The 57,671-nt window shown below is 57.9% G+C and carries 49 protein-coding genes, 3 tRNA genes and 1 pseudogene (2 of these 53 cut by a window edge); 24 read left to right on the forward strand and 29 right to left on the reverse strand.

Translation table 11 applies throughout. The features are described from left to right. Window positions 1–551 carry the 5' end (the start) of an LLM class flavin-dependent oxidoreductase gene (locus NKI01_RS07435; RefSeq protein ID WP_352962472.1) on the reverse strand. The gene continues 808 nt to the left of window position 1, outside the view, so the window shows 551 of its 1,359 coding nt (coding positions 1–551); its start codon is at window positions 549–551; its stop codon lies off the left edge, out of view. Window positions 552–745: 194 nt separating this feature from the next. Here NKI01_RS07435 and NKI01_RS07440 point away from each other — a divergent pair, with 194 nt between their 5' ends. The 3 genes from NKI01_RS07440 to NKI01_RS07450 all read left to right on the forward strand — a co-directional run bounded on the left by NKI01_RS07440 (window position 746) and on the right by NKI01_RS07450 (window position 3,478). Next, on the forward strand, window positions 746–2,548 hold the full coding sequence (locus NKI01_RS07440) for a dipeptide ABC transporter ATP-binding protein (RefSeq protein ID WP_352962475.1): 1,803 nt from the start codon (window positions 746–748) through the stop codon (window positions 2,546–2,548). 303 nt (window positions 2,549–2,851) lie between these two features. Continuing rightward, the gene (locus tag NKI01_RS07445) at window positions 2,852–3,049 is read left to right on the forward strand and encodes a hypothetical protein (RefSeq protein ID WP_352962478.1); all 198 of its coding nucleotides are present in this window, start codon (window positions 2,852–2,854) and stop codon (window positions 3,047–3,049) included. Window positions 3,050–3,139: 90 nt separating this feature from the next. Then, window positions 3,140–3,478 carry a BRA0787 family protein gene (locus tag NKI01_RS07450; protein ID WP_352754421.1) on the forward strand — a complete coding sequence of 113 codons (339 nt, stop codon included), beginning with the start codon at window positions 3,140–3,142 and terminating at the stop codon, window positions 3,476–3,478. A 311-nt stretch (window positions 3,479–3,789) separates the two neighbouring features. Here NKI01_RS07450 and NKI01_RS07455 read toward each other — a convergent pair whose 3' ends face one another. After that, complete coding sequence (locus NKI01_RS07455; RefSeq protein ID WP_352962481.1) at window positions 3,790–4,965, reverse strand: MFS transporter; 1,176 nt, start codon at window positions 4,963–4,965, stop codon at window positions 3,790–3,792. Between the two features lie 1,128 nt (window positions 4,966–6,093). Here NKI01_RS07455 and NKI01_RS07460 point away from each other — a divergent pair. Next, complete coding sequence (locus NKI01_RS07460) at window positions 6,094–7,482, forward strand: cytochrome P450 (RefSeq protein ID WP_352754424.1); 1,389 nt, start codon at window positions 6,094–6,096, stop codon at window positions 7,480–7,482. 148 nt (window positions 7,483–7,630) lie between these two features. Here the strand turns inward: NKI01_RS07460 and NKI01_RS07465 are convergent, their stop codons facing one another. Beyond that, window positions 7,631–8,422, reverse strand: coding sequence for a DUF1194 domain-containing protein (locus NKI01_RS07465; protein ID WP_352754426.1), 792 nt, complete (start codon window positions 8,420–8,422; stop codon window positions 7,631–7,633). A gap of 345 nt (window positions 8,423–8,767) precedes the next feature. On the opposite strand from NKI01_RS07465, the gene ligD reads away from it, so the two are divergent. Then, on the forward strand, window positions 8,768–10,525 hold the full coding sequence (gene ligD / locus NKI01_RS07470) for a DNA ligase D (protein ID WP_352962484.1): 1,758 nt from the start codon (window positions 8,768–8,770) through the stop codon (window positions 10,523–10,525). Between the two features lie 2,495 nt (window positions 10,526–13,020). Here ligD and NKI01_RS07475 read toward each other — a convergent pair. Then, window positions 13,021–13,512: a hypothetical protein gene (locus tag NKI01_RS07475; RefSeq protein WP_352962487.1), complete on the reverse strand. Its 492-nt coding sequence runs from the start codon at window positions 13,510–13,512 to the stop codon at window positions 13,021–13,023. Between the two features lie 425 nt (window positions 13,513–13,937). Between NKI01_RS07475 and NKI01_RS07480 the strand changes: the two genes are divergently transcribed. After that, window positions 13,938–14,540, forward strand: coding sequence for a hypothetical protein (locus NKI01_RS07480; protein WP_352962490.1), 603 nt, complete (start codon window positions 13,938–13,940; stop codon window positions 14,538–14,540). A gap of 170 nt (window positions 14,541–14,710) precedes the next feature. Here the strand turns inward: NKI01_RS07480 and NKI01_RS07485 are convergent. From NKI01_RS07485 to NKI01_RS07495, 3 genes and pseudogenes are all read right to left on the reverse strand, one after another. Beyond that, a pseudogene (locus NKI01_RS07485) lies at window positions 14,711–15,416 on the reverse strand (SOS response-associated peptidase). A 9-nt stretch (window positions 15,417–15,425) separates the two neighbouring features. Further along, complete coding sequence (locus NKI01_RS07490; RefSeq protein WP_352962493.1) at window positions 15,426–15,728, reverse strand: hypothetical protein; 303 nt, start codon at window positions 15,726–15,728, stop codon at window positions 15,426–15,428. 70 nt (window positions 15,729–15,798) lie between these two features. After that, window positions 15,799–16,080, reverse strand: coding sequence for a hypothetical protein (locus NKI01_RS07495; RefSeq protein WP_352962496.1), 282 nt, complete (start codon window positions 16,078–16,080; stop codon window positions 15,799–15,801). A 141-nt stretch (window positions 16,081–16,221) separates the two neighbouring features. Here NKI01_RS07495 and NKI01_RS07500 point away from each other — a divergent pair, with 141 nt between their 5' ends. Further along, on the forward strand, window positions 16,222–16,491 hold the full coding sequence (locus tag NKI01_RS07500; protein ID WP_352962499.1) for a hypothetical protein: 270 nt from the start codon (window positions 16,222–16,224) through the stop codon (window positions 16,489–16,491). A gap of 195 nt (window positions 16,492–16,686) precedes the next feature. Here the strand turns inward: NKI01_RS07500 and NKI01_RS07505 are convergent, their stop codons facing one another. Both NKI01_RS07505 and NKI01_RS07510 read right to left on the reverse strand, forming a co-directional pair. Then, window positions 16,687–17,022 (reverse strand): hypothetical protein, encoded by a 336-nt coding sequence (locus NKI01_RS07505; RefSeq protein ID WP_352962503.1) that lies wholly within the window; start codon window positions 17,020–17,022, stop codon window positions 16,687–16,689. Beyond that, a complete protein-coding gene (locus tag NKI01_RS07510) occupies window positions 17,015–17,782 on the reverse strand; it encodes a hypothetical protein (protein ID WP_352962506.1) in 768 nt (255 codons plus the stop codon). Before NKI01_RS07510 ends, NKI01_RS07505 begins: the two co-directional genes overlap by 8 nt. 191 nt (window positions 17,783–17,973) lie before the next feature. Between NKI01_RS07510 and NKI01_RS07515 the strand changes: the two genes are divergently transcribed. The 5 genes from NKI01_RS07515 (at window position 17,974) to NKI01_RS07535 (ending at window position 26,784) form a co-directional block, all read left to right on the forward strand. Beyond that, window positions 17,974–19,167, forward strand: a complete 1,194-nt coding sequence (locus NKI01_RS07515; RefSeq protein WP_352962509.1) for a DUF4268 domain-containing protein — start codon at window positions 17,974–17,976, stop codon at window positions 19,165–19,167. Between the two features lie 1,289 nt (window positions 19,168–20,456). Then, the gene (locus tag NKI01_RS07520; protein ID WP_352962512.1) at window positions 20,457–22,160 is read left to right on the forward strand and encodes a patatin-like phospholipase family protein; all 1,704 of its coding nucleotides are present in this window, start codon (window positions 20,457–20,459) and stop codon (window positions 22,158–22,160) included. 281 nt (window positions 22,161–22,441) lie between these two features. Continuing rightward, entirely contained in the window at window positions 22,442–23,572 is a 1,131-nt protein-coding gene (locus NKI01_RS07525; protein WP_352962515.1) for a hypothetical protein, read from the forward strand. 389 nt (window positions 23,573–23,961) lie between these two features. Next, on the forward strand, window positions 23,962–25,293 hold the full coding sequence (locus tag NKI01_RS07530) for a PAN domain-containing protein (protein ID WP_352962518.1): 1,332 nt from the start codon (window positions 23,962–23,964) through the stop codon (window positions 25,291–25,293). Window positions 25,294–26,031: 738 nt separating this feature from the next. Next, entirely contained in the window at window positions 26,032–26,784 is a 753-nt protein-coding gene (locus tag NKI01_RS07535; protein WP_352962521.1) for an NYN domain-containing protein, read from the forward strand. A gap of 164 nt (window positions 26,785–26,948) precedes the next feature. On the opposite strand, the gene NKI01_RS07540 is transcribed toward NKI01_RS07535, so the two are convergent. The 7 genes from NKI01_RS07540 to NKI01_RS07570 all read right to left on the reverse strand — a co-directional run bounded on the left by NKI01_RS07540 (window position 26,949) and on the right by NKI01_RS07570 (window position 33,271). Further along, window positions 26,949–27,086: a hypothetical protein gene (locus NKI01_RS07540; RefSeq protein WP_352962524.1), complete on the reverse strand. Its 138-nt coding sequence runs from the start codon at window positions 27,084–27,086 to the stop codon at window positions 26,949–26,951. Window positions 27,087–27,093: 7 nt separating this feature from the next. Continuing rightward, on the reverse strand, window positions 27,094–27,741 hold the full coding sequence (locus NKI01_RS07545) for a hypothetical protein (RefSeq protein WP_352962527.1): 648 nt from the start codon (window positions 27,739–27,741) through the stop codon (window positions 27,094–27,096). 104 nt (window positions 27,742–27,845) lie between these two features. Next, entirely contained in the window at window positions 27,846–28,367 is a 522-nt protein-coding gene (locus NKI01_RS07550; protein WP_352962530.1) for a hypothetical protein, read from the reverse strand. Between the two features lie 1,303 nt (window positions 28,368–29,670). Beyond that, window positions 29,671–29,973 (reverse strand): hypothetical protein, encoded by a 303-nt coding sequence (locus tag NKI01_RS07555; RefSeq protein WP_352962533.1) that lies wholly within the window; start codon window positions 29,971–29,973, stop codon window positions 29,671–29,673. A 107-nt stretch (window positions 29,974–30,080) separates the two neighbouring features. Continuing rightward, the gene (locus tag NKI01_RS07560; protein WP_352962536.1) at window positions 30,081–31,037 is read right to left on the reverse strand and encodes a ParB/RepB/Spo0J family partition protein; all 957 of its coding nucleotides are present in this window, start codon (window positions 31,035–31,037) and stop codon (window positions 30,081–30,083) included. Between the two features lie 5 nt (window positions 31,038–31,042). Beyond that, the gene (locus tag NKI01_RS07565) at window positions 31,043–32,635 is read right to left on the reverse strand and encodes a DUF2130 domain-containing protein (protein WP_352962539.1); all 1,593 of its coding nucleotides are present in this window, start codon (window positions 32,633–32,635) and stop codon (window positions 31,043–31,045) included. A 192-nt stretch (window positions 32,636–32,827) separates the two neighbouring features. Further along, a complete protein-coding gene (locus NKI01_RS07570) occupies window positions 32,828–33,271 on the reverse strand; it encodes an XRE family transcriptional regulator (protein WP_352962542.1) in 444 nt (147 codons plus the stop codon). Between the two features lie 317 nt (window positions 33,272–33,588). Here NKI01_RS07570 and NKI01_RS07575 point away from each other — a divergent pair, with 317 nt between their 5' ends. Then, window positions 33,589–34,788, forward strand: coding sequence for a hypothetical protein (locus NKI01_RS07575; RefSeq protein ID WP_352962545.1), 1,200 nt, complete (start codon window positions 33,589–33,591; stop codon window positions 34,786–34,788). Window positions 34,789–34,961: 173 nt separating this feature from the next. Here the strand turns inward: NKI01_RS07575 and NKI01_RS07580 are convergent, their stop codons facing one another. The 6 genes from NKI01_RS07580 to NKI01_RS07605 all read right to left on the reverse strand — a co-directional run bounded on the left by NKI01_RS07580 (window position 34,962) and on the right by NKI01_RS07605 (window position 45,192). Beyond that, window positions 34,962–37,640 (reverse strand): DEAD/DEAH box helicase, encoded by a 2,679-nt coding sequence (locus tag NKI01_RS07580; protein ID WP_352962548.1) that lies wholly within the window; start codon window positions 37,638–37,640, stop codon window positions 34,962–34,964. Between the two features lies 1 nt (window position 37,641). Next, window positions 37,642–39,321: a site-specific DNA-methyltransferase gene (locus NKI01_RS07585; protein ID WP_352962551.1), complete on the reverse strand. Its 1,680-nt coding sequence runs from the start codon at window positions 39,319–39,321 to the stop codon at window positions 37,642–37,644. Next, window positions 39,299–40,258: a hypothetical protein gene (locus NKI01_RS07590; protein ID WP_352962554.1), complete on the reverse strand. Its 960-nt coding sequence runs from the start codon at window positions 40,256–40,258 to the stop codon at window positions 39,299–39,301. Before NKI01_RS07590 ends, NKI01_RS07585 begins: the two co-directional genes overlap by 23 nt. A gap of 131 nt (window positions 40,259–40,389) precedes the next feature. Further along, a complete protein-coding gene (locus NKI01_RS07595; RefSeq protein WP_352962557.1) occupies window positions 40,390–43,119 on the reverse strand; it encodes an SNF2-related protein in 2,730 nt (909 codons plus the stop codon). A gap of 334 nt (window positions 43,120–43,453) precedes the next feature. Further along, window positions 43,454–45,025 carry a site-specific integrase gene (locus tag NKI01_RS07600; protein ID WP_352962560.1) on the reverse strand — a complete coding sequence of 524 codons (1,572 nt, stop codon included), beginning with the start codon at window positions 45,023–45,025 and terminating at the stop codon, window positions 43,454–43,456. A gap of 92 nt (window positions 45,026–45,117) precedes the next feature. Continuing rightward, window positions 45,118–45,192 (reverse strand) — tRNA-Thr (locus tag NKI01_RS07605). A gap of 160 nt (window positions 45,193–45,352) precedes the next feature. Here NKI01_RS07605 and NKI01_RS07610 point away from each other — a divergent pair. The 10 genes from NKI01_RS07610 to NKI01_RS07655 all read left to right on the forward strand — a co-directional run bounded on the left by NKI01_RS07610 (window position 45,353) and on the right by NKI01_RS07655 (window position 51,579). Beyond that, window positions 45,353–45,535, forward strand: coding sequence for a hypothetical protein (locus NKI01_RS07610; protein WP_023719440.1), 183 nt, complete (start codon window positions 45,353–45,355; stop codon window positions 45,533–45,535). Window positions 45,536–45,694: 159 nt separating this feature from the next. Then, window positions 45,695–46,987: a UDP-N-acetylglucosamine 1-carboxyvinyltransferase gene (gene murA / locus NKI01_RS07615; RefSeq protein WP_023719441.1), complete on the forward strand. Its 1,293-nt coding sequence runs from the start codon at window positions 45,695–45,697 to the stop codon at window positions 46,985–46,987. A 301-nt stretch (window positions 46,988–47,288) separates the two neighbouring features. Continuing rightward, the gene (locus NKI01_RS07620) at window positions 47,289–47,723 is read left to right on the forward strand and encodes a DUF2948 family protein (RefSeq protein ID WP_352482425.1); all 435 of its coding nucleotides are present in this window, start codon (window positions 47,289–47,291) and stop codon (window positions 47,721–47,723) included. 4 nt (window positions 47,724–47,727) lie between these two features. Then, window positions 47,728–49,020, forward strand: a complete 1,293-nt coding sequence (hisD, locus tag NKI01_RS07625; RefSeq protein ID WP_352962563.1) for a histidinol dehydrogenase — start codon at window positions 47,728–47,730, stop codon at window positions 49,018–49,020. A 2-nt stretch (window positions 49,021–49,022) separates the two neighbouring features. After that, window positions 49,023–49,508 carry a UPF0262 family protein gene (locus NKI01_RS07630; protein WP_023719444.1) on the forward strand — a complete coding sequence of 162 codons (486 nt, stop codon included), beginning with the start codon at window positions 49,023–49,025 and terminating at the stop codon, window positions 49,506–49,508. Window positions 49,509–49,566: 58 nt separating this feature from the next. Beyond that, a complete protein-coding gene (locus tag NKI01_RS07635) occupies window positions 49,567–49,977 on the forward strand; it encodes an arsenate-mycothiol transferase ArsC (RefSeq protein ID WP_023719445.1) in 411 nt (136 codons plus the stop codon). An 89-nt stretch (window positions 49,978–50,066) separates the two neighbouring features. Continuing rightward, window positions 50,067–50,285 carry a translation initiation factor IF-1 gene (gene infA, locus NKI01_RS07640; RefSeq protein WP_006200926.1) on the forward strand — a complete coding sequence of 73 codons (219 nt, stop codon included), beginning with the start codon at window positions 50,067–50,069 and terminating at the stop codon, window positions 50,283–50,285. A gap of 25 nt (window positions 50,286–50,310) precedes the next feature. Then, the gene (locus tag NKI01_RS07645; RefSeq protein WP_023719446.1) at window positions 50,311–50,940 is read left to right on the forward strand and encodes a Maf-like protein; all 630 of its coding nucleotides are present in this window, start codon (window positions 50,311–50,313) and stop codon (window positions 50,938–50,940) included. Then, window positions 50,937–51,128, forward strand: a complete 192-nt coding sequence (gene yacG / locus NKI01_RS07650) for a DNA gyrase inhibitor YacG (RefSeq protein ID WP_023719447.1) — start codon at window positions 50,937–50,939, stop codon at window positions 51,126–51,128. The genes NKI01_RS07645 and yacG overlap by 4 nt, the downstream gene beginning before the upstream one ends. Window positions 51,129–51,503: 375 nt before the next feature. Continuing rightward, window positions 51,504–51,579, forward strand: a tRNA-Phe gene (locus NKI01_RS07655). A 202-nt stretch (window positions 51,580–51,781) separates the two neighbouring features. Here NKI01_RS07655 and NKI01_RS07660 read toward each other — a convergent pair. From NKI01_RS07660 to NKI01_RS07670, 3 genes are all read right to left on the reverse strand, one after another. After that, window positions 51,782–52,396, reverse strand: coding sequence for a class I SAM-dependent DNA methyltransferase (locus NKI01_RS07660; protein WP_245278607.1), 615 nt, complete (start codon window positions 52,394–52,396; stop codon window positions 51,782–51,784). Between the two features lie 217 nt (window positions 52,397–52,613). Continuing rightward, entirely contained in the window at window positions 52,614–53,369 is a 756-nt protein-coding gene (locus tag NKI01_RS07665) for an AAA family ATPase (protein ID WP_352716933.1), read from the reverse strand. Then, window positions 53,366–53,821 (reverse strand): hypothetical protein, encoded by a 456-nt coding sequence (locus NKI01_RS07670; protein ID WP_352962566.1) that lies wholly within the window; start codon window positions 53,819–53,821, stop codon window positions 53,366–53,368. Before NKI01_RS07670 ends, NKI01_RS07665 begins: the two co-directional genes overlap by 4 nt. 188 nt (window positions 53,822–54,009) lie before the next feature. On the opposite strand from NKI01_RS07670, the gene NKI01_RS07675 reads away from it, so the two are divergent. Beyond that, window positions 54,010–54,088 (forward strand) — tRNA-Ser (locus NKI01_RS07675). A gap of 187 nt (window positions 54,089–54,275) precedes the next feature. On the opposite strand, the gene ggt is transcribed toward NKI01_RS07675, so the two are convergent. From ggt to NKI01_RS07695, 4 genes are all read right to left on the reverse strand, one after another. Beyond that, on the reverse strand, window positions 54,276–55,868 hold the full coding sequence (gene ggt, locus NKI01_RS07680; RefSeq protein ID WP_352860770.1) for a gamma-glutamyltransferase: 1,593 nt from the start codon (window positions 55,866–55,868) through the stop codon (window positions 54,276–54,278). Window positions 55,869–55,889: 21 nt separating this feature from the next. Next, on the reverse strand, window positions 55,890–56,606 hold the full coding sequence (locus NKI01_RS07685; protein WP_023719452.1) for an ABC transporter permease: 717 nt from the start codon (window positions 56,604–56,606) through the stop codon (window positions 55,890–55,892). Beyond that, on the reverse strand, window positions 56,603–57,316 hold the full coding sequence (locus tag NKI01_RS07690; protein WP_352962570.1) for an ABC transporter permease: 714 nt from the start codon (window positions 57,314–57,316) through the stop codon (window positions 56,603–56,605). Before NKI01_RS07690 ends, NKI01_RS07685 begins: the two co-directional genes overlap by 4 nt. Window positions 57,317–57,385: 69 nt before the next feature. Then, on the reverse strand, window positions 57,386–57,671 hold the 3' end of the coding sequence (locus tag NKI01_RS07695; RefSeq protein WP_352547885.1) for a transporter substrate-binding domain-containing protein. The gene runs 560 nt beyond the window's last position; the window shows 286 of its 846 coding nt (coding positions 561–846); its start codon lies off the right edge, out of view; its stop codon occupies window positions 57,386–57,388.

The raw sequence follows: 57,671 nt of genomic DNA on the forward strand, positions 1-57,671 counted from the left end.
AAATAGCCGGACGCCTTGTCGAGCAGCAGCGCCTCATCTTCCCAGCTGTCCCACAGCGCCTTGACGATATCGAGGAATTCGCGGGCACGCTCGTAGCGGAACGCATGCTCGATATTGCCATCGCGGCCGAAATTGCGGGCTTCCTCGTCCATCGCCGAGGTCACCACATTCCAGGACGCTCTGCCCTTGCTGATATGGTCGAGCGAAGCGAACATGCGGGCGAGATTGTAAGGCTCGCTATAGGAGCTCGATGCCGTGGTGATCAGGCCGATATGGCTGGTCACCCCGGCAAGGGCCGACAGCAGCGTCAACGGTTCCAGGCGAGCATTGGCGTAATGGGCGACGCCGCTTTGCACCGAATCCCAGATCGCGACGTGATCGGCGACGAAGATCGTATCGATCCTGGCGCGCTCCGCCGCCTGCACGAGATCGCGGTAGAAGTCGAAGTCCAGCACTTCCCGGCCCGGCGCCCGCGGATGGCGCCACGACATGCGATGATCGCCCTGCGGATTGAAGAAGAATGCGCTGAGGATCATATGGTCTCGAGCCATGCCGGCCTCCTGCAAAATCTGCTCAGGAGACCATCGCGGTTCCGGTTAGACCGCTATCCACCAATCTCCCGATCCGTGAAAGGTAGATTGCGCTCCAGCTTAATTCGAGTAATTTTATAGAGATTATATGTTGTGAAAGCGGAAGCGATTGCCCTTGATGGCTGCGCGTAAAGAAAGTGGTTTCAAGCTCCCCAATGTCCCCATCAGTTCTGAACGTAGAGCAGCTTTCTATCACCTATGAGGGGCGAAAAGGATCGCATCCCGCCGTCAGCGGCGTATCGCTGCACATAGGGGAAGGCGAAGCACTCGGCCTGGTCGGCGAATCAGGATCGGGAAAAAGCTCGGTGGCGCTCGCCATACTGCGCTATTTGCCGAAAAACGCCCGGGTCGCGGCGTCAGCGCTTGAATTCCAGGGACGGGAAATCCGCGAACTCTCAGCGGAACAGCTTCGCAAGCTGAGGGGCGACCATATCGCCGCCGTCTACCAGCATCCGGGTGCGGCGCTCAATCCGGCGATGACGATCGGCCGGCAGATCATCGAGACGATCCTGCGGCATCGCCCGTTTCGCTACGAGGAGGCCCGCTGGCGCGCCGCCGATCTGCTAGAGCGTGTCTGGATCGGCAATCCGGACCGGGTGCTCGATCTTTACCCGCACGAGCTTTCCGGTGGCATGCAGCAGCGCGCCAACATCGCCATCGCAATTGCGCTCGATCCGGCGCTGCTGCTGCTGGACGAGCCAACGACGGCGCTGGACGCGAGCGTGCAGTCGGAGATCATCGCCATCCTCCACGCCCTTCGCCGAGAGCACAAAACCAGCATTCTGCTGATCAGCCACGACATCAACATGATCCGCCGCTCCTGCGACCGGGTGGCGGTGATGCAGTCGGGAACCGTGGTCGAAAGCGGCGCCGCCGGCGATGTCTTCGACAACCCCTCTCACGCCTATACGAAGGCGCTGATCGCCTCGATCCCGGCGCTCAACTCCACGAAGCGGAATGGAAGACTGGCGGAGGCGGACGGCATGCCATCGCACTCGGCGGTCCAGAATGAAGACGCCGGCGAGCGCAAAGAACGCCGAATCGCGATCGCCTGCAAAGGCATCAGCCATGCCTTCGGCAGCCAACCGGTGCTCAGCAATATCGATCTCGACATCGGCCACGGCGAGACCTTCGGGCTGATCGGCGAGTCCGGTTCCGGCAAGTCGACTCTGGCAAGGATCGTCACCGGCCTACAGATGCCAGACGCCGGATCGGTCGAACTGTTCGGCAGGACGGTCGCACCGCGCGTCGAGAAGAGAAGTCTTGGCGAACGCCGCGATGTGCAGATGGTTTTCCAGTCGCCGGATCGCACGCTCAACCCGCGTCAGCGGATCGGCAGGATCCTCGGCCGCCCGCTACGCCGGCTCGCCGGCCTGCGCAGCAGTCAAATAAATGCCCGCGTCAGCGATTTGCTGCAATCGGTTCGCCTTGCCGGCGCCACAGCCGAGCAGAAGTCGCGATCACTATCCGGCGGCCAGCGGCAACGGGCGGCCATCGCACGGGCCTTCGCCGGCGTGCCGAAGGTCGTCGTGCTCGACGAACCCACTTCGGCGCTCGACGTTTCCGTCCAGGCAACCGTTCTCAACCTGCTCAACGACCTGCAGCGCGACAAGGACACGACCTATCTGTTCATCAGCCACGATCTCAGGGTCGTGCGCTACATGGCCGACACGATCGGCGTGCTGTATCGAGGCCGCCTGGTCGAAACCGGCTCATCCGACCAGATTTTTCACGGGCCCAATCATCCCTATACGAAACTGCTGCTGGCGGCGTCTTCAGACGATGCAGCGCCGAAGATCATCTCTCAGGGCGACATCGCGGCGGGCCCGAACCAGGGATGCGCCTTCGCCGGCCGTTGCTCGCTCGCTGTTGCCGATTGCCGCAAAGCGGAACCGCCCCTCAGCCAAGCTGGCGACGAGCACCTGATCGCATGTTGGCGGCTCGACCAAGATTCATGAAGGACGGATCATCATTCTGAAGATCCGTCGCGCTCGCGAGGAAGGCGCGATGGAGCTGATCCCCCATCACAAAGTGCCAAGAGACCGGGAGCTGCGGCCGTTCGAGGCGCGGGATAGCAGAAAGCTTGGCGATCAAGCATCCACCGTAGTCACAGGCAAGGTCGCATGGCATTTCGTCTGAGGCTCGCTCCTTACAAGTCAATGTCTACAAGTTTGATAGACATTTGCTAAGAAGCCGGTCATACTGCCCTCTTCAGGTGCCTGATTTTTCGCCGTCCATGTTCGCAGGATCAGGAGATGACGATGACGCAGACATTTCTGGAAGCCGTTCCGGGCTGTATCAGGATCGTGATCGGCGCCCTTTTCCCGCCCATGGAGCTTTCACGTTATGCGCCCGACCAGGCGCAGGCGGACGACGCATCTGACTCCGAGGCGAAATTTCGCCGCTCAGGACGGGATGAAGCCTTCTATTGGGCATCGGCACTTGCGGCTATTGGGTAGGCGCCCGTCGCATCCGGCCATAGACCAATCATCGAAATGCGGGGGTTACCTGGCAGCATTGGCTGGCTGCCGCGATCCAGGAGGAGACCGATGACCACACGCCTTTTACCCGCACTGCATGAGGGCCATGCTCCGATTCATTTGCACGGAGCCTTCGACGATGCCTTGGAAGCTTACCAGACCTGGATTCCGGGAACGGACGAGCCGCACGTGGAATTTGAGGACCAGATGGTGCCGATCAGTTCGGTCTTCGGCCGCATGCGGACCTGCACCGATATTCTTCCTTGGCGCATCGAGGGCGATGTCCTAGAGGTTGTCGGCAATGCACTGGTTTCCGGCGGCGAAAAGGCGATCACTTACGCCGATGCCGCTCTAGTCCTTCGCGCTTTGTGCGTGAAGCGACTCCGGAGCGACGACGTCGGCAACTAACAGGCGACGCTGCGTAGGCTCCCGTCAGAGCCGGAGCCGGGCACAAGGGCAGCTCGGCTCCGTATCATTCAGCCAGTATGCGTCGCGATCTGCCCTGATAGCCTCTATTTGCTCAGCCGGTCATGCGAGGCGATGGCTATAGCTCTGCATGGTGCGGATAGACTGGTGCTGCGAGGAAGGATTGAACTCTGCGATTAGCCAATGAAATTACCAACTTACAAAGGCTCATTGTAACATTGTGACGGACGATAAGTGACTGCTTCCAGAGGCGCTATTGGCGGCCTTCGCTTCGCTAAGCTGCGTTCGCGTGTTTATGTCGAAGGAACGACCCGCCGATTCCGGCCAGCAACGATACGGCGGAAGAGCCACAGAATGACTGGACAAGCGAGGAGCACCACGGCGCCGAAGTCGAGTGCGGCGCTCGCGCCGCCCATCGACGTGGAGAGCTTTCCACCGATCGCCACTCCAACTGGGCTCCCGGTATAAAAAACCGTGTAGAATAATCCCATTCCGATCGATCGCGTCTTCGGCTCGAGCACCAGCGCAGACAGGCTGATGATCGCACCGGCGGGCAGGCCGCAAACGATCCCAAGGGCAATGACGATGGGAAGCACCGCATCGCTTCGCGGTAGGAGTAGTGCCAGCAGCGCGAAGGCGATACAGCCTGTGATGATCACGGCGTCGCCGCGTTTGGTCTGATCAGCGAGCAAGCCCCCGAAAGGAACCGAAAGCACGGCGAGCCAGAGCACGATACTGATCGTTGATCCAGCTGCAGTGCTGGACCAGCCTCGCTCAACGAGCATCGACGGTCCGAAACTGAAGATCATCGCAAAACCGATATTGTAGAGACACCAGATCGAGCCGGCGACAATCACGGCATAGATCGTTTTCGTGGTCAGACCGCCGCGTTCGCCTTCAACGGAGACGGGCGCATCTGGCGCGCGATAGACAAAAGCAAAGAAGCCTAGCCCGATCAGAATCAGCCCTGCTACAGCAAGGTTAACGGCATAGATCCCGAACGTCGCTCCAATCGCTGGCAACAGCATCAGCGCGATTGCGATGCCAGCCGGCCACGAGTTGACGAAGATAGCCATCGCGGTAGCAATTTCCCGACCAGTAAACCAGTCGGCGACCATCTTGGTCATCAGAACGCTCAAGAGAATACCGCCGGTGCCGGCAATCAGTCGACCTACGATCTGCATGCTCCATGACGCCGACGCCGTCATCAGTATTTCGCCTGCCAGCATCATCACGAGTCCGATGAGCACTGTCGCTTTGTCGCCATAGCGGCGGCCGATTGCGCCACCTGGCAGCGCAAGAAGAACGCCCGGCGCAAAATAAACCCCGATAAGAATACCGATATCGGCCAGGCTCGCACCGAGGCTCTGGCTAAGCTGTGGCGCCACCGCCGCTACGCTCTCAAACTGAAAGGCGAACGCGGCACGAGCGACAAACAACACAGCAAGAATGGTCCAGCGGCTTCGCATTGGATTTCCCCAATATGGACCTGGGCGTTGCTTCGAGATCAACCTGGCCGATTTTTTGGGTCCCGCAAAATCGCTCGGCACTTTTTAGGTAGCGTTCAATCAGCGACAGTCCCTCAACTCTTGGCTATTGTCAGAGCTTCGTCGGGCGTGCCCAAGGATGGACAAGCCGACTATCCAGCCATCATTGCATTGATCTCGGATGGCTGGGACGTGTGCATCACATGGTATAGATGAACGTTTCTACGAGGCAGCGCTCATCGGGCGCCAACACTGGGCCGCGCAGGCTATAACATTAGCATCAGTTAATATAATTTCGCAAGTCTGCACAGATCCGCTTGCGCCACCATATTAGATATGCCTAATATTATTCATGATGCGGCCAGTAGGACGGCACGGCAGCGCCCTCGAGTTGGGCGGGATTATCGCCATAGCCTGCAGTTTCGGAGTGCCGGCGGCATCGGCACATAGCTGGTATGAAAAACGGTGCTGCTAGGACGAGCATTGCGAGCCAATGGCAGACGGCGCCGTGCGCGAAACAAGCAGAGGGTTCAAGGTCCCGTCGGGTGAGTTGCTGCCTTACCCGGACAGCAGGGTGCGTCAGTCCCACGACATGCGTTACCATTGGTGCCACGAACAAAAAGCGACGGTAAACCGGCATCGTGAAGTTCAACCTGGCCCCGACAACACGATCTGCCTCTACGTGCCGCCTAAATCCTCCTAATACTTTGTCCATTATTCCAATTCTGGTCTCGTCACCGAAGACGCTCGTATAGATTTGGAGGCCGCCGGGTGGACTCAGGAATCAAGTATGGATGGTTACCGGACACAGCTGATTATCCAAAAGGGTAAGGTGCAGGCGTTTGCACGAAACGGCTACTGGACGGGTAGACACGTGGGGGCCTATTCCCCTCGAGCCTCGACGCCTTCCGATAGCTGCTCTGTCAGTTGGAGCAGGTCGAAAAGGGGAGACCCCGCCAGACGAGTTCACCTTGGAAGGTCCATTTTCGGACCGACGTCTAAGGCCTGACGGGATCGTTCCCCGCCGGCCTTTCTTGATTTGACTTTCAGGACCGTTGGCCCATGCTTCCGGTAAAGGGGCTTCGACCATCAAAGAGTTAGGCGGGCCGCATGGTCCTGTCCAGCCTACTTCAGAGCCGCGTTAGGTTTCCCTGTTCGCATCGGCCGCCCGGGCCGAAAGGCTTGCCCTTCCTCGGAAACCTAGTCGCTTTCGGCAAAGACGAGCTCGGTTTCATTACTGAAACCGCACGTCGATATGGCGATCTCGTTTGGCTCAACCTTGCCGGGTGGCCCGCTCTTCTGGTCAGCGATATGGAAGCTATCGAGACAATCCTCGTCAAAGATTATGGCAACTATATCAAACATCGGTTCGCGTTGCGCCATGTAAAGGCGCTGTTTGGGAATGGCTTGCTGACCAACGAAGGTGAGTCTTGGCGACGCCAGCGCCGGTTGGCGGCCCCGGCTTTTGCCGGGCAACAGCTCCTTGCCTACGACGCAGCGATAGTGTCGCTGACTCACCAGATGCTCGATCGCTGGACCAATGATCAGGTCCTGAACATCCATCCCGAGATGATGGAGTTAACGTTGCGGATCGCCGCTAAAACGCTGTTCGATTCCGAGGCTGAGTGGGACATTGCCGACATTGATCATGCGGCAAACGATCTCGTTATCGAGATGGAATCGCGCTTCAAACGGCCGATCCTTATTCCTGACGCAGTGCCGTTGCCCGGCCATTTCAGGTATAGGCGAGCGATCCGAACGCTCGAAAGGATCGTTTCATCAATCATAGCCGAGCGTCGTGCGAGCGGTTTGGAAGGACGATATGACGTTCTGTCCCGTCTTATGGAAGCGCGTGACGAGATGGGGAAACCCATGTCAGATGCCCTGCTTCGGGACGAGGCGATTACGCTCCTTCTTGCAGGGCACGACACCACGGCGCTCGCACTTTCATGGACCTGGTTTCTGCTGGGCCAGCGGCCGGAGATTCAAGCTCGAATGGCGGCTGAAATCGCTGACGTGCTCGGCGACCGGCCGGCGACGACCGACGACATCCCACGCCTGAAATACACGGAAAGCGTCGCGTTGGAATCGATGCGGATCTACCCGCCTGCCTGGATCATAGGCCGCGAATCGATCGGGGCCTTCAAACTTGGTGGCTACGCCTTCCCCGCCGGAGTAACCATCTTCATCAGCCCGTGGGTATTGCATCGCGACCCCCGGCATTTCGCGCAGCCAGAAATGTTCCGACCAGAGCGTTGGATGGGCAATCTCGCACACGAGTTGCCGCGCTTCGCCTATATGCCTTTCGGCGGCGGACCGCGTATCTGCATTGGGCAGCGTTTCGCTATGATGGAAGCAGTTCTGATCTTAACGACGATGGCGCAACGCTTCTCGGCTGAGTGGCAGTCGGGTCACAAGGTGACGCCGTTCCCGTCGATTAATTTACGCCCCAGGGGCGGTGTCTGGCTCAAAATCAAAGATCGCGAGACCGGGCACTGAGTTCACGGATTCATCTCGCCGTTACCCGTGCGTCGACGCGCGATTGCGGAGGCGGCACATTCGTGGGGTGGGTGGATAAGCCCAAGCAGAAATCAGGAAATTGGCTGGATTAGAGCCCCGAATTGAGGGCCATAACAGCGCGATCGTTCTAAGAGCGTGTATCGCCGGAGATGAAACTTACTTCTCGAACTAGCTTGTTTATTATGGCCCATTGAAATTCAGCCGAGCTGTCGGCTGGGATGATAAACGAGCCGGCCCCCCCGATAACGTGCCGCTCATAATATTCCGCGGTCGACTCGCCATTTTCCACTTCCGCGCCTATCGGGAGACCATTGATTACGATGGCTTTCTGAAGCGCTCTCTGACGGCTTTCCTCAAGTGAAGATCCGTCGTTGTTTGTTCCGTCGCCTGAGATATCGATGACCCTCCGCAACGTAGGGGCAGGAAGTTTGTCAAAGGCATCAACAGATACATCAATGGCGTATGAGATCGATGTTTTCGCACCGTGCGGATCACGGCGTTCGCCTTGCGACTTTTTCCGGATTGCATCCGCGATAACCGACGCATCATTCGCGTCAGAGAGAACGGTCCAATCCACCCGCGTTTTTAAGGAGCCACGGCTCGACCATTCGACAAAAGTGACAGCGATCTTGCCGTGCATACCCTCTTTGATCACTTTCAACACGGACGGTGATTCCAAAGCAGCCGCATAGCCCTCGCGTTGTAGCGTAGCCTCTATCTGGTTGACGGAGCCCGACATATCGACCGCAAGGACGATCGCGACATCGACTTCGGCGGTTGGGTCCTCGAGAAGAAGCTTCTCACGAATTTCACAAGGACAAAGATCGTTCGTATAAGAATTGCCGTGAACAGGCTGATCATGGATCAGCAGCACTCTTAACAATCCAGCGCTCAAAACAGTAAAGGAGAGTAGTTGCATCTCCCATCTATCCTCATGACCTTATGGCGTCTGGTTCTGCTAGTTGCAGAGTTCAATTAAATCTGAAGCGAACAAGTCGAACAGATCTAGCTGAGAGGGACTTGCCCATAAACAGTAGCACCTTCTATATTAGCTCGACATAATTTTAAGAGTCAACAAATACAGGAGGGATAACCCACGAAGTGGCGCCCCGCGCCCTTTGCGCGTCCACGGTCGGCGCCCTGCATCTTGGCGGACCCGACAACTGTCAACAATGCCAACGTCCGCCCAACACGGCACTTTGTTTCGGAACCGAATTCGAACCAGTGATATTGACTCAAATCGCAGTGTTTGGAGTGCGGGTGCATGCTTACCGAGCCTGGCGTTGGCCGGCTGTCCTTCATTGAATTCCAAATGCCCACGCTGGTGGAGAAGCCGCCCAAGGGCGGCGGATGGATTCATGAGATCAAATACGATGGCTATCGCACACAGCTGGTCATTCAGCCGGGTGCGGTGCAGGCCTTCACGCGAAACGGCTTCGACTGGACCGACAGATACACCCCAATCGTCCGGGCTGCGGCTCAGTTAAAGAACGCGGAGCGGGCTATCGTTGATGGCGAAGCGACAGTGTTTGGTGCCACAGGGCGTCCTGATTTCCAGGCGCTACGCCGGGAACTAGGAAAGGCCGAGTCGACGAGATTGGTTTTCCACGCTTTCGATCTCCTTCATCTCGACGGCAAGGATCTGCGGGAGGCTCCGCTGCTGGAACGCAAGCGCGCCTTGCAACGTCTCTTGAAGAGCGCGCCCCCGGCACTCGTGTATGTCGATCATCTGGAAGGCGACGGTCCAACCATGTTTGAGCACGCGTGCGAAATGGGCCTTGAGGGGATTGTTTCGAAGCGCGCAGATTCCCCTTATCGCTCCGGCCGGCAGGACAGTTGGCTCAAGCTCAAATGCGTCAAGAGGGACAATTTTCCGATTGTGGCCTTTGTCGAAAAGCTTGGCGCGAGGCCGCGCAGGATTGCCTCGCTTTATCTCGGCCGCCGCAAGGGCAATCGCATCCGCTATGCCGGCAAGGCGCAGAGCGGCTACAGCCTCACCGACGCACGTGAAGTGCGCGAGCGCTTGGACCCGCTAATCGTCGACAAATCTCCGCTCGCCGAGCCGATAGACAAGCCCAAGGCGACTTGGGTGCAGCCGGCCGTTGAGGCTGAGATCGAATATGGCGGGATCACTGATGACGGGCTGCTGCGGGAAGCGGTGTTCAAGGGCCTGCGCGACGATCTGAGCCCGCCGGCCGGCGCGTCATTGGTCCGCAAGACGCCGCCGTCCAATGAAAGTTCCGGCGTCCCGCGCGAGAACATTCTACAACTGCTGCCCGACGCTATGGTGCCGTCGAAAGAGGAGCTGATCCGATATTGGAAGAAGGTGGCGAAGAAAGCTCTCGTCCATCTCGGCCGGCGGCCGCTCAAGCTGGTTCGCCACTCGAACGGGGTCACCTTCTATCACAAGGGCAGATTGCCCGACGTTCCGGATACCGTGCACCAACTGCGTGTTCAGAAGCGCGAGGGTGGAGAAGGCGTGAGGCTGTGGGTCGATGATCTTGATGGGCTGCTTGGTTTGGTGGAAATAGGCGCTGTCGAGCTGCATCCCTGGAACACCACCGTCGATGATATCGAGCATGCCGATCGGGTTGTCATCGACCTGGATCCTGGCGAAAGGGTCGAATGGGAGATGATCGTCGAGACGGCTCTGAAGGTCCGGGACATGCTGCGTTCGGAAGGACTCGATAGCTGGCCGAAGGTGACCGGCGGCAAGGGCCTGCATGTGATGGCGCCTCTGCAGGCCGTGATCACCCACGACGCCGCCCGGCAGTATGCCCGCAGGCTGGCGCAGCAACTGGCCAGCAAGCACCCCGATCGCTATCTCATCTCGGCCGCGCCTTCCGGCCGCTCTGGGCGCATCTTCCTCGATTATCTCCGCAATGGGCGCGGGAACACGGCAGTCGGTGCCTATTCGCCGCGGGCTCGTCTAGGCTTTCCGATAGCTGCTCCGGTTAGCTGGAATCAGGTTGAAAAGGGGATCGCACCGGACGCGTTCACACTGCAAAGTCCTTTCGCGTAACGCCGATGACCTGAGAACAATGCATCCAACAAGAGGCGCGCTCCCTTGTTTCGCGCCGTCTCAGCATCTAGCCTGCACCTTCCAGTTGAGGGGCGGGTATGAAACAGAATCAGGAAGGCAATGGGCGATCATCCATAGGCAGCGCATTGGCCATCGGGCTTTTGATATCGAGCATATCTCTGGGAGGGTGCACTACAGTTTCAACTAGCGGTGCGGATCGATGGCTTACGAAGCCAAATTTTGACCGGGTTAACAACGCCATGGCTAAGAAAGGCATGATGCCGGCAGCAATCGACTGCCGGTTCGATAGCACAGCTCCGGGCAAAGCGGCCTATGGATCAAAAGTTACGTGGAAACCTGTCCCCAGAGACATTCGCTGGGTAATGCATGTCGGCACTCCCGATTACGTTGCGAGCAGTGAAGCTAAATCACGCGCAATCGGCCTTCATCGCGTGTTTTCGAAAAGGGTTCGTGACAAGGCAACGGGTCAAGTAGTTCAGTGTTCGATCTCGACGAATTGATCCTCTTGGCGGTGCCGACCATCTGGTAAGGACTAGACCTTACGGTGCCAATGGTGGGAGTCATGGTGGGTGAGGCGTAATAGGCACGTGAATGGGTGAGCGCGCGCAAGGTGGTGAGCGGTATGACGAAGGTAGCCTATGTGTGTCTGGTTGCGAGTGTGCTTTCGGGGTGCGTCGCTCAACCTCAATTCTCGGTCGATGGAACGCCATACTACGGGCATGACCCTGACGTTCAGAAGATGATTCGGATGGGAAATGAAGGGCTCGTGCCCATATCAGTCTCATGCAAAATGCCCCGGTCAGGACCGACTGCCAAATTGCCAGACGGCGTCCAGACAACGACCCGATGGACGAAGGCGCCGAAGCCGTATCCGGGATGGACAGTCGTCATAGGAAATTCTGCTGGAGCTAAAGCGGAACGAGCGGTGGCAATAGCAAAGGGGTATCACAAGGTATCGAGCGGCAGCTTTTACCAGTCCGTAGCCCGCAAACAGATGACCTGTGAGCTTTGGCGCGGCCAGTAGCGAGAACTCACGGCGTCTGTCCCGACCCACATAAGGTGCATCGGCTACCGCCAGCGCACATCTCCCAGACCTGCGACTGCCTCGGAGGGCGCAAGACGGCTTGCGTCGCACGCTCTGTCACCGACCGTTGAATTTCGGGGCTCCCGCCAAACTGCTGCAAGATGTTGAGGTGCTATCATGACCGACCCGCGCGCCTCATAGCACGAGCAATTGCAAGCTGCGCTCCGACTTTGGCGTTTTCCTTCTGGGTCATGCTGTCGGCTGCGATGAGCCGCTTCAACGAACGCATGATCTCTCCGCGCGTCCAGCCGGCCTCCGGCATGCAATCGACGATCGCCTGAAAGCATTTGCCAACTGGCAGTCGATATGGCGACCGGGTGGGCCAAACAGAAAAATAAGCGAACGTCCTACGTTAAAAGGCCAACACAAACAGAAATACTGAAATAAAAGCGGTTACTATGGGACTATCAACATCCTAGTTCTTATTATCCACTCTCATTGAGGGTTCATTTCCTTCCCCATAGAATTCCTTACTTCCATCATCGGATTGTCTCGGCCGAAATCCCATCCTGTGCGGTAATAAAAGAATAAATCTGACAACAGAACGCGGAGATCCATATCGTGACCGTAAACCACACGATAATGTAATTGTATCTAAGCAAAGTAAAAAATGCTACCGGTCACCCAGGTTTACTTTACGACTTTTATGATTATGGTGACGTAGGCGAACCCGCCGCCGATCAATGAAGAGCGTATCCTTACCCTGTCCATTCCAACAAACCCCGGGTTAGGAAGGTAGTGTCCAAGAACGTGTGGTATCTTTAGATTGTAACATTTGCTGTCTTTTGAAACGTTTGGCAACGCAGGTGCTTTAGTGAACGTAAAAGTCCCTTGTTTAGGTGGGATGGACAGCAAGACTTTTGGGTAGCCGAAGAATTTGCAAGCCGCATTCATATGCGTTGTCTGATAAGTATCGAGGACGTTCCCTGTGTGGACGGTGCTAGTCCAGCTAACGCTATCGCCGTTCTTCGGACGCTCGATACCCGGCGTTATGCCATCGGGTGACTTCATTTTGGCATTCGAAGGAGAGGCTGGCAGCAGAGCAGCTACAGAACAAGCTATCGCAGTCGTCATTCTCCAATCGCGGGTCATGCGTCCTCAAAAAAGCATTTGTGGGTTCATATTTCCAGGCAGGTTGCGCGACGCCGTTCCAGCCCCAGGACGTTCACTTTGCATGTTCGGAGCCGCTGGGTCGAGCCGCCCAGGGGGGTCCGGCCAGACGCGTTCACTTGGACAGCCCATTCTGACCCACGCACGACGACCTCTCCTAAAGAGCGGCAGCAATCGCGAGGTGTTTGTCCCAGACGCGAAGATTACATAGCTGCATCGGGCGATCACTCCGGTGGCGGCGCCGGCAGCTTGATGTCGGTCCGGTAGAACCAACGTATTTTTAGCTCTGCCTCCTCGGAGAAATAGACGGTCGAGCAGCCCAGCTTTCGGTTCCTGTATTCTGGAATTTCAAGCCAGATCGTGCAGCGATACCATCGCGGATCGACGTCGGGTTGTGCCTCCAATACGAGATGACCACGGTGTTGACACCATCCAGCACCTCTTCGCGCAGCTGGTGACAACCTGAATGCCGGGGATTCCCGAGTTGATGCGCCTTGCCGCGCCAAGGCGCGTATGGCGCCGTTCGCTCGTATAGCATGCCATTTGCGTAGACCGCGTCTCTGTGCATGACCACCACGCCTGTATCGCGCTTGATCACGGCGTCCCAAGTCGCCTGAAAGATGGGTATCTTGGCGAGCGCTTCATTAGCCGTGGTCAAGGGATGACATGCCGGCTCTTCAAGGCGCGGACCGTTGCGCGGCTCCGCATAGGACGCCGAAGGTAAACACGCCGCGCCGGCGGCAAAGACGAGGAATCGTGTGAGCAGGCTCATCTTCGGAGTAAAGCACTTCCCCTCGAGCACCGCGAGATGGAATCCCCGGCTGAACTTACTCCATATCCGGCACGTCGCCGCTGGCGAATAGCAGGGTCGGCGGGCGGGTAATCGCCAAGCGCCTGGTTCGCATCGCGGCTCAAAAACGGTTACGCCAATGTGTAACCGTGGACAGTTCGCCTTCATCGTCGGTCGGCGCAGACGGCACTTCCCCACGTTTCTTTCTCCGAAATGGTGAGATACGCTGCCGCCACATCAAGGGGGACGATCTTGAGCTCATTCTATCGCCGTTGCATGTCCACGGTTATTGCAATCACGATCCTGGCCATGGGGGTTCTGCTGGCTGCGGCCGAAGACTTGAAATACGCAAACGATAAGCCGATGACTTTCAAAGTCTTCGATCACCCCCCTGCAGTGCGTGTGTTGTGGTCTTTGCCAGCGGCGAGGTTGCCGACACGACGATCGAACGTTTCCAAGAGGCGCTCGACCGGCTGGAGAAGACCAGCGAGTGGTCACGCGCAAAGGCGAGAACGGGCGCTGGACCGCAATTGATCCTGCTTCTCGATTCTCCCGGCGGCCTGGTCAACCCAGCCTTTTCCGTCTCGCGGCAGCTAAGGATAAATGGCGCCATGACCGCCGTGGCACGGCCGTCTGTGACCTTCGCGACAGACGGGGCGCTGGACCCATCTTCATGCAACTCGGCTTGCGGCCTCATGCTTTTGGGCGGCAAGGTGCGGTTTTCGCGTTTACTGTCCAATATTGGCCTCCATCAGATTCGTCCGGCGGTCGAGCAAAAGCTAAGCTATACCCGCGAAGAGGTTCTGCTCTACCTTACAGTTTTCAAAGAAAGTGCCGCTGCACTTTCTCGCCATCTCGCTGAGATGAATATAGACCCGAAGCTGCTGCTCTATATAATGCAAGCGCCCGATGACGAGATGGGTTTTCTCGGCTATTCGGAAGCAAAATCGCTTGGAATAATCGATGCCATATCCGACTCTCTGAACGATATACTTCTTTATCCCTCATAGAGTGCTCTCGGCAAGTCAACGCCAATGCGATGGCTGCCTCTGCTTGGCGAAGCGCCATCCTGCATCCTTGCCGCAGTCGGGATGCTCACCTATGATGCTGAACGCCCGGACATGCGACGGGCTCTATTGCACCGGGAAGGCGGATCAGCTCGTCGCTCATCGGGATGCTTTCAAAGCAGCGACCCTTGTGCAGGTGCCTGCAGCGGAACTTTGATCTGTGTGGCAGGCTTCTCGACGATGACGAGAGCCTCGTCGGCCGCCGGCCTCTGCAGCCCTTTCGCTTCCGACCATGGCGCTGTCAGCCAAGTCTCGGCTTCCTCTCGCGTGGTCAGGATCACCGGCATTGCCTTCTCGTGGATCGGTCTGATGAGGGCGTTGGGAGCCGTTGTCAGAAAGCCGCAGAGCTCGTGATCGCCGGACCCTTCCTTGACCTTTCGCACCCGTTGCCAGCGCGTCCACAGGCCCGCGAAGAAGAATAGCGGCCGGTCCTCGTTGAGGGCGAACCAGAAGTTCAGCTGAATGCCCGTCTCGGGGTCCTTGTCACCGGGCGTGGGGCTGGGCTCGGCGAAGCTCGTCACCGGGACGACGCAACGGTGCTCGATGCCGACATATTGCTGCCAGTGCCCATATTGAGGGTTGCGGATATTTGTTGTGCCGGAATCGGCGTTGCCTTTGACACGCTCTGGCGGCGTCGGCATTCCCCAGCGCGGCTTGGCAAGCTCGCGCGTCCCGTCCTGGGCATTGCGGACGACCGGGCCGAACTGGTTGGGATAGATGTCGATCGACGGCTCAAGGTTGCCCAGGAGATCGCGCAAGGCTCCGGTCCATTGGCGGGATCGCCTCCTGGCTGGTGGTGATGTTGTAGAGGTTACACATGTCGTCGCCTTAGTTGCGCAGGGCCTGGGGAACGCTCAGCGGCCCGAGATCGAGAACTCTCTTGTATTCGCCCGTCCGGCGCCAGATGCCGCGTGCGTGGCCGTTTTCCCGATCGCGCTTGGGATCGAACATCATGCCTCCGAAGTGGTCAAGGAACAGCTGTGCGGACGCCGGATCGGCGAAGCAATAGAGCCGCCAGTTCTCGTATTTATGATCCGGCCATATCGCCTGCACCTGCCTTGTCATCAGGACCAGCGCGCGCGCTTCGCAAAATTCGCGGATCAGCGTGAAGCTGTGCCGTGCACAGGTCATCGGGCAGCGCGATCTGATAAGGCCACTCCCGGTCGATCCTAGCCGGCGAGGGCCCTCGGCTGCGCATGCATCAGTGCGGTGCTGCGGGCTTCCTTTTGCTTTCCCTCAGATAGATATCGGTCTGTTCGCGCATCGCGTCTGAAAGCGATAATGCCAGCTCCAAGCTTTCCGGGTAGATCGCTAGAATCCAAGTGGCCGTAAGTTCAGCGATCGCCTGTTTCTGACTGACATCAGATAGGCCGCGCATTTGCTTTGCCATCTTGATGACGGAGCGATGTATGGCAGGCCGTTCACGCCTCACCGTTGCGTAGATTTCGGGCTGCTCGGCCGCAGTGACAGTGATCGATTTCATTGCATGTCTCCATATTGCCCATAGTGAACAAAAAGAGAACGACAGAGTCAAGGGCCTCTTGACCCGAGAGGAATATGTTCCTCATCTCTAGGGATGCCAGAACAACCCGAAAAATGGCCGAGAGGCGCGCCATGGACGTTGATGCATGCCCACAACGCGGGGCAGGTTGCCCGCCTTAGCTGTGGCCTCTGCAACATCAAGCGTTTCTATAAGCCGCTGGAATTGCGAGAGGTGATTGGCAACGTCACCATCGACCAAGTGCGGGCAAAGGTCCGTTGCGAAAAATGCGGCCGCAAGGAATCGATGCGAGCCGAGCTGTTCCACCCCGTCGGGCAGGAACTGGAGACCATCCGTTTCCGACGCCTGGTCGAGATCAGATGGGAGCGGCGTGTGGTTTGGAGGGATGAATAGGCCAAGCGCTGGCGAAGGCGGTTTTGCATGGGGGACCGTTCGCGGTGTTGATCACGAGCTAGCCCGTGCCGCTCCTTCTTTTCAGGTGACCCTAAGTCCAAGACCCAATCACTCTGAACGACCGAGTTCGGGTCATCTCGGATCTAACGCCCAGAGCTGACGACGCCGTTTAGCTCCGTGCCCATCAAGCCCGTCTTAGAACGTCGTAATTGGGTAAGATATTGTTGAAAAAGTCCGACGCACCGCGAAGTCGCCACCGATAATAGAATCCCGTTCCACCGTGGCGCATTGCATGGAATCAGGATTCACCTTTGGGGTCTTCTCGGAACGCCATTCTACGCAAATGCCATAGGTTGCCGCGACGCGGACTTTTTCAACAGTATCGGTAAGAAAGGTGCCGTTCGGCTCATCTGCCAGAACGAGCAGGTCGCGCCCCATCCGGGCCTTTGCCAATGATGCCGCGAAGTTCGTCAGGCCGTCGCCCGACGCACTTCCGCTTACAGCGCTATCCGATGTCGACAGCCTAAACATCAAAACGGGCCCTCAACGCGTCAACGTGCGCCACCACTGCCGGCGATCCGCTCGTTCGCCAAGCATGCAGGACCTCTCGATAGCTGTAGGACCGAAAATCCACTTCGCAGCCCTCAACTAATTTTGCGAACTGAAGGATTTCAGCAAGATGAGCATCGTGGGCATTTGTCGACACAGCCATACCATCCGGCCACGCCATCGGCTGAGCATAAAGATAGACGAGGATCGGCGCTCGCTTGCTCGCAGTTCTGTGCCGCTCAGCTTCGCTCCTCAAGCCAAATGCATGCTTCACCAATTGACCAGCGTCGAGATGACGGAACTGTTGGCCCTCGTTAATGCGGTCCCGAACTCGCTCAAAACCAATCATGTTGTCGCCCCAGACATGTCGATCATAGGCTTTTGACAACAGTTCCTTGCTCTTGCGGGACCTAAACGGCTCGTAGCGTTTGGATTCGATACCTACCAAACAGTCGTCAGTCGTGATTAGCACGTCCAGGCACGGGTGGCGCCCACCAGACCAAGGGAAGCGAATGGTTGCTTCCAGCTCGATTGACTGCACGGAAGAACGCCAGGACGAAGCAAATGGATCTGGCGGAAGTTCGTCGCTTCGAGTGAGGAAGAATCCGAATGTGTTAGCTACCAGGGCAGCCGAGGATGCGGGATTAACGAACTTCCCGCTATCGATCTCATTGCCTGGTGCCTTGGCATAAGCAGCCTTAATCAGGTCGATAGGAAGTCCAGGGAGAAGGGCGTTTTGCATTCTGCATCGTAGACCTATGCCCATAACTTGTTGTGAATCTCCACGACGAAATGAGAGCCAAAGTCACGGGCGTTCCTTAATTCTTGTCAGCTACAACCTGCGCCAGCGTCGACGGAGTGCACGATGGGATCGAGCTCGTCGTGTGCCGCCACGGCGAACATCAATTTTGATTCCCATCAAAAGAGACCGCCATGTTCCTTATTCAAAGAACTCAGAACCGCATCAATCGTTTGGAGGAACGTCGCTTTGCCGAGTTGGGACTCAACGAGCGAGCGCACCTTCAGGAGTGGTTGGCCAACATGCCGGCGGCATTGGGCGAAGACCTCCTCATCATCCAAAAAGAGTTCGATGGTTTCAACGACACTCGCGAACGCCTTGACCTTCTCGCCCTAGATAAGAAGGGGCAACTCGTCATTATCGAAAACAAGCTCGATGACTCAGGACGGGACGTCGTCTGGCAGGCAGTAAAATATGCGGCCTACTGCTCCAGTCTGAAAACGGCGCAGATCATAGAGATCTACCAGCTTTACCTCGACCGCCACTGTGGCGGCGGCAACGCAGTAGAGCGCCTTTGCGAGTTCCTGGAAATCGACGACCTTGTGGATGTGGTGCTCAACAGCCGCAAGAGCCAGCGCCTGATCATGATTGCTGCGAAATTTCGAAAAGAGGTAACCGCTACGGCTCTTTGGTTCCTCGACCATGGCATTAGCACACAGTGCTTCAAGGCTATCCCATATTCACACGGCGCTGAGCTTTTCCTCGACATTCGGCAGATCATTCCTGTTCCGGAAGCCGAAGAGTTTATGATCAGCATGTCATCGAAGGATAGCGAGGAGAGAACTGCCCAGGGCGCTCAAAAGAGCCGCCACGTGATCCGACTGGCTTTTTGGGACCAGGCGCTGGATGCGCTCAGACATCGCCAGGTCAGACTGTTTCAGAACATCAACCCCTCGCAAGACAGTTGGATAACCGCGGGCTGCGGCATCTCATCATGTCATTACGCACTGATTTTCGGCAAGCACGAGGCCCGCGTCGAGCTGAGCCTGCAGCGACCGAATGCCGATGAGAACAAATGGCTGTTCGATCAGCTTTATCAAGAGAAGGAAGCGATCGAGCGCGCCTTCGGATCCGAGCTGACGTGGAAACGACTGGATGACATAAAGGCAAGTCGGGTCCAGTTTTCGAAGGGCTTCGACGGCTATAATCGGGAACATTGGTCGGAAATCACCAATTGGATGATCGAGAAGATCGTCCCATTCGAACGAGCCATCAAAGCTCCACTTCAAAGGCTAGCCCTGGAGCTCAGGTCACTTGAACTTGACGGCACGACTGAAGCCTCCGACACATTGTCGACCGCATCAGAATACGGTTTCCAGGCCAACTGAAGCACGCTCCCCTCGTCTTGCCGTTCTCATTGCAAAAAAAATGCCGGGCTGTTCGAGGAAGTTGGCAAGATTGGCGAAGCGAGCGTCTGAGCGATCTGGTGCGAAAAACAAATTCTTTGAGATGGACCAGCTCGACGGTGTCGTCATGCGGATTCAGCTCAAGCAGACCGGTTCCACGAAAATGCAACGACTAAATAGGAGCTGCCGTGTCAGGCATGGTGACATTTAGACAGCGCGACTACATGCGTAAGCTGGTGGCTGATCTTGGCACTAGGCGTGATGCCGTCTGCGCCGCATATGCTCAAGCTGAACGAGATGGCGTTGTGCTCCGCAAGCGCAACTCAAGCAATCATACGCCGGAAGACTACGCTGCCCGCCTATGGCTGGACGGCACCGCAAAAGGGTGGCTGACTCCGGGCTGACCTATCCGGCTGCCGACTATCTCCGATAAGGGCTATTGCAAGGTGACGCTCGTGCCCGCTTCCAAGGACATGGATCCCCATTGGCAACGTCCCATCGGCCAGTCCCGATGCGACGACCGACACTTTAAACCGGCCCTCCCGGTTCTTGTCGAAGATCGCGCTCACAATGATGTTGGCGTCAGGGTCGACCTCGCCGCGATGCAGGAGCCGCCTCGCTCGATGCGGAGCGCTTCTCAGGAGTGATCTCCCGCAGATACCGCTCAAATAGCATGCGGACCGTCATCTGTTCGGCGGGGCGCGGATCCCGCAGGCTGCCGCTACGATCGAGCTCGGCCTCAAGCTTACGCGCCCACCTCTCTGCATCAGACTTCGCATCGAAGGGCGCGCGGCGGAATACCTTTACGTCTAACCTGCGCTTGCCATTTCCCTCGTAGCCACCGGATCGTCGCCATGAAGCACCTCCTTGGTTTGTGCCTCTGACGCGTAGGACGCCCCTCAGACTCCGCCAAGGAGGGTTCCGGGTCGATTGTGATCAGATCGTGTCGCGAGCGTCTGGGGCGCTCTATAGGGCTTCAGGAAGCGCTATCGGGCACCAGCAGGATCAAGGACTTTTAGGAAGTCTGAAAGCCGGAGAGCGCTGCATTAATTAGGCAGGGATCTTTCCCACACGGGCAGCAAAATGGCGCGCGGTAAGCTAGATAGCCTCCCACACGCCATTATCCTTAACAGAAGGTGACCACCCCCTCAGAGTCGCCGAGGAGGTCACGATATGCCACTATATGACTGTCTCAATACCCTTAGACATAGCTACCTCCTGAAGTTGGCAAATCCTACACCACTCATTTGGGAAGACAATAGGGCGGTTCAATGGCACCCAAAATTCAAATTTCGATACAAGGTGGCGGTGCTAAGTTCGTTAACCTGCTACCCGCAGTGGACGCGGCCCTCCAAGTTCATAACGATAAAATCCTAACGATTAGTAGGGTCTCAGGTTCCTCCGCTGGAGCGATCGCGGCGGCTCTTATAGCGGCAAAGGCGGATTTCTCGAAGCTAGAGCAAGTTCTAGCTGATTCGAAGCTCCAAACGTTGGTAGGCTCGCTGAACTCGCGCCTGGATGAAATCGCCGACAGCGGACGTCTCAGCAGATGGGGCGGCACATACAATCTCCTGAGGGATACACTGCAAGGACTACCTGTGGAGGACATCCAGAAGCTTCGCTCTGTCCTCGAGCATATCTTTATGGGGCTTTGCGGCTTTATCCCTAGCGACTTCACAGATCTTAAAGAGAGGACGGGGATAGAACTACTGATTACTAGTTCAGATATAATAAATCAACGCGGAAGGGTCGTATCAAGCGGTTCAGTTGTGGATGCTATACTTAATTCGTCTGCACTTCCGTTCTTCTATCGCAACTTTAAAGACCTCGCATCAAATCCTGTTGTTGACGGCGGCGTATGCGACAATCTCCCGGTTCAATATCTCATGGCCGGGAAAGCCACTTATGGAGAGATCTTTGCAATTTGTCTATCGGAGCAAGGGGCGATTGGCGGGACCGGATATCCTGTGCCATCCAATGTATTTTCATACGCCTGGGCAATATGGTCCGCCGTTCAAAACGATGCCATCAGAAGGACGCGAGAGCTCCTTAATAGCGCTCACTTGATCGATATTAAAACAGATATTAAGCTTACAGATTTCCGGATCGCTCTCCAATCATTGCGTTCTACAGAAAAATACGGCTTTATAAAAGAAGAAGCTTTGGTTAAATTTTTGGATTTCGCTAAACTTCAGTCATATGGCGACATATCTGAAAAAGTTACGGTAAGTGGACACATAGATACGAAAGAGATGATGAATGCCGTTTTCAAAATGTATAAGAGTGCTTTTGACAGGCATGAATATCAGATTGAAAGGTCGTCTTATGTTATAAGAGCGGATTGCTTAGACAAAATTAGCAGCACGAAATCCAGAAGGGCGGATCAGATTACGCGGGAGATCATAATTCGCCTACCGAAGGATAAGAACGCTGCAAAAGTAACCTGCATACGTAGTTTTATCGACATAGATAGAGGCGGGGCATATTGCACAACGCGATGGTCAGTTGAGTTCATCAAATCGCGTCGTAAGATTCGGCCCATAGTGATTCCTGCGGATGACCTGGATAGCAATCCACCAAAAGCGATTGATTGCTTGCTTTTCTTTGAGGAGCCCCTGGTTGGATCCTCACAAGACGGGTATAAGATCAGAATATCAAGCCATTATGCGAAGCAGGAGATAATGCTTCCCTTAGAACAAAAGGGTTCTGATTTTATATCAATCAGAAACTCACAGAATATCGCTTTTAAGCGACTAGACATTATACTCTGCACACCGAAATCATTCGGCCAGATCACGGTCTCTTCGGATCCCTCACGCTCTAACGTGGAGAAAGGCGGTCCTGTAAGAGATCCAACTATGATTGACGACTACCGCTTTTTACAAAGTGCGGACTATAACGTATTTGGCTACAGCGCCGCTGATGTTAAGCCCGGCGAGAAGGTCGGTGCACGTTTCACTCGCGCATACGATTAGAGGAGAGAACGTTATGCGTGGTATCGAGACTGTGATCTAGCGGCCAATGTCTGCCATGTAGATGCGTTTGGGGAGAGAGAAACGATCCTCGCGCTTACAGGAGCGAACGAATGCCTTCATTAATGCCTTCGACCTCGCGTTCGTTCCGCGCCTAGAGAAATCAATCAGGATTGAGGCTTGGTCCCGTCGAAGATTGGCTGGCGTTAGCTCATGCGGGTAGCTGCATGAGCCTCTGGACCACAGGATCGTCACCATAGTGCATCTCCATCGCTAGCAGCCGCATGACCACTGTTACCCGCACAACGCTCCACAACCTGGTCTGGACAAAACACATGGAGGAGGTCGGCGACGATCTCAGCGTTCCGACCGGAACGATCATCGCGCTCTGCCGAGAATACGATATTCCCATCCCACCTCCACACTACTGGCGGATGATTGCTAACGGTAGTCCGGCGAAACGCCGAGCATTGCCCACCGGCCAATTCAGACGAAATCAGCTGGTGCAGATCGGCAGCCACATGGAACCGGTGTTCAGCCAAGGCGGGCTGTCGACTTCTGGGGCCAGCGCCAAAGAACCAATTCACGCTACGACTCCAGTCGAGGTAACCGATCCTGTAGCAATCGCGATCCAGAAAGAACTGAGGCGGTCGACGGTGGCTGGCGATGTCCATCAACGATCAGGACTCACACGCGTCGATATAGGTCGCGACAGCATCCCTCGTGCTGCAAATCTGATCGCTAGCCTAAAGGCAGCCGTCGCAGAGCGGTTATGGAGCGTCGCCATAGATGCCCAAGGCGGCGTAGCGATCGACGGTGAGAAAGTCGAGCTGCAGCTGTCGGAAGGATACGCACTCAGCCCGCACACTCCTACCGCGGCAGAAATTCGCGATTTCCGGAGTTACGGCAGATCGATCCCTGAACACGATCACATACGGTCAGGCCTTTTGCAGCTTTCGATCACAAACGCGACCTATCTTGGCGTCAGGCAGAAATGGGCCGACGGTAAGCGCCAACGGATCGAGGATGTCCTAACGAGCTTCCTTGCAGGTATCGAGCGAGCGGCGGCCGCGCTAAAGCAAAGGCGGATCGAGCGTGAGGAACGAGAGCGGCAATGGGCGGAGGAGCAAAGACGCAGAGAGGAACAAGAGCGCCTGGAGGCGATCGATCGAGTCCGGGGCGCGCGCTTCAAAGAGCAAGCATCTGCCCATCAACAGGCGCGTCAGCTCCAAGCGTTTATCGAGGCTGTTAAGAGCCGGCTGATCCGAGGATCGGAACACGAAGCTGAAATTCAGGAATGGATCGCTTGGGCAGAAGACTATGTTGGCCGAAAGGATCCTCTCAATCGTGGCTTGCCCATCCTACTCAGCGACGAGGACGCTCTCAGACTAAGATGGCAATATCCGGACAGATAGGGGGCGAGTGGCGAGATCGTGCCACTGCCGGCGACGCAGGCGTTCTGAGATCGCGGGTTTCTTCGGACATCTAAGCCAGGCAAGCTCCCCCGGCTTTGATGGCGATTGCGCTAGGGACGCTTCGGAGGGCAGCGCTCAATCCAGCTGAGCTATGGGTGCCTTCAGGTCGACGGTCCGGAAAACGAACCGGCTGGTAACCGGCCAGCCACGGCTTCTTCGCGGAAGCCGGCGCGGGCTTCAAACGGCCAGGTGGAGTTTGCGCGAAATCCGAAGGCAGAGGTCACCGTTCGAATGGTTCCCTCGCGCGCAACGATTATACGACGCCTCCAAAATGCCGAGCATCCCGTGTTAACCGGTTGATTGAAAGATCCTTAGTTGACACTTGCCAGTTGAGTCTGCTGGGTGTCTTCATAGCTAAAATTCGCCGCTGGGGGGCGAAAGTGCTGAGTTCGCTTTCATATTGCCTGAGCCGGTTGCTGCCAGTCGTTTGGTCGTTGGCGGTTCAGTTGTGTTCTGCCCACGCTGCTGTGCAGTCGTTCGGTCCGTTTACAGTCGACGACGCCCATTCAGATATTATTTCTCTCAATGGTGAGATTGATGCAGGGGCGGCGCTCAACTTCCGCCGCGCGGCCGAGGCTGCACCCAATGCCAAACTGGTCATTCTCAATAGCCCTGGCGGTGTGGTCCAGATCGCCCTTTTGATCGCAGACGACGTGCATGAGCGGAAGCTTGCCACCTACATCCCAAAAGAAGCAGGCTGCTATTCCGCGTGTGCATATATTTTTCTGGCAGGAGTCGAGCGCCAAGTCGATGGTGAGCTGGGCGTCCATCAGATCTCGTCTGACTCCACTGATCTGGTCAGCGCCCAGCTTTCCATCTCGGATATCATCGACCTTCTCAATCGCTTCAACACGCCGGTTGAGGTGCTGACGGTGATGTTCAAGACACCTCCGAAGGACATGCATATCTTCACTCCTGACGAAGTCGCACGCTATGGGATCGATCGACAGCGGGACAGTCTGCCAACCACGGCCTCCAATGGTGGAAACCAGCCAAGCGCATTGTCCGAGACCTCTTCGACACCTTCCCCTCCGCCGGCAACTGCCGTGACGAAAGATACGCCTGCTTTAGACGGCTCATCGCTCTCCAAGCTGTCATCGATCGAGGAATATACCCGCCGCCCAACACGGATGGCTGTCTTTGCGGGGCTCGATCTCTTTGGCGACGACATCACTTCTCAGCGAACGGACGATGCTGCAAATTGCGCGCGAGCCTGTCTCTCCATGGGCGGTGAATGCAAGGCATTCACATTCAATATGAACCCGCACATCGCAAGAGGTCCAAACTGCTTCCTGAAAGCCAGTCCAGGTAAAGCCGATGGCAACTCGGCTGCTATCTCGGGCCAGTTTCTGAGCAGCGCTGATCCGGACCCCAGCACATTCTCCATGGGCGTGATCGACCCGAAGACAGCCGTGTTCAAAAACGTCGACCTGCCTGGGGGAGATCTGTCACGAAGGCCCTTTGAGAGGAATGTGAGCGCGCAGCAGTGCCGGCTTGCCTGCGTCGCAAACAATCGTTGCATCGGATTCACTTACATGAAGCGCAAGAGCCAATGCTGGCTGAAAGGCGCAATCGGCACGCCGCGCTATGCCGAGGGCATGATCAGTGGTCTCAAAAAGATGATGAGCTTTGCGCCTGCGTCGATTATCAGCCTCGAATGAAATTTCCACGAGCGTCGCCGAAACGGCTTGGGGGCGCACGGTCGATTTGAGGATTGTCCCGATCGAACAGCGGTAGGATTCAACCTGACTGATGCCGCGCAGCGAACTGTCGACGATCGAGTTTGGACTTTTCGCAAAAGAACGGGGTTGCGATTGTCTAAATAGAGTAGATAAGTCATAGATTACTTATGATTTATCTGGTGCCGACGGACGCACTATGCAAAGGCGCCCGTGCTATTTCAGATTCATAATGGATTATTGAGTATGTAGAAGGCAAAACATTTCTTAAATAGTGCCGTCATAGAGATACCCTCCTTGAGCGCTCGCAGCTTAAATCTACGGTGCCACTCCTTAGCCATCTTAAAGCTCATGTCAGCTATCGTTCGTTTGCCAACTCTGCCAGGTTCATCATCCATCGTTGCATGCTCCTATTGATAACGCTCCTATCAATGAACCGAGTCGAGTGATTCTTCAATTGACCAGAAACTGAAAAATGCTAATGTCCATCTAGGTGCCAATCACAAAGCATGACCCTCCAGGAATATGGACTTTAAAGGGCCCAGGATTGCCCAGCTTCCTGGGCCCTTGCGATTTTGCAAGCGCGGAAACGACGCGCGCTCAGGGAAGCTCACTGGTGAGCTCGAGCGTCGGCTTGCTGAACTTGTCGCTAGCGCACCCCGGCGCTCCCTGACGAGCTCCCCTGACAGCGCTAAGCATATGCGGGACTCGGAGACCATGATGCCCACAGAACAGCGACCCGCTCGCCTGGCTCTCTTGATCGACGCAGATAATGTCCCGGCAAGGACGATCGGCCGTGCCATCACAGAGATGGAAAAATACGGCCAGCTGGTGGTGAGGCGGGCCTATGGCGATTTCGCCGGACCACACGGCGTGGCGTGGGAGGAGACGTTGGTCCGGCACGCAATCGTGCCCCGTCATCTGGCGATTTCCGGTAGGGGCAAGAATGCGGCTGACATCGCGCTAGTAATTGATGCGATGGATCTTCTGCATGGCGGGGTCCTCGGTGGATTTTGTATCGTGTCGGGCGACAGCGATTTCGCCAACCTCGCGATCCGCATTCGAGAGCAGAATCTCGAGTGTTATATTTTCGGCGGTGAAGGTGCGCCCGAACGGCTAAAGCAAGCGTGCAGCCGCTTCGTTTATCTTGAGAACCTGAGGTTCGATCTGCTGCATGCGGATCCCAAAATGAAGCCGCTACGCCCGATCGGCGATGCGCTGCTCATAGTAAAAAGCGCTATCGCCAGGCTTGTCGATCATCCCGCGGACTGGGTGTCGATTCACCTTCTCCAACATGAACTTGAGAGCCGGACCACCGATTTCGATACGCGAACTTACGGTCATGTTCGGTTGAGAGATCTGCTCGTTGCACTCAAAAGACCGTTTGTCGTTGATGGGCCACGTGATTCCACCGCGCGCGTCAGAATGCGAGTGGCGAAGTCGCGTCGAAAAATCGCTGCTTCGAAGGAGTGACCCAGCGAGCGGCGCTCAGGCGAACTCACTGGAGAGTTTGAAGACCGAACTGCGGCGGCGGACCGCTGCACACTCCAGTGCACTCTGTCGGCCACCCCTAACGCGCCGCAGCTAAAAAAGGGCGCGGTTTGATCCGCACCCTTATTGTCGTCTTCTGCAATCGATCAGGCTGGCGAGACCGGGGCGATACTGCCTGTGGCGCCAACAATGAAGCCTTCCAAGAAGATCACTCGGATTTGCAGCTCCAGACGGGTCATTGTTTCGATGCGCTTCTTCAAACGAACCTTTTCAGCGGTGCTCACTTCGCTCTCAGGTAGCAGCGTTGAGGCACCCTCCATCCAGCGGCTTGAGTGGAAGCGCCGGCTGTGAATCGCCTCTGCTCAACCATCCCTGCCATCTCATCGCCAATAGCTTCTCTCTAAGCGTGAGCGGCGGCAACGGCGTTTTGTCTGAATGAGTTAATGGCATCCCCATAAGAAATGGCTCGTTCTGCCGGTCATGCCGTCGCATGTTGTAGAAGCCGAGCGAATCGGCTTTGCTTTTCCGGTTGCCGATCAGCAGGATGAGAGTTTCGCGAGTGAGCTCGGGCCATGGGTCGTTGAGCCTGATGTTGTGGAGGATCGCGCGGTGAATCTCCTCGACCACAGCTTCAGCATCGGAATGTTCGCCGTAGAAAAGGGCCGTCATCACTTCGAGTAGTGTGACAGGGGGATGGTCGTAGTCATCGTTCTGAGGCCGGCTGTTAGCATCTGCGATCAATTGCTCAATTGCGTCACGGTCGAGCAATCGGTCTCGAAACGACTCGAGCAGTGTTGGTGGGGCCTCGAGGTGCCCCGCTCTCACGCCTTCGACGTCTCCAAACAAAGCTCTGAGCTGCCCTAGCACAGCTTCGGCCTTGTCTAGTTTAGCTTGGATGAACTCGCGTTCATCGCGAAATTGATCAATGGTGTTCTTCATGATAAGTTTTCCTCGTGATCGGCAGGAATTAGCCCCTGCCGTTAGCTACGTCGCCGGAGTGAGATCGGGCTCAATCGAAAATCACTCCGGCGAAATCTCTTTGCTCAGTCGAGACGCTCCGCCTTCACTTGTGTTGACGGGAACACGTAGCGAGTCGGCGCCCTCAATTGGGTCTGAATTAGCTTCAGACGATCGATCTCGGCAAACGACGCCTTCAGCGCGTCAACGTCGCCCCTTGGCAAGTTGGCACTCGCCTCCAGGGCTTCATCGATCGCCCTGCCGACCTCTTCCAGCTTGTATTGGTTGACCAGCACCGACAGTTCATCGACGGCGTCGAGGCATGCTCCCAAAATACCCATCGCGCGTTCAAGAGCGGTCACGGGCTCGTCGGACAGATACTCAGATTTGAAGGTCTGGATTTCCGTTCTCAGAAAGTTCGGACCGGAAATGTGGACTCCGTAGGCATCCAAGCTGGCGTCGAAAGAGAAGTGACGATCCCCGACGAATTCAGAGAAAGGCCGCTTAAGATAGTCAGTTATCGTGGGCGCGGCCTTCGCCGCTTCAAGCTCGGCGGCCTTCTGGCGTTCGCGATATCGCTTCTGTTTTTCAGCCGGCGTAAGGACCATGATTGTGTCTCCATCTTCAAGTCACGGTTTCAGTAACACAGTTACCGTTACCGCGTCAATGGAGATTCGACGAAGGCTTCGCCAAGTCTACATCCTGGCGCACTTGAAGCCCTGCCATCATTGCGCAAGTCAGTAAGCAGCTCTTTGACTAAATCGCTATCTGGACGACTGATCACGACGAGCCACCGTTCACAGGCGAGCTCATTGGCGAGATCGAGCACTGGACTGCTCAACGGACCGCAGCACACTACGGCGCTCTCTGGCGGCCACCCCTGACAGCGTGGCGAGTGTATTCGGCGCCCTGCGACCGGATGCACTCTTGCTACACCTCGCTGACCTCCAAGACATCGGATGGTTCATGGACTTCCGCCGATACTCCAAGACGATGCGCCGTGACTCAACCGTCATCGAGAACGAGATCGAATGAGAGAACCATCGGACACAGATCGCAGCACCAGGGGCTTTCTAGCAGCGAAACGAACGACGAATATGGTTGAGCGCCAGTCCCGGATGTCTCCCAAGAAAACGCATTCGGCACAGGTCAATGCGCCTATTTAGGTGTGGTCTGTCAGAGCCTTAGCGGATGAGCGATCTTGGAACTGGGCAGGACGTGAAATAGATTCCTTGCGGTGTCGAGACTTGTCGCGTCCAATCATCCTACACTTCGTCCCATAAGCAGTATGCCTCCGACGCGGAGCGCTTCCTAGATCCCGCCTTAGTTGACACTTCTCCAAAAACTTGGATTTCGGACGGTTTTGTCAACTTGAGGTAAACTTAGTGTAATGCGTTCTCTTACCGGCCTAAGAGACCGCACGTTTTGATTGACAGAATTCGTTGCGGATCACGAGTGATCGATGGCCTATGTTGACGTTTGTCAACCTCGGGCTTGTCAAAGCTCGTTCCCTTCAGATGTCCAGCCGACACCCCACACAAAGCGGTGCATTGGCAGAATATTTGTCTCCGGCAACAAAAGGCATTCCCTTGATCTAACCAAGAAAATCCTAGGACTTCCACCTTTGGGGCTCATCCCGTGTTAGGAACAAAGTCGATCGGTTCCTAAGAACCTGGGCGATCATCTGCTGCTTCCTCTCATGGCATCCAGAACCGGCACCTGCGGTGCACTCGCTGACGGGCGCTTAACTTCGCCGATCCCGCTAGCGGGACTGACCGAACATGCGCCCCATGCTCGCGGTCCGCGCTCGAGCTTGAGGGCAGTAGGATCAAAATCAGCTGCCGCCAATGACTCAGATGAGTGGGATGTTCTGGGCGCTCCTGTGGGCATTAAGACGAAGCGCTGCCTTGGCTATACAGGCACAATCCAAAGCAGCCCAAGGCAGATCAGAAGCGCGAATGGCACCGCGCTGACGACTCGCCATGCACCTCGAAGGCCATAAACGATCCAGCTAAAGGTTATGCCAGATGCCAGTAGGAGGCAGACGCCCGCGACCTTCATACCCTCAGTTTGATCTTGCTCTGTGCCAATCGAGGTGGCCGCCGAAAACAGAAATACACCGACTGAAATAATGACGATCAGGACTGAAGCCACCGCAAGGATGACGAGCAGAAAGGTTTTCACCACTGGGACCTTCGGCTTCAAGAGTGTCACGTTCTATCCCGACCGCTCGCCAACGTCTCTTTTCCGAAAGGTGGGTGCGAAACCCAAAAGGCAGTAAACCACCCATCTCGGTAATTCCGCATTTATGGGTTCACGACCTAAGAAGACAGCGTCTTGCGCAAAGATCGCAGAAGCGCCTCAGCCTCATCAATCTTCTTCAGGACGTCGGGATCGCCCCGCAAATCGGCGAGCGCCGTCCAAGGGACATGCTTCATAGACTCCACTGCTGCCTCAAGGTCGGAGGCGAGGCCGCCTTTCTTTTTGGGGGCTGGGCCGAGCCGCAGCATAGCTGAATCAATATCGCCGTCGTCCGAGAGGAAGTTGGCGCGAGCCACTGGATCGGGCAGGATTTTGCGAAGCTTACGCAGCTCTTTCGAGTTGGTAATGCGCCGCTCGGCAACCTTCTTCACAACCGCTTCAACGACCGGCGGAGTCACAAGCTTCTTGCTCAAGCCCATAAGTTCACGCGCCCAGGTGATAGCGCCGCTCGGGTCGCGAAGACCCGTGAACTTCTCCGACATCTCGAAGACCTGCACCAGCTTCTCCAGCTCCTTCACGGTGATGCCAAGAATATTAGCAGCCCCTGCGCGACCGAGCAGGTCGACAAGCCGATAAGCGACCATCTCCTTCTCCTTCGCATCCCACTCCTTGCGCTGACGGTGGATATAGATCCACACGCGGAGGCGCTCTTCATCGGTCAGCGGTCGGTCGGTCACTTCTACCGGTATCTGTCGGAACTGCTCACGCCCCTGCGCAACCAGCGCGCTCGAATTCACCCAGCGTCGCTCGCCGTCGATGATCCGGAACTTGCCTTCTTGCTCAGGATGGGGTTCGACCAATAAGGGCTCGAAGAGTCCCTCATTGGCCTCAATCTGAAGCTGAAGTTCCTCGTCTTCTTTCGGGCCTAGGCGCGGTTGGCGCTCGTTAGGAACCACGTCGTGAAGGTCGACCTTCGTGCGGTAGGTTCGCAACACCGTCGAACCCAGCCGGCGTTCTTGAAGGCCGAAGCCGACAACCTTGCCGCGCTCGGGACCGCTTTGTTCGGCGCGAGTCATGGGCGCTACTCCCCTGCCGAAGTGTCACTGTCGCCAGCGTCGTCGTCCACCGTGCCGACAATCCGGCGGATTTGGGAGCGGAAGTCGCCGTTTGACTTGAGAACGGCTTGCCGCATGATGGCGCGCTTGTCCCAGACCTTCCTGTGGGCGTTCTGCTCGTCGGCGTCGAGCTGATCCATCTTGCCAACCAGCGACTCTACCGCTCCGAGAAGCTGACGCGACAGCGGCGAGTTGATGAAATCGTAGAGCTCGGCCATCTTGCCCTCGCGCTCGACCGACCCCACGCGCAGTTCGTGATGCTCGACGATGCGGGCGCGCAGGATTTCTGCCAGGGCAAGAACGCGCGCCGGCGAGGCAAGGATGACCTCTTCGAAAGTGCACAGCTCGCGCTTATCCTTGGGGAACTTGTTCGTCGAGAGAACCGCGAAATCTGCCTTCTCGGCGATCTGATCCCTGCGTAGCTTCACCGCATACTCGCTCATCCAGTTGCCGCGGTTCTTACAATCGTAGACGATCTTTCCGACGACCTTGCCGCCTTCCACGACCTCGTGGATGATGTCGGCGCCGTTGGTGCCCCTGGGAACGGCGCGGATTCGGTCGCCGTCGAATGCGGTCCTCAGGACGTTCTCGAGGTCTAGCTCAGCGCCTTCACCAAGTTCATTCGCGGTCTTCTCCTGAAGCTTGCGCTGCATATCGCCAAGTTGCTCTTCAAGCTTCATCTTGGCATTCAGCGCGTTGGCGCGTTCCACGTTGACGGCCGAGACCTTGTCCTTCTCAAGCACTTCGCGCTGGGCGTTAAGTTCGCCGGCATGAGCCTCCTTCAGCGTGTCGATTTCCTGCACGCGCTCGGCGAGCTTCTGATCAAGCGCCATCTCGGCCGCGGCTTTGGCTTTCTCGGCGGCGGCGATTTTCTCGGCGGCCCCAGCCTCGGCCATCTTCGCCGCTTCCTCACGGATCGCTACCTCTCGCGCGGCAGCATCTCTGCTCAGGCGGGCGATCGTATCCGCCTTTTCGGCGCGTTCAGCCTCAAGCCGGGCAGCCAAGCCGTCGCGGGCGGTTTCCGCCTCGGTTTTGGCACCCTCGGCGGCGGCAAGCCTTTCTCGCAAGGCGTCCTCGGCTGCAGCGACAGCCTCCGCACGGACAACGCTCTCGCGGTCGGCGGCCTCGCGACGCATCTGTTCGATCGTCTCGGCGTTCCTGGCGCGCGTCTCTTCAAGCTGGCTCACGACACCCGCCCGCGCCCGCTCGGCATCTGCCTGCGCTTTGTGCGCCTCCATAATCTTGATCTGGGCGGCTTCGTTGGCGCCGCGCACGGCTTCTTCGCGGACCAGCGCCTCGCGGGCCGTGGCCTCATTCCTGGCCTGCTCCAGATCAGCCTTCGCCTTAACTTCCGATTGCGCTTTCTCGCGGGCGTATTGTTCGCGAAGCCGCCCCGTTTCTTCCGTCAGGCGCTCTCGGGCACGGGCCTCAATGCGACCGCTGATCTCCTCAACCCGATCCTCCGGGATCGGCTGGTCACAATAGGGGCAGGTCTGTCCATCGAAGTGGAAATGAGGCCGGACTGCGGACTTAAGCACGGAAGATGGGGATGCAGGCATGGTCTACTCCCAAGATAGGAAAAACTGGGACCTATTTCTTCCTATTTTCTGAAAAAGTCAATACCCAACTGGAAGGACCGAAATACGTAGGCCCCGCCCCAGCGAGAATAGTCTGAAGTTGCGGCTGCTTTCCCTCGGTTGCGAGAGTCGGCTACGGGTTATGGCCACAGTGATCGGGTTTCGACGCTGGCGTCACGCAGCATCATCGTCCTGCTTCGTGCCGCCCGTGTCACCAAAGAGGGCGCGCAATATCTTCCGCAGCACGACCGATATCTTCGGATCCGTTCCGTTCGACACCTTGCGCAGCACGTGGATGAACTCTTTCTCATTGGCTGAAACGGGCTCGCCGACGATTACCTCAAAGGCTGCACGATCCTTTTCATGGCCGTCCTGCATGAGTGCCAAGATGAACAGCTGGCGTGCATCGGTTTCTAGCGTCCTTGCAATGCTCACGACGCGATCAAGCGGCACTTTGGTTCTACCGGACTTCAACATTGTGATGACGTTGTCGTTAGCGAAGCCGATCTCCCTGGCTATGTCTCTTTGGCTTTTTCGAGGGCTCAGTTCATAGATGCGCTTGTCCAAGAATTTGGCGATTTCGGATTTGCCAGGTGCATCCCTGCTATCGTTGCTCATGCGGGTCTCTTTCTATAAATCTATGATCTTGCTTAATATATATCAGAAGATGGTAGGGGATTTTGGTTTCCCATCGACTGATACGAGAACTGTTTAGCCGACCGTAGCATATTAATCACGAATACCACTCTACAGGCCATAATATTAGGCTCACTAGTGTGATCTTTGTAAAATATATACATAAGTAATGTATTACTTACTGCTGTCCTAAATATAGCGGTGCGCACAAGGGATCCGCTGGCTTCAAAGGTAGCGAGGTGGAAATAGCCTTGAGCGGAAGTGTCTGTCTGACGCGACTCGGATAAAGGACATCCTGTGTGGTCGACCGGCTGCTCGATGGGTGGCCGCCACAGATGAACTACTCGACCAACGTCGTCCTCAGGGGCATCAAAGATCCGAAGCGCCAGGTCGTGCTCGAATACAGCGCGGCTCCAACGACAGCGACGCAGCGGCGGCTTGCCGGAAAGACAGTCGTTCACCCGGTGATCGATCTCGGTGACTACACGTGCCGAGCGGTCATTGACTGGGTCGAGATTGACTTCTGGTTTGAGCACCGGACCCAGTTCCGATTTGTCCGAGACGTTCTCAGTCCCATCATTGGCCGGCAACCTTATGTAGAGCCGCTAGATCCGGAACCTGGAAACGTCAGCACTGAGTTTCGAGTAAAGTTCCAAGAACCGACGCTGGATCTCCTGGGACAATGCGAACGCGCGCTCGACCGAGAATTCGCTTTGCAGATGTATGGGGTGATTCATTCGATCGAGATTAGCCTGGATTTCAAACCGGTGACGCCGTCCTCCGACAAGCTCGGGAGGATGGTGGGAGTGCTGGCCCGGCATCTGTTTCCAGACCGGGATTTCATGACTGTCGGCCTCGACAGACCACGATTCTTACGGGGTCGAGGGAAAGAACCAACCTTCATCATGGGAGCGAACAACCTGCTCTCATCCCATGCTGACAGGCCTGCTCCTGTCGACGCGACGTTCTGGATCGGCCGAAAGGATGGGCAGGTCAGTTGGCGAGTGATGGAGAAACTCATCGATAACCAGAACATCGGAGCCGGAACCTGGGATGACCTACCACTCAGCGAGCACCGAGCCAGGATCGAAGTGACCCTGGATCGGCGCGAGTTAATCGGACTCGCAGTCAACAACCTACATGATCTGCGGCGATTCAAATTCGCCAAGCTTCAGGGTAGATACTTCCAGTTCGTGGTTCCCACGTTCGAGAACCAGTTCGGAGACAAGCACGCAGCCCACAGAGCGCTTGAGGTCGATCGTTGGAGACGGTTCCTCAACGCCGGCGTCGTCGGGGTAATTGCCATGGAAGGGGCTAGGAAGTTGTTCCGAGACAATGCCAGGCCTGCGCTCAAGGAGTTCCTGCGAGCTAAGGGGCAGAAGGTCCGGCCCACGACTAGGGTCGGCAGCGGGCCTTCAGGTAGCTTTCTCGCCTACGAGACGTTAAACGGGCGAGCGGCGATGGCGCTGGAGAAGCTGGGGCATAGGGAAGGTGAGTGAGGGGTTAGAGAACTATCCACACTGACCAAGTTATTAGGTCCCCGAAACCTCTGATTGCGTCGGACCCTTGCTCCGAAAGCGACTGCTCACATCCGGATATGCCGACGGATAGAGTCTCTGGTGGGAAAAACCTGCCAAATCGGAACCGACGACGGTTGATGCTCGGGCGCGCATCAGACCAACCTGTGCTTCGCCATCAATCCGGCCAGGGTCGCACTCTCTATGACCGCGCTTTCTGGCACAACCGCGTAACTCCACGGCTTGGATGCTGTGTCCGTCGATATCTGGTTGGCGTGTCTCACCCACTCGCACGCAGCGCGCGATTTTTCCTGAACGGTCTGATCGGTCATCTCACCGTCGGACTTGATCTCGACGATCAGCTTCTGTTTCGACAGCTCAACGACGAAATCCGGCTCGTAGGCCTTGCCTGAACGATATTCGATCTGGAATTGACCAGGGCCTGGCTTTACCCAGCGCAACACGTCCTTCTCGAAATCGCTGTCGATCAGCGCAGCGAAACGGCGCTCCGTGTCAGACTGGAATTTGTGGAAGTTATAGGGACTTTTGCGCGTGCCCTTGAAGACGTAGCTTCTGGTGTCCGACAGCGGCTTTGCGGCAGAGTTTATGTCGAGCATCTTGGCGATGCTGGTTATGCTGATGGTCAGCGGTTTCAGCGACCGGAACGACCTGACAAGCTTCGCCTGGTAGTCCGCTGGCGTCTCGCGATAGTGGCCCTTCATCTGCGCGAAGATGAATTCGGCAATCGCCTTTCCATGAGCGAGCGCGACGTTTTCGATATCATCTTCGGTCACGAGATAGGTTCGCAGATGCGAAACTGCCTGAGCAGCGAGCCTGTAGAGAAAATCGGATTGAGAATCATAGTCGACCTGGTCGTAGTCGATCAGGTGCTTGACGATATAGTTCTCGAGTAGGCCTTCTTTCGGTCCGGCGATCGAGCGAGCCAGTTCGCGCTGGTTTTGGTCCCGGAGATTGCGGATCAGGATGCGGTCGGACCGCGGCTGATATCGGATTGACTGCAATCCAGTCAGGTCGAAGGCGTCGAACCAAAAGTTTACCTCCCGGCTCGGGATGACGACGATCTCAGGAATATCAATTGTGTTCTCCGCAACGCTAGCGGTAACAATACCGACGATCTCCTCCACTCTCGGCCGGGAGACTATGCCCTCCAGCGAGCTCTGGGCCGGCTGCAGAGCGCGTCTGATGTCGGCGGCGAGTTCCTCGCGCACTTCCGGCCTTAGCAGCTCCTGAACGCCGCCCTTGAGTTGGCGCTCATATTTGCGGTTGATGAAATCGAGTGCGGACTCGACGACCTTGCGATCATCTATGTGGTCAAAGACAGCGGCCTCCTCTTGCGCCCCGTGTAACGACGAGCCATTGCCGATCAGGGCCACCTCGAACGAGACGGGAATCTCGATGACTCGTTCGGTCTCAGCCGGAACGTCGCCGCCCTTACCAATCGTCAGCGTCTTGATCTGCACAAGCGAGTCAGCTTCTCTTGCGCGCTTGATCACCTCGTCGAAGCGGTCATGCGCGATCACCGTCAGCGTGTCGACCGACTCGATACCCGTGCGTTCGCCATAGGGCAGCCTAAGGCCGCGGCCGAGCGTCTGCTCGGTCAGGATGTCGGAAGCAGACGCGCGAAGGGGAATGATCGTATAGAGATTGTTGACATCCCATCCCTCCTTGAGTTTGTTCACGTGGATGACGATCTCAGTGAGATTGTCGGTTTCCAGCCCGACCAAGCGCTGGATAGCCTCGTCGCTTTCGTCGCCCTTCAGGTTTGAGTGAACCTCTGCGACACGGCCTTTGTAAGCGCCCTTGAAGAATTCATCGCTTTCGATACGGGCGCGTAGCGTGCTCGCATGGGTCGTATCCTGGGCGACAACCAGCACGAAGGGATGAACTCGGTTCCGGCCTGATTGACGGGCGTAAAGGTCGAGCTCGACCTTCACATGCTCATGGTAATGAATGCCGTCCTCGAGCATGATGAGCTCGAGCTGGTGATCGTTGAAGTCAGCCCGGTTGAAGTCCGCCCGCGTAGCTACCGCAGGTTCTTTTACCATCCCGTCGGCCATGGCGTTGCCGAGCCCATATTCGAAGACGACATTGCGAAACGCGGTCGACCTGGCGCCGACGGATTTCGGCGTAGCCGTCAATTCGAGGCCAAGTGCCGGTTTCAATTCGTTTACTGCCCGCATGCCGGCGCTGGCACGGTAGCGGTGGGCCTCGTCCATCAGCAGCACAAGATCGGGGAGCGCCGCGAGATAATCAAAATAGGATTCGCCGATGGTCTCGCGCATTGTGCGGATGCGCCCCTTGTCCTTGTTGATTTTATCGACGTTGAAGATGTTGACGATTGCCTCGCTGCCGAAGAGGTCGGAGCCGCGGACGCCACGCCCCTCTTCCCAGGTATCGCCAGTGACAATGACCGGTGGTGTTTCCGCGAACTGAGCGATGCCGCGAAACACATACTTCGGCGACGTTTGTTTCGAGAAATCGGCGACCAGCTTGTCATAGATCGTCGTGTTGGGGGCCAGCACAAAGAAGTTCTTCGAGCGGCCAGCAAGGTGGAGCCAGGCAATAAAGGCGCCCATTAGGCGGGTTTTGCCAACGCCAGTGGCGATGGCGAAGCAGAGCGAGGGAAAGTCGCGCTCGAAATCCTGCACTGAAGGATATTCGGCCTGGATTGCATTGAGCGCCGCGACTGGGTCTCCGCCCTTCGCCAGACCAATGCGGCCGACGATGTCAGCCAAGATATCAAGCGACTGCTCCTGCGGCGCGCGCAGCGACAGGCGCTGCGCGATTTGACGACGAATGCGATCCTCGCTCATCTCAGACCTTGCCTTCGTCGATACTGAAGTTGAAAAGCGGTAGGTCTGAATCCTTCCTGCGGGAGCCACTTGGCGTCCCCGGTTCCTCCGCTTCATCCGGCGCCAGCGGGAGGTTCTCGACGTTCAGCGAATAGTCGTCGCGGCCCCATTCGCATTTCGACAGGATCGCAGTTGGGATTTTCACAAGGGTCAGATTATCGAATGAATCTGGGTTCGCGTTGAAGGCCTTGCAGCAAATCAGCAGTGAACGGTCTGGCCCGACGTCTTCCGAAATTTTCCGGCAGGCGTCATGCGTCAGATTCTGCGTCGTAACGTAGATGAAATCGGTCTCTGTCGAGAAGCCGTGGTTCCAATATTCGTCAGGATTCAGGGAAGGCGCGTAGGTAAAATTCATGTGCCTGCACAACGCCTCCGCAAGCATCGCCGCGTTGTAGTCCTTCGCAATGACCCAGTTGCCGTATTTATCGTGAACGAGCAGCGACGTGGCGAGGCGGTAGTAACGAAACCCACCGCCACCCTTCCAGCCGACGGTTTCGGTAATGCCACCGGCGTCGTCGCCGTCGACGACTTTCTTCAGGCGTGGAACAGTATGTGTTTCGGCATGGTCGCCAAGTTCGACCATGATCCAGCGCCGGCCCATCTTGTGGGCGACTGCACCGGTGGTGCCGGAACCGGCAAAGGAGTCGAGGACCAGATCGCCGGGTTTAGTAGCAAGGCCTACAATTCGGGCCAACAGCCGCTCAGGTTTTGGCGTGCTAAATGGATCTGCGCCAAAAAGCCTGATAGATTCCTGCTTTGCTTCTTGAGTATGGCCGACCTCTTCGTGCGACCAAAATGTCTGTGGGGTAATCCCGTCTTTTAGCTCAGACAAGAACCTCTTTATCTGCGGAATTGCTGTCCCATCTTTCCCCCACCATATCCTGTTGTCTCTGTGTAGGGCCCAAAATTTACTTTCCTCTACACGCCAATAATTCTTGTTCGGCGGTCCGGAAATTACTCTTCCTGAGGGAGACGTAATTGAATAAATGCCTTTGCTATAGAAATTCCTAGCTGACAAGTCTCCCGGTTTCCATCGCCCTCGAGGGTCGTTATCCGGATTTCTATATGCGGCGTTTTGCTTCTCTGACCTTGCCATTTGGTTTGGCGACCAGCGGTCACCATCTTTTGCATAAACAATTACGTAGTCATGGTCTTCGGAAAAGTGCCGAGCTGTGGATTTTGGCGAATAGTTCTTGCGCCAGATTATTGTGGCCACGAAATTCGCGCGTCCAAACACCTCATCGCACAGCACCTTGAGATAATGCGCCTCATTGTCGTCGATGGTGATCCAAAGCGAGCCATCGTCGGACAACAGCGCCCTAATCATCTCTAGGCGATCGCGCATCAGGCTGAGCCATAGCGAGTGCTCCAGCCCGTCGTCATAATGCGTAAAGGCACTGCCGGTGTTGTAAGGTGGATCGATGAAGACGCATTTGACCTTGCCAGCGAAATCTCTTTCGAGCGCCTTCAGAGCAAGCAGGTTGTCGCCATGGATCAGCAAGTTGTCGAAAATGTCAGCCTCTGACCGACGCGCCGCCGCATGATGCGATAGCGACGAATCCTCGACCAGAATGCGCGGCTCAAGCTTCGGCCGCTCATCCTTGCCGATCCAGGTCAGTTCAAGCTTCTGTTTTTTGGCCATTGAACTTCTTTTTTCGTTCTTCCCAGATGCGTCGCTTCTCTCGAAATTCAGCGCTTAGTTGCTTCTTCGTCGGCCGCCGCGCCTGCCGCGGCGCGCGCGTTTGTTTAACCTTGGCTGTATCGCCCTTCATGCCGCGAACCTCGGCACTGACCTGCCCTGGAGCACCGCCGAGCAAGTGTGGAGGCACGATCGATTTCGAGTAGAGCGCGACTTCAACTGTTGCCTCAACCGAAATACCAGGGCCTGTCGGGGCCCCGCGTCGCCAGCGAATGCGCCTGAAGGGTTCTACAGTTCGACCGACATAGACGGGAGCAATGTGCGGGTCGGGAGTCAAGAATGCCGGCAGCGTTTTCGGCGCTACCTCCTTGCGGTCGCGCACGTGGCGCGCAGTCCAGCGCACCGTATAGAGATGCTCGACTTCACCGTAGCAGGTCAACGACTCCATGATTCCTGCCTCGAAGTCTGCTGCGCTGTCCCGAACGGACTTGATCTTCTCACGCAGCCAGCGCACGGCCTCGCCCTGCTTCCTTTCTATTAAGCTGATCTGTTCGTCCACGGCTATACGTCGCTCCGGATCGGAATTCGCGATGCGCAACCTGCGCCGCAGGTCGGCGATGTAGGAGTCGGTCTGGGCCAGCATTTCATTTCCGCGCATGACTAGGCGCGCAATCGCCTTCTCCGTATCCGCTTCCTTTTCTTCCAGCATCGCCAGGTGCTTGAGGTCGCAAGTGCCAAGAAAGTCCCAATAGAGGGCATCTGATGCGATTTCGAGTTCGTTGGGCGGCAGGTCAAAAACTTCGCTCGGAGTAGAGCACCGCATCTCGAAGAATTTCGACGCAAGCCAAGGGGGAATCGGCTCGCCTTGCTCATTCACGCAGGCAACCAGTGGCGCCGACCATGAACAAAACGGCGTTTCCAGGGTGGCGCGCGAGACCATCAGCCAGCCCGCGCGGTAACGAAGTGAGCTCACCTCCCAGGCCGGACCTGGGTAGGAGTCGAGATAGAACCCAGTCTCGACCGGAAGTGCTCCAAACCCCTCTAAAGCAACTCCACGCCGATCAAACACCGCTATTGGACCGACCAACGTATGGTGAAGAGCAGGTCCTTCTTGGGCTGCCGGTTCAGACTTTCAGCGATCTCGTCGAGCATGTCAGACACCTGCTTGCGCACGTCGCGCCGTCGCTCGTGTTTCGAGAGCTTCAGGTCGTCCATCTCGCCCTCCAGCTTCTTGATCTTGCGCCCGAGGTCGAGCTTCTGCTCCATTGACGCGTCAGGCGACCGGCGCTCCTTTCGCAGCCCCTTGATTTCAGCGTCGAGCACCCCAATCTGCGCATCGAGTTCGATTTCGATGTCCTTTGCATAGTTGTCGAGCCGTGTTTCCTCTTCCTCGAGCCAGCGGAAGTTCTGCTTCTTCACCCGATCCGAGAAGACAGAAAACTGCTCGTCTTCGATGGGCTGAAGACCCGAAGCATCAATGAGGGCCCCCAGTTTCTGGGCTGTTGACGGAACCATCAGCATGCGGTCAGCTGTTTCCGGGGGAATTGCAATGCCATCATCCGTCACACAGGACAGAAGAAGATCCTCCCTTGCTGAGTTGTGGGTCTGAATCCGCGCCTTCGAGACGCGCAGCAAGCCTGACTTTCCTGCCAAATTCTTGACGTCGGCGAGCTGCCCGGGAAACGCATAGGCTGCCAGGTTGAACAGCACCGATGTTGGGCTCGAAAGCTCATCTCGTCCCTTAGCCGTCTCGACAATCTCGGTTGCGAGATTACCGTCCGAGAGCCGAAAGAACTGCCAGTCATGGTCGTCGGCGTCAGGCCATTTGGTCGTCCAGGTCTTGCCTTCGTAGTCAAACCGGAAAATCGCATCGTCGTGGAACCTGGCGCTTGGCAACTCAGCTTGGGCCACAATGATGAGGCGCCGTGTGAAATCATCCACGGCGTTATCGAGTTCACCCTTGCGGCCCTTCAACCGAGCGACCACATCCTGATCGAGATGCTCCAGCACCTTAGCGCGCGCCGACTGCATGTCCGAATCGATGCGATCCTGAAGCGTGGCTGTCAGCGCATCGAACTGCTGAACGATTTCGGCCTCGGTTCGGCTGGATTGGACGATACCCAGGACGCGCTGCTCGAAGTCGACGCCGCGTTCGATGGTGCCGAGAACCTCGTCGCTTGACCCGAACACGCCGCTGAAGAGCTTGAATTTCTGAGCAAGCAGTTCGTAGATCCGCTGCTCGGCCTGGTTCTTGCGGTTCAGCATATTCACTACGGTGACATCGATCTTCTGACCATAGCGATGGCAGCGACCGATGCGCTGCTCGACGCGCTGCGGATTCCATGGGAGGTCGAAATTGATCACGAGCGAGCAGAATTGGAGGTTGATACCTTCAGCGCCGCTCTCTGTTGCGATGAGGATTGCCTTGTCCTTGCCACGGAAGGCGTCAACAATTGCGGCTTTCATATCGGCAGTCCGGGACCCGGAAACCCTGTCCGTGCCGGCATGATCTTCTCGCCAAGCCTGGTAGAGAGACTTGCTGACCGGGTCGTTGTTCGACCCATTCAGAAGCACGATCTGGCCGTCGTAGCCGTTGGCCGATAGTAGCTCGCTCAGGTATTTCTGCGTGCGAACGCTCTCCGTGAAAATCACGGCTTTGCGCTGGCCTCCCTTGCTTGAGATTGCATCGAGGATGCCGGGAAGCTGCGTGAGGAGCTTTTCGCCCTTCGCGTTCTGGCCTATCGACTCGGCTAGGGCCAGGAACGACTTAAGCTCGTCCACTTCGACAGCCAACAAGGCTGCGTCAATGATTTGTTCTTCAGTATCCTCTTTGTCCTCGAGCTCCTCGGCGATCTCCGCAATCGTCTCGATGTCGTCGGTGACAGTCTCGTCGACGCGCTGGCGTTTCTCCAGACGTTCGATCAGCGACCGGAGGTATCCGGTGACGGCAAAAGTCGATGACCCGAGGATTTTGCGGACCTGAAGCACGACGAGTTGGTTGGCACGGTCCCCATAAGAGATAGTGTCCTTGCGCTGCAAAAAGGTCGACACCTTCTCGTAGAGTTGCACCTCGAGGCTGGGCGGTTCGAAATCGAAGACTACGGCGTTCCGCTTGGTGAAGTTAATGTGACCGGCCTCTTGAACCTGGCGGCGCAGCGTGCGGTAGCAGACCGGTATTAGGCGGTCCCGCAAGGCCTCCAGTGACGCCGGCGTGGCGCGAGCGCCAGTGTAGAGCGTTTTGAACGCTTCCTCGCCGCCGAAATGATTGTCGTCAATCATCGAAACGATACCGAAGAGCTCCATAAGGGAGTTCTGCAGCGGCGTAGCCGTAAGCAGCACCTTGAATGGATCCTTCAAAGCGTCTTTCAAGAGCTTCGATCGAAGAGCACCTGGTTTGTAGACGTTGCGCAATCGATGTGCTTCGTCGAACACCACCAAGTCCCACTTCGTCAAGGCGAGTTCATCGGAGCATCGAGCCGCGAACTCGTAGCTTGAGATGATGATTCCAGGAGCATCGCGGAACGGCTTGGCGCGCCCCTCCTTTTTCAAGACCTTGTAGGTAGCTGACTCCAAGATCGTTGCCGGCAGCGAAAACTTGTCGCGCAGCTCCTGCTCCCACTGCTTGCGCAGCGAGGCCGGGACAATCAAAAGAATACGGCGCTTCTGTTCAGCCCATTTCTGGCCCATAACGAGACCAGCTTCGATCGTCTTGCCCAAGCCTACCTCGTCAGCAAGAAGAACGCCTTTCGAGAGCGGTGATTTCAAAGCGAACAAGGAGGCTTCGACCTGGTGCGGATTCATTTCGACCCGCGCCGCTGTCAGAGACCGCGTGAATGCGTCTTGCTCAAAGCCATCTAAAGTTATGCGATGGCTGTGATAGTGGCCCTGAACTTGCGTGTAAGAACCCAAAAGTTTCCCCAAACCTCATTTCACTCGAATCAGACCGCGAAAGTCGGATCGAGGGTGCCCCAGCGATTTCTACTAAGCCGCTCAAAATATCGCAACCTAGTGATACATGATTCGAGCACCCTCGTTGCTCTTCGCAACGACTGGCTATTTGGCCCGCTAGGTATGTATTTGGGTCAATCGAACCAGGTGGGGCGTTCGTCCTGGCGAGGCTGCAAATGCTGTGATTTCAGAATTCATACCGCGGCAACCGCGCAATCGCAGCCGCCTTCGCGGCGATTGTCACGTCCCCATAGTCGTCGCCTGAGGTCCGTCCTGCATGGCCCTGGATTGCATCAAGCGTCCGATCGGCAATGCCGATCTCACGACCAACCGTCTTGAACCGATGGCGCCAACCGTGGCTAGGGCTCACACCTTCAGGGATGACCTCCTTATCCTGCAACCAGTCACTTACCCTGCCTGCCACGGTTCGCGCCGGCAGCGTCCCGTCTTTCTTTTTGGAAGCCGGGTAGAAGAGCGGGCCGTCGGCCGCGCGATTCACAAAATCCATAAAGCCCAGGTCGATTAACTGCTGGTGCAATGGAACATCGCGATAATTGCCCGCCTTCACGGAACCCGCATCGGGCCGGATGCGAACTACCGGCACATCGTTCTCATAGCGAAAGTCCTGCTTCCGAAGCTGAGTGATCTCGGCAATTCGCGCTCCCGTATGGGCGCACAAGATCGGCGACCATCGTTTTGCAGCAGTCGTTTCGGGTGCTTCCCGCGTCTGCGGGTTGGCAGAATGTTTCGGCTGATGGTCGCGAGCGACCTTCAAAACCTCAACCGCCTCGTCCAGGGTAAAACCCTGTTCGCGCGAACGCTGCTTTTTCGAAACCTTAATGCGAACGTTTTCCGCAACGTTGGTTTCGAGCCGATCATTGTTCACCGCCCATTTCAAGACCGTGCGCACGGATGCCAGATACACATCACCGACGGTCTTGCTGGCGAGCGTTTTCAGGCTCGCATCTTTCCAATCCAGAACGTTCTGCTTGGTGAGCTTGCGGGCGTCGTTATGGCGGATGAACTTGGACAGGCTAGCGAAAACAGGGGTCCAGCGTTTGCGTGCCTCCCCGCCCTTGCCGTCGGCGGCGCGCTCATCCAGGTAGTCAGTAAGCAGACCTTTGAGAGAAACTGGCTGGCGGTCGTCCTCGGCCGGTTGAGCAGTTGTTAGCAACGGGTGTGAGGGCTCGCCCTTGAAATCACCGTCGTTTCGTTCGTGTTGCCGGGACATGGCCTCGTAGGCGGAGACGCAAAGAGCCTGAGCGATCAGGCGCCATTCGACGCTACCTTTGGTCGCTGTATGATTGCCAAGAGACTTGAACTCCTCGATGGGCTCGCCGACGAGCCGTTCAAGCTCATCATCGGATAGCTTTCCCGAGTAGCCATCGCGAAAGCGCCGAGCTTTCTCGTAGTCGACCTCAAAGCCCGCATATTGATGATAATGTGCCCGGATTAGTTCATCGTGGGCGAGCCGCATCCGATAGTCCCGGCTGGCTATTTGGGGTGGAAGAAGTGGATAGCGGCCGATTGTGATGGACCTTTCGCCTGCCTCGATCGCGCGGCGCTCGCCAAGTGCTATCTTGTGCTGAAGGGCGGCGACAGCACCGGGCAGTGTCTTAAGGGCTGTCCGGTAGTCGGGACCGAGCGCTGTTCGCAGTTCGGTCTTCCCGCCCATATACGGCCGAAGTTCTTTTGGGACGACGAGCCGCGCAAAATAGCGGCCGTCCCGATTCAGGAGATTTCGAACGCGACCTGCCATCAACTCCATCCGATTTGTTACGGCATTTGTAACGTCAGAATGGACAGAAACCGTTGCATGTCAATGCCTTCAATGATTTCAATGGGATAAACTGGTGCTGCGAGAGAGGATTGAACTCTCGACCTCTCCCTTACCAAGGGAGTGCTCTACCACTGAGCTACCGCAGCCGCCGATGGCGGGGCTTCTGCCATATCGAACCGGCAAGCGCAAGGCCAAGACAAAGACGGGTTGAAAGGCCGCACCAGGCGATTGTTCCGGACATGGCCATGCCACAATGTTGGCTATCCCTTGATCCGCACGGGCGGGTCGCCGGCCGGGGACGGGACGATGAACGACAAGACAATTTCTCCGAACAAGGATGGTCTACCAAAAAAGGCTGGCCGGAAGGACCGGCTGGCCGAGCAGTTGCGTGCCAATCTGCAGAAGCGCAAGGCGCAATCGCGCTCACGGCGAACCGGCGGGGCCGACCAGCGGCCGGACGGGCTGCAGGCGGCAAAGCAGAAGGATTAACGCGAATCGGCTATGTTGGTCGCCGGTATTTTGGCCAAGGTATCGTGGGCCAACGCGGGGAAATAGCCTGTTTCTTGAACCAAGCCGGCCAATGGTCTAGATGGGCCGCAACTGACTCAACCGATTTAAACCGGCTTTTCGGCCGAGGGGACGCTCTTCATGGATCGCATCAGAATTGTCGGCGGCAACAAGCTTGCCGGAAGCATCCCGATCTCGGGCGCGAAAAACGCCGCGCTGCCGCTGATGATCGCCGCGCTTTTGACCGACGACACGCTGACGCTGGAAAACGTGCCGCATCTGGCCGACGTCGAGCAGCTGATCCGCATCCTCGGCAATCACGGCGTCGACTATTCGGTCAATGGCCGCCGCGAAAAGCAGCATGAGGGCTATTCGCGCACCATCAATTTCTCCGCCCGCAACATCGTCGACACGACGGCGCCTTACGAGCTGGTGTCGAAGATGCGGGCGTCGTTCTGGGTGATCGGCCCTCTGCTGGCCCGCATGGGCGAGGCCAAGGTGTCGCTGCCCGGCGGCTGCGCCATCGGCACGCGGCCGGTCGACCTCTTCCTGGAAGGCCTGCAGGCGCTGGGCGCCGACATCGACGTCGATACCGGCTATGTCATCGCCAAGACCAGGAACGGCCGGCTGGTCGGCAACCGCTACGTGTTCCCGAAAGTCTCGGTCGGCGCCACCCATGTGCTGATGATGGCGGCCTCGCTGGCCAAGGGCGAGACGGTGCTCGAAAACGCAGCCCGCGAGCCCGAGATCGTCAACCTTGCCGACTGCCTCAACGCCATGGGTGCGAAGATCTCCGGCGCTGGCACCGCGACCATCACCATCGACGGCGTCGAGGCGCTGTCGGGCGCCCGCGTCAGGGTGATCCCCGACCGTATCGAGACCGGCACCTATGCGATGGCGGTGGCGATGACCGGCGGCGACGTCGTGCTGGAAGGCGCGCGGCCCGACTTGTTGCAGACGGCGCTGGACATCATTTCGCAGACCGGTGCTGAGATCACGCAGACCAATTCCGGCATCCGCGTCAGGCGCAACGGCGCCGGCATTTCGCCGGTCGACGTGACGACGGCGCCGTTCCCGGCGTTCCCGACCGATCTGCAGGCGCAGTTCATGGGCCTGATGACGATGGCCAAGGGTAAGTCGCGCATCACCGAGACGATCTTCGAAAACCGCTTCATGCACGTCCAGGAGCTCGCCCGGCTCGGCGCCCACATCACGCTGTCCGGCCAGACGGCGATCGTCGACGGCGTGGCGAAGCTGAAGGGCGCGCCTGTCATGGCAACCGACCTTCGCGCCTCGGTGTCGCTGGTCATCGCCGGCCTTGCGGCAGAAGGCGAGACCACGGTCAACCGCGTCTATCATCTCGACCGCGGCTTCGAGCGGCTGGAAGAAAAGCTGTCCGGCTGCGGCGCGGAGATCGAGCGCATTTCGGGGTAACGATAGCAGGCTCAGGTCAGCGCCGCCCCTCATCTGCCTGCCGGCATCTTCTCCCCGTATAGGGACGGGAGAAGGACCGCCTGGCGAAGGATTTCGCCAATCTCCAGCGTTGCGGAGAGGGTGCCGAGGTTGCGGCCAGCCTCTTCTCCCCGTCCCTATACGGGGAGAAGGTCCCGGCAGGCGGACGAGGGGCGGCGCTGACCGGGGCGATTGCCTGGCCAAGACCTCCGGTGCGGTTGCACGAGCCGGAAAGACCGCCTAACAGAAGGTCGAATAGTCAACTCGCAGGTGCGAATTCCGCATGAATGGCCTTAAGCTTGTCGCGCTCGACGATCAGGATCTGAGCATCATCTCGGCGCATGTCCAGGATGCCGTGATGAAGGTCAGCGATCTCGAATACCTGCCTTCGGTCAAGCGCTTCGTGCTGACCATGAACCGCTTCGTCTGGGAGGCGAAATCGGGCTTCTTGCGCCAGCACAATGAGCGGCGGCAAGCGGTGCTGCATTTCGACCGGGTGCTCGCCGCCAAGACCAGCGGCATTGCCCGCGACAAACCGGACGAGGTGCTGTCGCTGCTGGCGATCAGCTTTCTCGCGCTAGACAAGCCGGCCGGCATCGTCGAGCTGATCTTTGCGGGAGGCGGCGCCATCATGCTCGATGTCGAATGCATCGAGGCGCGGCTTGCCGATGTCGGCGGTGCCTGGGAAGCGACGTCGCGCCCGGTCCACAGGGTCTGAGCCGATGGCCATCACGCTTCGCCAGTCCGACGCCGATTTCGAGCAGCGCTTTGCCGCGTTCCTGCTGACCAAGCGGGAAGTCTCGGCCGACGTCGACGCCGTGGTGCGCGAGATCATCGCCAAGGTGCGCGCCGACGGCGACGCGGCGCTCGTCGCCTACACGCAGAAATTCGGCGGCGGCGACCTGACAAGGCTCGGCATTGCGGTGTCCAAGGATGACATTGCCAAGGCTTACGATGCAGCCGATCCGCAGACGGTCGAGGCGCTGAAATTCGCCCGCGAGCGCATCCGCTCCCATCACCAGCGGCAGCTGCCTAAAGACGATCGCTATACCGACGCCGCCGGCGTCGAGCTCGGCTCGCGCTGGACGGCGATCGAGGCCGTCGGGCTCTATGTGCCGGGCGGCACGGCGAGCTATCCGAGCTCGGTGCTGATGAACGCCCTGCCGGCCAAGGTCGCCGGCGTCGAGCGCATTGCCATGGTGGTGCCAGCCTCCGGCGGCGACGTGCCGCCGCTGGTGCTGGTCGCGGCCGACCTTGCCGGCGTTTCCGAAATCTACCGCGTCGGCGGCGCCCAGGCGATCGCAGCCCTTGCCTATGGCACCGAGACGATAAAGCCCGTCGCCAAGATCGTCGGCCCCGGCAATGCCTATGTCGCGGCGGCCAAACGCCAGGTGTTCGGCACGGTCGGCATCGACATGATCGCCGGGCCTTCGGAAGTGCTGGTCGTCGCCGACGGCAGCAACGACCCCGACTGGATCGCAGCCGACCTGCTGGCCCAGGCCGAGCACGACGTGTCGTCGCAATCGATCCTGATCACCAACGACCCTGCCTTCGGCGACGCGGTCGAACAGGCGGTTGAACGCCAATTGCAGAACCTGCCGCGCGCCGCGACGGCGGCGGCGAGTTGGCGCGATTTCGGCGCCATAGTCCTGGTGCCGACGATCGAGGCAGCACTGCCGCTGGTCGACCGCATCGCGGCCGAACATGTCGAGCTTGCCATCGACGACCCAGAGCCTTTCCTGGCGCGGATGCGCAATGCCGGTGCGGTGTTTCTCGGCCGGCATACGCCGGAGGCCATCGGCGACTATGTCGCCGGCTCCAACCACGTGCTGCCGACGGCGCGCTCGGCGCGCTTTTCGTCCGGGCTTTCGGTGCTCGATTTCGTCAAGCGTACCTCGATCCTGAAGCTCGGGCCGGAACAGTTGCGGGCGCTGGCGCCGGCGGCGATCACGCTGGCCAAGGCGGAAGGACTCGATGCGCATGGACGCTCCGTCGCCATCCGGCTGAACATGTAGAAATGTCCGACTACGACGAAACCCGCGCCAGGCTGATCGATGTCGAGCTCGACGAGACGATCGGCCGATCGACGCCCGATGTCGAGCATGAGCGGGCGGTGGCGATCTTCGACCTGATCGAGGAGAACCGTTTCCAGCCGGTCAATGACGACGGTGCCGGGCCATACCGACTGAAACTGTCGCTGGCCGAATCCCGGCTGGTGTTCGCGGTGGCGCGCGAGGACGGCGCGGCCGTGGTCACCCATATCCTGTCGCTGACGCCGCTTAGGCGCATCGTCAAGGATTACTACATGATCTGTGAAAGCTATTACGACGCCATCCGCACCGCGACGCCCAGCCATATCGAGGCGATCGACATGGGCCGGCGCGGCCTGCACAATGAAGGCTCGCAGACGCTGATGGACCGGCTTGCCGGCAAGATCGACATCGATTTCGACACGGCGCGCCGGCTGTTCACGCTGGTTTGCGTGCTGCACTGGCGAGGTTAAACTGGCCGCCCCGCTGCCCCGCTCGATCCTGCCCCGCTCGATCCTGTTTGTTTGCGGCATGAACGCCGTGCGCTCGCCGATGGCCGAATTGCTGGCGCGCAAGGTGCTCCCGCCTACCACTTTCGTCGCCTCGGCCGGGGTGCGCGGCGGCGAACGCGATCCGTTCGTCGATGCCGTGCTGGCCGAAGAGGGGCTGTCGCTCGGCGAACGGCACCCGAGAACGATGGACGACCTCGAAGACGATTATTTCGATCTGATCGTGACGCTGGCGCCGGAAGCCCACCACACCGCGCTCGAACTCACCCGCTCGCTGGCCGTCGAAGTCGAATATTGGCCGATGCCCGACCCGACCGGCGTCAGCGGCACGCGCGAACAGATCATGGCTGCCTATCGCGACGTGCGCGAGCGGCTGAAGGCGCGGATCGGCCGCCGTTTTCTCGGCAACGAGGCTGAAAACGCCGCGGATTAAGCGTGTTCACAAGCGGACGTTTATCATATAGGTTCCGCGCAACTTTCCGGCCGGGGCGCTGGAAGTACCCATCCAAGCAAAGGTATCGAATGCCGAAGGAAGAAGTCCTCGAGTTTCCGGGTGTCGTGACGGAATTGCTGCCCAACGCGATGTTCAGGGTCAAGCTCGAAAACGAACATGAAATCATCGCCCATACGGCCGGCCGCATGCGCAAGAATCGCATCCGCGTTTTGACCGGCGACAAGGTCCTGGTCGAGATGACGCCCTACGACCTGACCAAGGGCCGCATCACCTACCGCTTCAAGTAAGTTCAAGGACCCGGCCGGGATCGCGATGGGCATTTTGCAGAAGCTCGTGCTTGCCTCGGGTTCGCCGCGCCGGATCGAGCTGTTGCAGCAGGCCGGCATCGAGCCGGATCGCGTGCTGCCGGCCGATGTCGACGAGACGCCGCTGCGCGCGGAGCATCCGCGGTCGCTGGCCAAGCGGCTAGCGACGCAGAAGGCCGAGAAGGCGCTGGTCTCGCTGAAAACCGAGACGGACTACCTGCCGAGCTTCGTGCTGGCCGCCGACACGGTGGTTGCCGTCGGGCGGCGCATCCTGCCCAAGGCCGAGACGCTCGACGATGCCGCCAACTGCCTCGGGCTGCTGTCCGGCCGTTCGCACCGGGTCTATTCCGGCATCTGCCTGATCACGCCGGGCGGCAAGCAGCGCTTGCGGCTGGTCGAGACCAGGGTGCGCTTCAAGCGGCTGCCGCGCGAGGAGATCGACGCCTATATCGCGTCGGGAGAATGGCGCGGCAAGGCCGGCGGCTATGCCGTCCAGGGGCTTGCCGGCGCCTTCGTCGTCAAGCTCGTCGGCTCCTACACCAACGTCGTCGGCCTGCCGCTCTACGAGACGGTGGCGCTGCTGAGCGGCGAAGGCTTCAAGGTACACGTCAACTGGCTGGCGGGTGCGCGGATATGAGCCCGGACGACAAGGTCACGCCGCTGCGACCCAAGCGGCCCTGCCCCGAATGCGGCAAGCCATCGGCGCGCGAAACCTACCCGTTCTGCTCGAAGCGCTGCAAGGACATCGACCTCAACCGCTGGCTGAAGGGCGTCTACGTCATCCCGGGCCGCGACGACGAGGACGACGACGACCACCAGAAATAGCGCCGTCCGCCTGCAGTTTTCCACAAGCTCGGGACGGTTTCGCGGCCGCGATTGTGACCGATGATCGGCCTTGCCGACTGCCTGTCGCTTCCCGCCTGAACTCAATGTCCAGAAGCTGTTCCATCCGGGTAGAGTCGGATGGAACAGGTTCTGGCGTTTTGCCTGAGCATGATCTTTTCCGAAAACCGGATTCCACTTTTCGGGATCATGCTTTTTGTTTGAGCATGATCTTTTCCGAAAACCGGATTCCACTTTTCGGGATCATGCTCTAAGCGCTGGACAGGCCGGATTCCCGTGCTATAACCCACGCGCTTTCAAGGGGTGCCGACGGCGCTTTCATGAACCCGGTGTGCAGATTGCCGCCCGCCGGAGCAGGCCCAGATAGCTCAGTTGGTAGAGCAGCGGACTGAAAATCCGCGTGTCGGTGGTTCGAATCCGCCTCTGGGCACCACTACTTCCTCATATAAAGTCAATGGCTTGCGGTGTCGCCAGCTTGGCGACTTACGGCATTTCATGTCGCGCCGTGTTGCGAACTGTTACCGTTGAGTTTCAAGGGTTTCCTGCGACTGTCGGCAACTCCACGCGACATGAACTTCAACAAAGACCAGCCTCATGGCAAATGCTCGGTTTCAAATTTCATGTGCCCGCCGGCTTTACCGCTTTCTGGCAACCACCAGGAAATTCTGCGCAAGCTCCGCCGGAATCCTGGCACTTGCGCAGGTCCTTTCAAACGGCACCATCAATATTTCGCACAGTCTTGGCAGCAATTTCCCGGGTCGCGGCAAAAAACCGTACCCAACTATCCGCTCGACAATAAAGCCATTTGCAATGAGCGTCTGCTCGTATCCTTTAATGCTCAAAGTGTGGCGGACTGTCCCTCCTGCATAACGGTTCAGAATGCGGCAGACCAGCCCTATTGGGGAGGTCGCATTCATGTGGATATTCGAGATTAGCAATCCACCTTCGTTCAAATGCGCGCTGATGGCCGACAGTGCATCCTTCCTGAGCTCATCTTCAGCATTGAGGAAGAATCTGAATGCCGTGACCACGTCGAACCTTTCGGCAAGCGGAGAGAACGTAAGATCAGCGCGGACCAATTTCACGTTCTTCGGAACCCGTGCGCTAGCCAGCATAGATTGGGAGATGTCAACGCCGACGACTTCACCAAAAAATGGAGCTGCGATATTTGCTATGCGGCCTGTGCCGCATGCGAAGTCCAGGCATTTCCGGTTCGGCCCGCCGACAGGCAGGAGAATACGTTCGACCAAAGGCTTTTCGATACCCGACCACAGAGCTGCATAGTAGCCGGACCGGTACGTGTCGGAGTAATGGGCACCGTACCCAGCCGTCTGGTGGCTTGCTCGGTAATCCCGACGAGCGGGTGCACGGTTCTCATGGACGCTCCCGAACGGTCGCCGCTGCGCCCGCAGAAATCTGCGAATGCCAACGAACGATCTCACCGTGAGCACCATGCAACTCGCGCCTCTAGTCTGGCCCGACGCATGCCGTCGCGGGCAATCCGTGCCCCACGATGCGCGCGACGACCTGTTCGAAATTGCGTGGGTCGAGGCCGTCGACACGCATCAGCGGCCATTTGTCTTGCAGGCATTGCCCGATCTCCCTCGCGATATCCGCTTGCTTCAGGCCCCTGACCACTCCGACTTCGAGAAGGCGCTCGAGGTACGGCTGCCGCGCATACCGCTCAATGAGGCGGTGGCGCAGCGTTTCCCCGGGCGCGTCGACTTGAATGAGGAGATCCGGTCGCGGCAGGAACGTCAGGCAATTACGAACCATGTCGATACTTTGATTTCGTCCCAACAGGACGAGCGCGCACAACGCCTGAACAATGCCCTCTTCGAAAATGAAGTACCCTTCTGAGGCCTGCGCCGTATTCCAGGCTTCGAAAAGCAAAACGACGTCGATCTTCAGACGCAACGCCCATATTCGACTTTTTGGAGGGATCGATGCCAAAAGCCGCGCAGCGGCCCCCTCGCTCGGCGGGGTCGAGAACAAGACCGGACTCGCGGTGGCGAGCTTGTGCACCAGACGCTGGATGCCATGGCGTGTCTCCGGGCCTTCATCCTCGACCGAATCGACTTCGCTACCGACAGACACAAAATCAATCCGGCGATAGCCATTGACTGTCTTCACACGGATGTCGTGTTTCGCCAGCTCACGGCAAAGGGCGCGGAGAAGGGTCGTCTTGCCTGCGCCAGGCGGACCGAACAACTCGATAATCATATAGGCATCTCCCGAACAGGAAGCAGAAAGATCGGATGAAGCGAGCTCGCCCGCTCCGGCGGTGTGGCGAGCGTAAACACTCTGGCATCCGCCTGGCCGGTTTGACCCCGCTCGCTGGCATCCTGCTGACGCCGCAAAAAGCTTTGGAGGAGATGCGATGCGGTGGAAGACTGCCTTTCCATGGCGTGCAGTCCCGCCTGTTGAGCCGCCACAGCGTTGCCGGTTGACTTGAGAACTTGCAATTGCTTCTCGATCGCCTGCGCTTGCGGCTGGTTGACACGCCTGTCGCTGTCGAACTGGCTCGTCGCCCGTGCCATCTCCTGATCGATCGAGCGCCCAACGGTTGCCCGTTGGTCGACGTCGGTCGTCGTGGCTTCCAGGCGTGCGAGCCTCGACGACGCCGACCCCGCCGCCTGCGCCAACACCTCCGTCGTCGCGCCGCTTGCGCCCATAGGGAACATGGACCTCAGAAAGTCTCTAAATTGCCTGGGGATCAGTGCTTACTATGAGTGCCGAACCATACCATCATCCATCTGAATGACTGCCGGCACCACGGCACGCGCGTTTGGGCGCTGAACAGGGCAACGAGTTCAGGCCGAGCGGGCGGTTTTGGCTTGACGCGACACAAACGCGACATTCGGCCTAAAATCTGAACAATATCAATCACCGACAGCGGACTGAAAATCCGCGTGTCGGTGGTTCGAATCCGCCTCTGGGCACTATTTTTTCCCTGTACATATAGGTAACAGTTTATACCTAAGACATGGGTGACAATCTCGCGCCGAGCGGATTGTCGATGGCGTGCAAGAATTATCTGGACCATGGCGCCAGAGGCTCCTGCTCGCCGGCCAAATGGCGATGAAGAACGCCTTCAGCATCTTGGATTCCGCTCTGGCCACAACCGCCCTACAGACCGAGGGCGCAGCCGTCCTTGCGCGGTTCAGAACCGCCCAGCAGGGTCCCGTTTGCCCAATCGATGCGAATAGCCTGCGCACCGCCGATCGGGTCCGTGGCAGGAATGATTTCGAAACCGCGCCGGCTAAGTTCAGCTACGGTTTCGCGAGCGAGCCCGTGTTCGGCCTGGACCTTCATCGTGCCGCTGACGGGGGCGACCCGCGGCAGATCGATCGCCTCCTGCAGGTCCATCCCGAAGTCGAGCACCTTCGTCAGCAGGTGCGCGTGGCCCATTGCCTGGTAGTAGCCACCCATAACGCCGAAAGGCATCTCTGCCCGGTCGCCTCTCGCAAGCATCCCGGGTATGATGGTATGCAGAGGCCGCTTGTTCGGCGCCACTGCATTGGGGTGCCTGGGGTCAAGGGAAAAGCTTTGCCCGCGATTGTGCAAGACGACACCGGAGCGTGGCGAGACCAGGCCCGAGCCAAAGCTGTCGAAGACCGAGTTGATGAAACTGACCGCATTGCGATCCTTGTCGACAACGGAAATATAGACCGTGTCGCTGTGCAGCGGCATATCGAACGCCGGCAGGTCCGCGCGGGCGCGCTTTAGGTCAATCATGCCGGCCAGACGATCGGCCCAAGCATTCGACAACATGTCGGCCACCGGGACCTCGGACGCATCAGGATCGGCGACGAGCAGGTCACGCGCGGCGTAAGCGAGGCGTGTCGCTTCGATTTCCAGGTGAAGCCGGTCCGCGGATTGCGGGTCGCCGTTGGCTTCGAAGCGCGAGAGGATGTTTAGAATCAGCAACGCGATCACACCCTGGCCATTCGGCGGACATTCGAACACATCGCAGCCTCGAAACGCCGTGCTGATCGGGGTCACGTACTCGCCTGTTGCCGAGGCGAAATCTTCGAGTGTGTGCAATCCGCCGAGCCCACGAAGATAGGCGACCATGTCTTCGGCCACAGGGCCAGCGTAGAAAGCCTCTCGTCCTTTTCTTGCGATCAGCCGCAGCGTTGCAGCCAACTCAGGCTGGCGATGCACTTGGCCAACGCTTGGCGCGCGACCGTTTGGCAGGAAAATCCGTTTCGCAGTAACATCGGAGGCCAGAAGTTCTTCCTCCAACGCCCAGTCACGATGGACCCGCGGTGAAATGGCGTAGCCTTCCTCGGCGAAGCGTATAGCAGGGGCCAGAATTTGATCGAAGGGCATGTGCCCGTGATCAGCGTGCAATCTGGTCCAGGCATCGATCGCTCCCGGGATGGTGACGGAGCCAGGAGAATTGCGAGCTACCTCCGCCATGCCACGTTCGAGGAACCAGTCAATTGTGAAGGCGGCGGGTGTCCTGCCCGATCCGTTGTAGGCGATGACCTCGCCGGATCCGTTTCGCGACAGAAGAGCGAAGCAATCGCCTCCAATGCCTGTCGAGGCTGGTTCGACGACACATTGCACCGCGCAGGCTGCGATGGCGGCATCCATGGCGTTGCCGCCGGTCGCCATGATCTCCACCGCCGTCAGGGTCGCCGACGGATGAGAGGTGGCGGCCATGGCCTCGCGTGAAACGACGACCGAGCGCGTTGGTTTCTCAAAATTTCGCATGCTATGCCCTTCTGATCGTGCTCAAGAGGCGGCGTCCCTCGTCGAGGGGCGGTGCCGCAGATGCCGCGACATCCAGTATTCGAGTGCCGCCAAGGCACGGATGATCGCGAAATTCAAAGTGAGATAAATGGCGCCCGCGCAGATGAAGACTTCAAAGGCGCGGTAAGTCTGGGAGATCAATCCCTGGGCAATTCCAGTCACCTCCATCAAGGTCACGATGGAGGCCAGAGACGTGCCCTTGATCATCAGGATGATTTCGTTGCCGTAACTCGGCAGAGCCTGGCGAAAGGCCAGCGGCAGGATAACATGCCGATAGGTCAGACAGGTGGACAGGCCGACAGACCGGGCCGCCTCGACAAGGCCGCGCGGCACCGATTGAATCGCGCCGCGGAGGATTTCACTGCCATAGGCGGTGGTGTTGAGTGTCAGCGCGATGATTGCGCACCAGTAGGGTTCGCGGAAAACGGCCCATAATCCAATTGCCGACAGTTGGTGCCGGAACTGACCAAGGCCATAATATGTCAGAAAAATCTGCACCAGCAGGGGCGTGCCCCTGAACACGGCAACGAAGCCACGGATCGGCAAAACGACGAAGGGCGATTCCGATTGCTGGGCAAGCGCCAATGTGACGGCAAGGACGAAGCCGGCAACAATGGAAGTCAGGGCCAATTCTATCGTAAGCGGCAGGCCGGCGAGGAGCTTCGGCAGGATTTCGAGGAAAAAACTGAAATCTATCATGCCGACCGGACGCGCCACGGCGCCTTTCGTTCCAGACGGTAAAAGGCATGGCCCGTGACGGAAGCGATAGCCAGATAGAGCAAGGCTGCAGCAATGTAGAAGATGAATGGTTCACGGGTCGAACCTGCAGCGATCTGTGCCTGGCGCATCAGTTCAACGAGGCCGATTACCGATATCAGCGACGAGTCCTTCAGAACCAACTGCCACACGTTGCCGAGACCTGGCAGCGCGTAGCTCAGGAGCTGGGGAAAAATAACCTGTCGCAGCCGCTGCAGCCGGTTGAGACCAAGCGCGCAAGCGGCATCGTGCTGTCCTTGATCGATGGCGAGGTAAGCCCCTCGATAGACCTCGGCTTGATAGGCGCCCGAGATGATTGCGATGGCCAAGGTTCCAGTGGCAAAGGCCGGAACGCCGACGAATCCGGACCCGCCCAGGCTATGACCAAGCGAGGTCAGGGCGACACTTCCTCCATAGTAAAGCAGATAAATGGTCAGAAGGTCGGGCACGCCTCGGAAAACCGTGCAATAGCCAAGGGCCAAGAACCTCAATACCTTGGAGTTGCTGAGACGGCCGGCCGCTGCCAGCCCACCGAATACAGCGCCAAGCGCAAAGCCCAGCACAGACAGAAGCACTGTAACCGAGGCCGCCATGAGAAGAGCAGCCCCCCAACCTCCGTGCTGGAAACCAAGTAGCCGGAATGCGTCAACCATCGATACCCCCGGCAGGGCGAACGGCTCAGCTCCGGAACGGGTCAGGAATGGCCGTTCGCCGACAAGCGCCTACTTGACTGGAGTGACGTCGCTCTTGACCCATTTAAGCGACAGGGTTTTGATCGTGCCATCGGCGATCGCGGCGTCGATGGCCCCGTTGAGCATATCTTTCAGCTTGATGTCCTCTTTGCGGATACCGGCACCGGAGCCAAGACCGAAGAGCCCCCCGACAAATCCCGGCCCGGCAAGCGTATAGTCGCTGAACTCCGGTTTGCCCAGCGTGGCGGCCAGCGCTGTCTGCTGTGCGAAGAGCGCGTCGATGCGACCCGCGGCAAGATCGAGATCGTGTTGCTCG

Source organism: Mesorhizobium sp. M0815, assembly GCF_040319995.1.
Classification (GTDB): domain Bacteria; phylum Pseudomonadota; class Alphaproteobacteria; order Rhizobiales; family Rhizobiaceae; genus Mesorhizobium.

Coding starts and splice junctions, on each gene's coding strand:
- NKI01_RS07440 (WP_352962475.1), top strand. CDS start 746: ATGTCCCCATCAGTTCTGAACGTAGAGCAGCTTTCTATCACCTATGAG.
- NKI01_RS07445 (WP_352962478.1), top strand. CDS start 2,852: ATGACGCAGACATTTCTGGAAGCCGTTCCGGGCTGTATCAGGATCGTG.
- NKI01_RS07450 (WP_352754421.1), top strand. CDS start 3,140: ATGACCACACGCCTTTTACCCGCACTGCATGAGGGCCATGCTCCGATT.
- NKI01_RS07455 (WP_352962481.1), bottom strand. CDS start 4,965: ATGCGAAGCCGCTGGACCATTCTTGCTGTGTTGTTTGTCGCTCGTGCC.
- NKI01_RS07460 (WP_352754424.1), top strand. CDS start 6,094: ATGGTCCTGTCCAGCCTACTTCAGAGCCGCGTTAGGTTTCCCTGTTCG.
- NKI01_RS07465 (WP_352754426.1), bottom strand. CDS start 8,422: ATGCAACTACTCTCCTTTACTGTTTTGAGCGCTGGATTGTTAAGAGTG.
- ligD (WP_352962484.1), top strand. CDS start 8,768: ATGCTTACCGAGCCTGGCGTTGGCCGGCTGTCCTTCATTGAATTCCAA.
- NKI01_RS07475 (WP_352962487.1), bottom strand. CDS start 13,512: ATGAGCCTGCTCACACGATTCCTCGTCTTTGCCGCCGGCGCGGCGTGT.
- NKI01_RS07490 (WP_352962493.1), bottom strand. CDS start 15,728: ATGACCTGTGCACGGCACAGCTTCACGCTGATCCGCGAATTTTGCGAA.
- NKI01_RS07495 (WP_352962496.1), bottom strand. CDS start 16,080: ATGAAATCGATCACTGTCACTGCGGCCGAGCAGCCCGAAATCTACGCA.
- NKI01_RS07500 (WP_352962499.1), top strand. CDS start 16,222: ATGCATGCCCACAACGCGGGGCAGGTTGCCCGCCTTAGCTGTGGCCTC.
- NKI01_RS07505 (WP_352962503.1), bottom strand. CDS start 17,022: ATGTTTAGGCTGTCGACATCGGATAGCGCTGTAAGCGGAAGTGCGTCG.
- NKI01_RS07510 (WP_352962506.1), bottom strand. CDS start 17,782: ATGCAAAACGCCCTTCTCCCTGGACTTCCTATCGACCTGATTAAGGCT.
- NKI01_RS07515 (WP_352962509.1), top strand. CDS start 17,974: ATGTTCCTTATTCAAAGAACTCAGAACCGCATCAATCGTTTGGAGGAA.
- NKI01_RS07520 (WP_352962512.1), top strand. CDS start 20,457: ATGGCACCCAAAATTCAAATTTCGATACAAGGTGGCGGTGCTAAGTTC.
- NKI01_RS07525 (WP_352962515.1), top strand. CDS start 22,442: ATGACCACTGTTACCCGCACAACGCTCCACAACCTGGTCTGGACAAAA.
- NKI01_RS07535 (WP_352962521.1), top strand. CDS start 26,032: ATGCCCACAGAACAGCGACCCGCTCGCCTGGCTCTCTTGATCGACGCA.
- NKI01_RS07545 (WP_352962527.1), bottom strand. CDS start 27,741: ATGAAGAACACCATTGATCAATTTCGCGATGAACGCGAGTTCATCCAA.
- NKI01_RS07550 (WP_352962530.1), bottom strand. CDS start 28,367: ATGGTCCTTACGCCGGCTGAAAAACAGAAGCGATATCGCGAACGCCAG.
- NKI01_RS07560 (WP_352962536.1), bottom strand. CDS start 31,037: ATGACTCGCGCCGAACAAAGCGGTCCCGAGCGCGGCAAGGTTGTCGGC.
- NKI01_RS07565 (WP_352962539.1), bottom strand. CDS start 32,635: ATGCCTGCATCCCCATCTTCCGTGCTTAAGTCCGCAGTCCGGCCTCAT.
- NKI01_RS07570 (WP_352962542.1), bottom strand. CDS start 33,271: ATGAGCAACGATAGCAGGGATGCACCTGGCAAATCCGAAATCGCCAAA.
- NKI01_RS07580 (WP_352962548.1), bottom strand. CDS start 37,640: ATGAGCGAGGATCGCATTCGTCGTCAAATCGCGCAGCGCCTGTCGCTG.
- NKI01_RS07585 (WP_352962551.1), bottom strand. CDS start 39,321: ATGGCCAAAAAACAGAAGCTTGAACTGACCTGGATCGGCAAGGATGAG.
- NKI01_RS07590 (WP_352962554.1), bottom strand. CDS start 40,258: ATGGTCTCGCGCGCCACCCTGGAAACGCCGTTTTGTTCATGGTCGGCG.
- NKI01_RS07595 (WP_352962557.1), bottom strand. CDS start 43,119: ATGAATCCGCACCAGGTCGAAGCCTCCTTGTTCGCTTTGAAATCACCG.
- NKI01_RS07600 (WP_352962560.1), bottom strand. CDS start 45,025: ATGGCAGGTCGCGTTCGAAATCTCCTGAATCGGGACGGCCGCTATTTT.
- NKI01_RS07610 (WP_023719440.1), top strand. CDS start 45,353: ATGAACGACAAGACAATTTCTCCGAACAAGGATGGTCTACCAAAAAAG.
- murA (WP_023719441.1), top strand. CDS start 45,695: ATGGATCGCATCAGAATTGTCGGCGGCAACAAGCTTGCCGGAAGCATC.
- NKI01_RS07620 (WP_352482425.1), top strand. CDS start 47,289: ATGAATGGCCTTAAGCTTGTCGCGCTCGACGATCAGGATCTGAGCATC.
- hisD (WP_352962563.1), top strand. CDS start 47,728: ATGGCCATCACGCTTCGCCAGTCCGACGCCGATTTCGAGCAGCGCTTT.
- NKI01_RS07630 (WP_023719444.1), top strand. CDS start 49,023: ATGTCCGACTACGACGAAACCCGCGCCAGGCTGATCGATGTCGAGCTC.
- NKI01_RS07635 (WP_023719445.1), top strand. CDS start 49,567: ATGAACGCCGTGCGCTCGCCGATGGCCGAATTGCTGGCGCGCAAGGTG.
- infA (WP_006200926.1), top strand. CDS start 50,067: ATGCCGAAGGAAGAAGTCCTCGAGTTTCCGGGTGTCGTGACGGAATTG.
- NKI01_RS07645 (WP_023719446.1), top strand. CDS start 50,311: ATGGGCATTTTGCAGAAGCTCGTGCTTGCCTCGGGTTCGCCGCGCCGG.
- yacG (WP_023719447.1), top strand. CDS start 50,937: ATGAGCCCGGACGACAAGGTCACGCCGCTGCGACCCAAGCGGCCCTGC.
- NKI01_RS07665 (WP_352716933.1), bottom strand. CDS start 53,369: ATGATTATCGAGTTGTTCGGTCCGCCTGGCGCAGGCAAGACGACCCTT.
- NKI01_RS07670 (WP_352962566.1), bottom strand. CDS start 53,821: ATGGGCGCAAGCGGCGCGACGACGGAGGTGTTGGCGCAGGCGGCGGGG.
- ggt (WP_352860770.1), bottom strand. CDS start 55,868: ATGCGAAATTTTGAGAAACCAACGCGCTCGGTCGTCGTTTCACGCGAG.
- NKI01_RS07685 (WP_023719452.1), bottom strand. CDS start 56,606: ATGATAGATTTCAGTTTTTTCCTCGAAATCCTGCCGAAGCTCCTCGCC.
- NKI01_RS07690 (WP_352962570.1), bottom strand. CDS start 57,316: ATGGTTGACGCATTCCGGCTACTTGGTTTCCAGCACGGAGGTTGGGGG.